This window comes from Actinomadura sp. 9N215 (assembly GCF_044326345.1).
Lineage (GTDB): Bacteria > Actinomycetota > Actinomycetes > Streptosporangiales > Streptosporangiaceae > Spirillospora.
This window is the reverse complement of sequence record NZ_JBIRBA010000024.1, coordinates 113,009-162,831: the sequence shown is the minus strand read 5'-3', so window position 1 is coordinate 162,831 and position 49,823 is coordinate 113,009. Positions and strand designations below refer to the sequence as shown.

Below are 49,823 nucleotides of genomic sequence, written 5' to 3'. Positions count from 1 at the left end.
GTAGCAGGGGGGTGCGGAGGGGTGGGGGGCTGCGGCCCGGCGGGGGGCTGCGGTCCTGCGGACGGCAGCGGTCCGTCCTCCCCCCGACCGCTTTCCGCCGGGCCGCTCTCCGCCGGGGGCGGCGGAGGAGTGACCGGAGCCGCGCGGCGAGCGGGGTGCGCCGCTCTGGGAGTGCGCACGGCTCCGGAAGTCGTCTTGCGCTGGACGGGGCGCGCGGCGGTCCGCGGTGCGGGTGCCGGGGCGCTCGTGTCGCTGCGCGGTGCAGAGGTGTCGGGGGCGTCGGGGACGCTGGGTTCGGCGTCGCTTGGCGGGATGCTCGTGGGCGGGCTCGGATCGTCGTGCTGGGCTGGGCTGCGTTTCGGCGGACGCGGCTCAAGCGCACGGATCTTGCGGGACGGACGGTCCACGCCACGGGCGACGGTCAGGGGAGACGAACGCCGCGGTGGCTCTGGCCTGGTCTCCGGAGGCGGCGAGGCCGCGGGTAGAGGCTGCGGCATCGCGTGCAGGGGCAGGGCCGTTCCGGCAAGGCGGAGCGGGTCCCCGATGACGCCGCCCGGGCCGTCCAGGCTGATCTGGCGGGCGATCTCTCCCGAGAGGGACGGGACCTGCCAGGTGGCCAGGGTCGCGCCGAAGGCGGGGTCGGCGATCGTGCCCATCGTGGACGGACGGCCCGGCGGCGGCACGGCACGCCAGCCGCCGCCGGGACCGCCCGGACCGCCCCGCCCACCGGGGACGTCAGGGCCCGCCGCCGGCCGGAATCGGCGGCGGGAGATCAGGTCGCGGATGCCCATGGGTCAGCCGCTCACCAGGGAGGCGATGTGGGTGACGTACCGGCGCCGGTCGGGGTGCTCCAGGTCCAGGATCTCCTCGCGGGACCAGTGGAAGTGGTACGCGATGTACCCGATCTCCCGGTGCAGGGCGTCCGGCGGGTACGTCACGATTCCCCCAGGCGGCTCCCGGCGAGATCCACCTCGAAGGATTCCGCGCAGGATGGGCAGGCCACGGTCGCCAGCGTGTGGCCCTCGGCGTTGATCTGACGGTAGAAGTCCTGCAGGAACGCCAGATCGGAGGCGAACATGCCCTCCACGACCCCGTCGTGCACCTGCGGGACGGAGCCCAGCCGGGTGATGACCCGGGCGAGCAGCACCACCGAGAGGTAGGGCGGGTTCTCCCGGACGCGGACGTCCTGCAGCGGGATCAGCTCGTCCTTGGCCGTGGCCAGGCGCATCGCGCCCTCGCGGTGGACGGTCCCGCTCTCGTCCACGTATCCGCGCGGGAGTTCGAAGGTGAACTCGGTCCGCATCCGAACCGAGTCCACGGTGGGGGCAGAACGGCGCATCAGCTCTCTTCGATCTTCATCTCTTCGTAGGTGATGGTGATCGTCTCGGTGACCGCCGAGGTGCTGCCGGCCTCCAGATCGTCGAACTGCTGGTCGCTGCACCAGGCGTTGCGCAGGTTGAAGCGCCGGACGGGATTGCTCTGGTAGTCCATCTGGATGATGGTGGCGTTCTTGCGGGCCGAGCTCATGTCGCCCTCGAACGAACTCTTGATCCATTCGGAGAACACCGTGCTGCCCGTCGTGGCGCGGACGACCTGGCATTCCCCGGCCTGCGGGACGCCGGGGAGTTTCCCGGTGGTCGGCTTGCCCTGGGCCGAGTTCTGCTTGAACTCGATGACGTCCTGCTTCTGGCCGAGCCCGCTGACCTTCTGCAGATATTCGACCATCACGCCGTCGATCTGCAATCCGAAATTGTGCGCCGCCGCGGAATCCTGTTTGTCGAAAGTCATGATTTCCTCTCCTGTTCAGTGCCGTTTCCAGTAGCCGGGACGGCCTATTCCTCCAGCTCCCCGCCGCCGGAGATCTGGGCCACCCGGAAGATCACGAATTCGGCGGGCTTGACGGGCGCGACGCCGATCTCGCAGACCACGCGGCCGAGGTCGACCGACTCGGGCGGGTTGGTCTCGTCGTCGCACTTGACGTAAAAGGCCTGATCCTCGGTGGCGCCGAACAGGGCCCCGTCCCGCCACTCGGTGACGAGGAAGGCGGAGATGTTGCGGCGGATCCGCGCCCACAGTTCGTGGTCGTTCGGCTCGAACACCACCCATTGGGTGCCGATCAGGATCGACTCCTCCAGGTAGTTGAAGTAGCGGCGGACGTTCAGGTACCGCCAGGCCGGGTCGGACGCGAGCGTCCGCGCGCCCCACACCCGCACGCCGCGGCCGGGGAACGAGCGGATGCAGTTCACGCCGACCGGGTTGAGCAGGTCCTGCTCGCCCTTGGTGACCTGGAGGCCGAGGTCCACGGCACCGCGGACGACCTCGTTGGCGGGGGCCTTGTGCACGCCGCGCTCGGCGTCGCTGCGGGCCCAGATCCCGGCCATGTGGCCGCTCGGCGGGACCAGCCCGGTCGTCCCGGACGACGGGTCGAAGACCTTGATCCACGGGTAGTAGAGGGCGGCGTAGCGCGAGTCGTACCCGGCGGTGTCCTGCCGCCACTCGTGGATCTCGCGGGCGTTCAGCCCGGGCGGCGGGTCGATGATCGCGACCCGGTCGCCCATCAGCTCGCAGTGCGCGATCATGCCGAGTTGGACGGCCTTGACGCCCTCCAGGTCGATGGCGCCGCGCTGGTAGGCGCTCATCAGGTCCGGCGCGGCGACCATGGTGACCGCGTCGAGGGCCTCCAGGCCGCCGAAGCCGGTGCGGTCGGCGGTGTCGCCGAGGTAGTGCTCGGGCGTGATCGCCGCGCCGTCGGCGGTGGGCGCGGGCGGCGCCGCCGGGACGGCCAGCGTCACGCTCTGGTTGTCCGGCCTGGCCGGCTGCCCGGCGGCCGCGGCCTCGGTGAGGGTGATGAGCTTCGAGCGCTCCTTCACCTGCGTGACGATGTAGGTGCGGGTGTTCTTCTTGGTCGACACGTTGAAGCTCTCCGCCGCCGTGCCGTCGACCTTGACGACCAGCTTGAACCGGTCGTCGGCCTTCTCGCCGCCCTTGTCGCCGCCGTCGATGTCGGCGACCTCCACCTCGATCGTCCCGGCCGCCGCGGACGGGACGGCCGCGACGCTGAACCCGCCGAGCCGTGCGGGCGCCGGCGCCGCCAGTTCCTTGGGCGCGGCGCCGTTGCCGTCCTGCGCCGTCGCCCCGCCCACCCGGACGACGTAGCAGGTGGTGCCGCCGTTGTTGAAGAACCCGTACACGGCGTGGGCGAGGTAGCAGCCCTCGGCGAAGTCCCCGAACGCGGCCACGTACTGCGACCAGTTCGTGACCAGCACCGGCTCGTTCAGCGGGCCTGCCGGAGCGAACCCGACGAAGGCGCCCACCGACGTCCCCACCCCCTCGATCGGGCGGGACCCGCTGGCCACCTCCTCGACGTAGACGCCGGGCGACAGATACGTGGGCATTGGCAGCTACTCCCCGTTAGGACGGCTTGGACCTACCAGAAACCCTGCCGCCCGGCCGCGCCGCCCGGAACGTCCGTTCGTCCCGTCCGGAGGGCACCCTCCGCTGCCCGGAACGCCACCGGCGCACGGCCGCACGGCGATGGACGGCACGTTGACCGGCCTGGCTCAGGGGCCGGGGGCGAGCGCCGTGGGGTGGGGCGCCGGCGCATCGACCGCTTCGAACTGGGGGCTGAGCGTGATCGTCAGGAAGGTAGTGCCCTGGTACAACGGATCGGACACCTTGACCTTCCCCCGCTGGGCGTCGACCCAGACGATGCTCCCCAGGTGGTTGACACCGCAGACCGCGTGAGCCGCCCCGCCCGGCCGGTCGAACAGCACGACGGACGCGGCGCCGTGCCCCACCCTCTCCAACCGGGTCCTCACGGTGTCCCACACGTCCGCCGACCCGCCCGAGGGCGACTGGTCATCGTCGTACTTCCACCTGGTGGCCAGCCAGGTCGCCGTACGCGCGTTGGCGTCCGCTTCCAGATCCCGGTCCGTGGTGCCGTGGACCCCGACGGCCACGGTGGGGTTGCCCGACCAGGAGGCGAGGAAGCTGCGCGCCGCGTCGACGCAGTTGCGGCGGTAGGCGTCAGCATGGCGCAAGGGATTGATCGCTTGCACCCATGGCGCGGCCTCCTGCTCCCCGCCGAGGACAGGGGCGCCGGTGCCCTGGGCTCTCTGAAGCTGCGCGTTCAGCGGGCCGGTGAGGACGGAGCCGAAAACGACCGGGTCGGGAAACTGCTGGAAGTCGCGGTTCTGGTCCCTGGGGAAGACATTCTCCAGGCGCTGCTGGTCCTGCATATTGGGTCGCATGAGAGTGCCGGGGGTGGTGCCGTAGTTTCGATCGCTGTTCGTCAGTGCCCGCTGCACGGGCAGGCCGTGCGCGTGTTCGTGGTCGGCGCCGTGGTCGTCCCGCTGTGCCTCCAGCGACTGCGACACGGCCGCGTTACCGGCCGAACGCTGGAGGGCCAGGACTCCCGCCGCGTCCATGGGACGGCCGGGGAGCGCCGGGTTCGCGTGTTCCGGGCCTGGCGCGGCGGCGGAATCCTGTGCGCGATCCTGTGCGCGCGGACGCGAGGGCCCGCGCGCACCTGACCGGGATCGTTCTAGCCATTCATTGACGCGCATCGCGATTCTGCCTTTCTCCCCGGAGACCTACCTCCCGGCCGAGGCAATCACAAGGGCCGAGACGCCGACGGGACCGAAGGCGCGCTATCACGGGCACCGCTCATTGCCCGACCGGACACGATCGCGGCCCGAAGCCGCTGCCCCGGGGCCTGACCGCGGGGCAGCCGCGGGAGCCGTTGCCTGTTCGGGCAGTTTCCGGTGCCGGGTTGTTTGTCCTCGGGTTCCTTCACAGGGGCCGAAGCACGGTCCAGTTTGAGGTGACGGTGGCACCCGTGGGGAAAGGAGCGCGCTGTGCGCGAGCAGAAGGATCGGCGGGACGACGGCAAGGCTCGCCGGACACCGGCGGACGCCAAGCAGCGGGCCCGTACCGATGAGGCCATGGCGAAGGTCGTTCCGGGCGCCGCGCCGTCTCCGGGGTCGGTCATGGCGTTGCAGCGGCTGGTCGGCAACGCCGCGGTGGCGCGTATGGTCTCCGCCCAGCGCCAGGCCGACCAGGGTTCTGACGAGCCGGGTTCTGACGAGCACGCACCGGCCGTCCAGCGCCAGCGGGTCGAGAAGGTGCTGCGGTCGTCGGGACGGCCGATGGAGGAACCCGTCCGCGCCGAGATCGAGGCACGCACGGGCGCGTCCCTCGGCCATGTCCGCGTGCACACCGACGCCAACGCGCACCAGGCCGCCGAGTCGCTCCACGCGGAGGCGTTCACCTCGGGGTCGGACATCGCCTTCCGCCGCGGGAACTACGACCCGCACTCCACGTCCGGCATGCACCTGATCATGCACGAGGCGCTCCACGCCATCGACAACCAGACCAAGCCGGCGACCGGATTCGACAACGGCCAAGGCCTGCTCCTGACCGACCCGGCGGGAAAGACGGAAACGGACGTCGACGCCGAAAGCAGGGCCCTCCTCAGCAAGCCCCTTCCCCATTAGCACCCGGTCGCGGATTCCCCGCGACGCCCCTGTGCCGCGTGTCATCGGGGGCAGGGAGGTGTGCACGCGCGGGTGCACCGGCGGCCGTTCTCGGGAGGGGCGCGGACGCATAGCGTCCGGTCAGTGAGCATCTGGACTTCTCTTGATCCGGCGTCCGCGACCGTGGATCCCGGCGCCGCCGCGACCGTGACGCTGCGGCTGCGCAACACGACCGACCTGGTGGAGGAGTACCGCGTCGCGGTCGCCGGCGTGCCCGCCGTGTGGGCCGAGGTCGAGCCGCGGACGCTGCGCCTCTACCCGGGGACGACCGGTACGGCCGAGATCACCTTCCGGCCGCCCCGCACCCCGGACGCGACGGCAGGCGGCCACCCGTTCGCGGTGGAGGTCGTCCCGACCGAGCAGCCGGACGACAAGACCGTCGTGGAAGGGCATCTGACGGTCACGCCGTTCACCGAGGTGCGGGCGGAGCTGCTGCCGCACACCGTGCGCGGACGGTTCCGCGGCAAGCCCAAGTTCGCCGTGGACAACCTCGGCAACACCCGGCTGACCGCGTCGCTGACCGGCAAGGACAACAGCGGGCAGCTCGGCTTCGAACTCCATCCCGCGAACGTGCAGGTGGAGCCGGGCCGGGCCGCGTGGGTGCAGGGACGTGTCAAGCCGGGCTCCATCGCCTGGTTCGGGCAGCGCGAGTCGCACCCCTACACCGTGAACGTGATGCGTTCCGGAGTGGAGCCGGTCGAGGTCGGGGGCGTGTTCGTCCAGCGGGCGGTCATGCCGCGCTGGCTGCTCGGCTTCCTCGGGGTGCTGGTGGCGGCCAGCTTCGCGTTCACCATCGCGTGGTTCACCTTCAGGCCCGACTTCGGCTCGAAGGCGCGCGACGGCGGAATGGTCCCGGTCGGGAACCCGCTCACCCTCCCGGACGGCCAGAAACCGGCCAAGGCCCCCGCCCCCGACCAGGAACCGCGTAAAGCTCCCCCCGCCCCGCCCGCCGGTGCCGGAGGCAACGAGCCCGAAGGCGGAAGCGAGGGTCAGGAGCGTCAGCTCGGCGGTCCCGGGCACCGGCTGCTCTACTTGAGCAAGGCCTCTCCTTGGCCCGACCCGCCGGAACCGGGCGAGCAGCCCGCCACCTGGCCTTTCCCCGTCAAGAGCCCAGGCTTCGAGCAGGTCGGCGACGAATGGAAATGCACGTGGAGTTCGGTGCGGTACACGCTCTGCGGCATGAAGGACTCCTACAACCCCGAAAGCACGACGACCTTCGACTTCTGGGTCCGCTCCAACGGCGATCCCAACGCGAGCATCTCGGTGATCTTCGACTGGAACTTCGACGGCGACAAGGAGGTGCTCCAGCGCCGCGAGGTCTTCAAGGCGTTCAAACTCCAGCCGAACCAGGAATGGCAGAAGTACACCGAGGAGGTCGGCCTGGAATTCGCCGAGGGCGAGGACTTCCGCGACATCAACGGCGGCAAGCTGAGCGTCGGCTTCTGGGTCAGGTCGGGCGAGTCCCCGATCGAGGTGCGCTCGAACGTGCCGCTGGACCAGGATCAGATCTCCGCCATGCGCATCCCCTACGACCCCCGCTGACGGCACGGCCCGCACGGCCCGACGACCCCACGGCCCACCGGCCCGACCGGGCAGGACGGCTAGATGGCGGCCGTGGGGATGTCGCCGGGGAGCAGGCGGCCGAGCTTGCGGTATTCGCGGCGCGCTCCGGCGAGGAGGTCGTCCATGGAGACCGGGCGTCCGGCCGCGGCCGCCAGGTAGCCGGCCGTGACGGCCGCGCTCCGGATCGCGCCGCCCGCCAGCTCGAACTCCCGCGCGCAGCGGTCGAGGTCGACGCCGCCGTCCACCGGGACGGGCGGGGCCAGGCAGTGCTCCCACAGCGCCCGGCGCTGCGCCGGGTCGGGGAACGGGAAGTCGATGACCAGGTCGAGGCGCCGGGTGAAGGCGTCGTCGATGTTGGCGCGCAGGTTGGTGGTAAGGACCGCGATCCCGCCGAACGACTCCAGCCGCTGCAGCAGGTAGGCGCTCTCCAGGTTGGCGTACCTGTCGTGGGAGTCCTTGACGTCCGAGCGCTTGCCGAACACGGCGTCGGCCTCGTCGAACAGCAGGACGGCGTCCATCCGGTCCGCCTCGGTGAAGATCCGCTCCAGGTTCTTCTCGGTCTCGCCGATGTACTTGTCGACGACGGCGGGCAGCTCGACGACGTACAGGTCCAGGCCGAGTTCGGCGGCGAGCACCTCGGCGGCCATGGTCTTGCCGGTGCCGGACTCCCCGGCGAACAGCGCGACCACGCCGCGGCCCCGTCCGCCGCCGCTGCGCAGCCGCCACTCGCCGAGCACCCGGTCGCGGTGCCGGGCCCGCTGGACGAGCTCGCGCAGCCGCCCGCCCGGCTCGGCGGGCAGGACGAGATCGTCCCAGCCGACGGCGGGCACGATCCGCCTGGCGTGCTTGTGCAGGCCGCCGGCGTTCTGCAGCCGCGCCCCGCGGTACAGGTGCGCGGCCGACAGGGGGACGCCGTCGAGCGCGGCGTGGTCGAGCGCCGCCCGGACCGCGCGCCGGACCTGGTCCGCGGAGAAGCGGTAGGTGGCGGTGGCCGCGTCCAGGTCGAAGGCGAGGCCGTCCGGGTCGGGCAGTTCCGCGCGCCAGGCGCCGGTCGCGTGCTCCCCCGCCGGGACGTCCAGGACCAGCGGCTGCGTCTCGCTCCACCCCGGGTCGAACGGCTGCGGCCCCGCCAGCAGCACCGGGACGTTCGCGGACGCGTCCGCGAAGGCCCGCAGCAGCGGCCCGCCGTCCGGGAACGGACCGGCCACGACGGCCGCGCCCCGCAGCGTCGCCTCCCGCAGGACGGACGGAACCAGCTCCGCCGTCAGCCGCTCAGGATCGGTCGCCAGCACGGCCAGCCCGGCGGCCGCCGCCGCGGCGCGCGCCACCGCGACTCCCACGCCTGCCCGGGCCTCATGCAGGTAAACCAGCGGGGAATCGTCCTCCCGCAACCGCCCCGCCAACCCGTCCAGGCCCGATGGCACACCCCCACCGCGGTCGTCGTCGAGGCGCGCGATGCCGGTGAGGTCGTCGTCCAGGGCGTCGTCGCCGAGGAGGAACGCGGCGACCCGGTCGGGGACGAACAGTCCCCGGCTCAGAAAGGGACGGTCGGCGTCCTGCGTGACGACGAGCCTCCCCGCGACCAGCGGCGCCCCCGCCGCGAACCGGGCGCGGCCGTGCGCCGACGTCACGGGGACGCCCCACAGGTCCAGGGCGAGCCCGACGGTGGCGCGGCGGCGGCTCACATCGTCGTTGAGGTAGCCGTACAGCGGCTCGAACGAGCGGTCCAGGTCGGGTGCGAGCGCGGCGAGCAGGATCTCCAGGTCGAGGTCGGTGAGGCCGAACGCCCCGGCGAGCCGGTGCAGGCGCGTCCCGGCACCGACGGCGTCCGCCAGGTCGGCGAGGGCCCGCTCGTAGTCCGGGTCGCGGGCGGGTCCGGGGCCCGGCCCGGCGGCGAGCCGCCGGGCCGTGCCGTCCGGGACGTACAGCCCGCGGTACTCGTCCCCGGCGGACGGATCCGCCGCGGACCGCTCCGCGACCAGCCGCCGCACGCGGGCGCGCAGCAACTCGATCCGGGCCAGCAGGTAACCCGTGGAGTCGGTCACGCCAGCGACTTCCGGCGGATCTCCACCACCTTGGACGCGCTCTCGCGCACCTTCACCTCCACCTCCGTGACCGGCGGCTTGGCGTCGAGGTCCGGCGGCACCGGGAACGGCGCGAGGACGACGACGTCCAGCGACGGCTTCAGCTCACCGCCGAGCGCCGACCACAGATCGGTGATCGACCGCGGCTCCGCGGGCGGCACACCCACGGTGACCGGGACGGCGCTCCCCGCCGTGGCCAGCAGCCCGTCGGCGGGCAGCATCTCCGCGGGCAGGGTGTCGTGCCGCAGCAGGCAGCCGAGGACGGCCGACAGCAGCCGATGCTCGTCCTCGGGCTGCTTCGTCCAGGCGCTGACCAGGTAGGACAGGCGGTAGGTGCGGGGCGGCTGCCGGTATCCGGCGACGCGTCCGTCCTCGTCGTGCACGCGGACCGGCCCGAGCTCCCGCCGCCCCATGTCCTCCCGGACGTCGTAGAGATAGACGTTGATCGTCGGGATGTTGCGCCGCGCCGCCCACTCGCGGGTCGGCGCGTCGAAGACCAGCTGGACGTCGCCGCCGGAAAGCGCGCGGGTCCGCAGCAGGGTGCGCAGCGCGTCGTCCACTTCGTGGAGCATCAGATGTAGCCCTCCCGCAGGGCGTAGGCGACGGCATGGGCGCGGTTCCGCAGCTGGAGCCGGGTCATCAGGCCGTGCAGGACGTTCTTGACGGTTCGCTCCGAGTAGGCGAGCTTCCCGGCGATCTCGGACGTGTCGAGGCCGTCCGCGATGAGGCAGAGCACCTCGCGCTCCCGGTCCGCCAGCCCGGTGGCGGTGGCCAGGCCCCGGGCGTTCGCGCCGCGCTGGATGCGGCCGACCTGCTTCAGCAGGCGGCCCTGGAGGTCCGGGGGCAGGCTGCCGTTGCCGCCCGCCGCCGCGACCACGGCCCGGACGATACCGTCCGGCCGCGCCTCGCGCCGCCACAGCATCGCCACCACACCGCACTCCACGACCTCCAGCAGGTGCGCCTCCTTGAGGTCGCTGACGATCAGGACCGGACGGGCCCCGACCGACCGCGACAACCGCCGCAGCACCTTCTTGACCTGCTCGTCCACGGTCTCGGCGACGACCACGACGACCACGGCGTCGGACTCCTCGACCAGGCTCAGCTCGGGACGGCCGCGCACCCCGCCGACCACCCCTTCGTAGGTGATGGGGTCGGGCGCGTGCACGGCGAACGGAATCCTCTGCATCACGTCACTCCCCTCCGGCCGCGGGCACATCGGAACCTGCGGAAGCCGCGGAAGCGGCGGAAGAATCATCGGAGCCGGAGCCGGTGCCGGAAGGCGCGGAGGGGCCCTTGGCCAGTAGGTCGGTGGGCGGGACGATCGATCCGCCGAACCGCACCCGCCAGATCGTCCCGGCGCCGTTCGTGCGCCCGACCGCGACGACCGCGGATCCGGGCGGGGTCTTGTCGGGCACTTCCATGCCGTCGTTGATGAACACCACGCGCCCGCGCTCGGTCCCGGCCTCGGGTTCGATCGTCGCCTCCAGCGGGAAGCCCACCATCCGCACCCGGACGGACCAGTGCCACGGGTCCTCCCGCAGCCGCCGCGCCATCTCGACGGCGGCCTTGCGCGCGGCCTTCCGGTTGCCCGTCAGCGCGATCGGCCCCGGAAGCGCGGCGAGGTTCACCCACATGCCGGGCCGAACGGCGGCGAGCAGCGGGTAGGGGGCGGCGGGGTCGACGTCCTCGGTCAGCTCGTCGATGTCGGTGACGGACAGGTGCCAGCGCAGCCCGCCCGGCGCGACCCGCCACGGCTGCGGGGCGTTCCCGTCGGCGGCGGCCAGGTGCAGCGTCACCTCGGCGGCGTCGATCGTCACCGCGCGCACCTTCGGCACGTCCCGCTTCTCCTGGTCACAGTCGATCGCCAGGAGCAGCAGCGCGGTGTGGACGCGTCCGGCCGCGCCCGCGTCGGTGGCGGTGCGGGGCACCGGGACGGCGGGGCGCCGCCGGCGGCCGACGATCCACCCGCCGATCCCCAGCGCCAGGAGCGTGGCGACCACACCGCCGATCGCGGCCACGGCGCCCCACGCGACGCCGCCGGACTCATCACCGGCGGACTTGGTCGCGGACGCGTTGACCGGCGGCGCGCTCGGGAGTTTCGGCTTCACGGCGTCCACGGGCGGGAGGGCGAGGCTCGGTGACGGGTCGGGCTCCTCGGTCTTCTTGGGCTGTTCCGTCGGGGTCGCCGTCTTCTCCGGCGTCGGGGCCGTGGCGGGGTCGGACTTCTTAGGTTTCGGCCGTCCGGCGCTCCCGGACCTGACGCACGCCGCACCGCTGGTGGGATGGACGCGCAGGGAACTGACACCCGGACCAATCATGCTCATCGACGAATGGGGCGGCAGGCACGCCATTAACCCCTTGAAATCAATGTCGTCGTACAAGCCGAGGAAGCTGCCGCTTCTATTGCTCACCGAACGGGTTCCGTCGTTGAAGAACCACCAGTCCCCGTCCATCTTCAGGTCGGTGTCGCCGTTGTTGGTGCCGATCAGCCCGCCGCCGTCCTCCAGGTTCGGCTTTCCGTACAGGCACCAGAAACCGTCATTGTCGCGGCACGGCACATCAGCCCCCGCATCGGCCCGCACGCTCGGCGGCGGACCGACGACAGCGGCGGCGACGAGAAGCGCACCGAACACCGCACCTGCTCTCAGCAAATGGCGCGTCGATGCGTTCTGCACGCGCCGCCCCGCCCTCGCCTCCGCCCCAACCTCGTGCGTCACCGCGATCCCATGTCGACTCATAGCGACAAGACTCGCGAAACTCATCGGCCACCCGAATCCCCGGAGGCTACCCAATCGCCAGTACAGCCTGCTATACCTGACCGACGATTCCGCAGTTCAGCACCGCCCCCGCACAAAACCCCACTCACCGCTTATGTTCGGTCACCATAATGGTCGGTCAAACTGAGCTCAGGTCAGGTCGAGGGTGAGAATCGGAGCATTGGTCGGCTGGTGGGAACCGCCGGACCGCTCCACGGTGACGCCGAGGCTCCGGGCGTTACCGAGCCCCTCCGCGACGACCGGGCGGGACGTGCTCGACGCGTCCAGCGTCCCGGCGGAGCGCGGTGCGGCCGGGCCGAGCCACCACAGCTGGTAGGTCTTGTCCGGGGGCAGGGGCCACAGCCGCGACGTCGTGACGACCGCCCGGTTCAGCGTCCGGGACGACACGACCGTGAGGGTGGCGGTGTCCTGGACGCGGACGGTGGACGTGCGGGCGTCCGGCGCGGCCATCACCACGGTGACCTGCCGGTTGAGGGCCTGCGCGCGGTCGGCTTGGCGGTGGAAATGGGCCGCGAGACCGCCGCCGGTCAGCGCCAGCACGAGACAGGCCGCCGCGGCGAGCCACGCCAACCCGGTCGGCCCGCCCGGCCCCCGGCGGGAAGGCGGCAGGCGGCGGCCGAGCGGCGGGGGCGACTGCCGCGTCCGGGCGATCTCGGCGAGGACGCGTCCGCGCAGCGCGTCCGGCGGGCGGCGGGCGGCGGCCAGCGCCAGCCGGGTCGTGGTCTCGCGGAGCCCGGCGACCTCGTCCGCGCAGCCGGCGCAGCCGGACAGGTGACGCTCGAAGCGGCGCTGCTCGACGCCGGTGAGGGCGTCCAGCGCGTAGGGGGCGGCGAGGTCGTGCGGATCGCGGGTCATGGCCGCACTCCCAGGCAGTCGCGCAGCCGGATGAGCCCGTCGCGCATCCGGGTCTTGACGGCGGGCAGGCCGACGCCGAGCAGCTCGGAGACCTCGCGGTAGGTGTAGCCGCCGTAGTAGGCCAGCGTGATCGATTCGCGTTGCGTCTCGGTCAGGCCGCGCATGCAGCGGCGCACCTGCTGGTGCTCCAGCCGGGTGCCGACCTGCTCGGCGACGTCGTCGTAGTCGGGGGCGGGCGCGGGCGTGCGCTCCTCGCGGTCCCGGTCGGCCTGGCTGGAACGGACCCGGTCGACGGCGCGGCGGTGCGCGACGGTCAGCGCCCACGCCATCGCGGTGCCGCGCTCCGGCCGGTAGTGCGACGCCTTGCGCCACAGCTCGACCAGCACGTCCTGTGCGACCTCCTCGGCCTGGGCCGGGTCGCGGACGACCCGCAGCGCCACCCCGTACACCGGGCCCGACAGATGCTCGTAGACCTGCGCGAACGCGTCCTGGTCGCCGCGCGCGACCCGGCCGAGAAGCTCGGCCAGGTCGGGCGGCGGCGCGTCGCCGTGCGGCCACCGGGGAGAGCCGCTCGCCTGATCCTTCGTCTCCACGTTCCTGATTCGGAGCCGGCGGCCGGAAGGATGGGTCCGAAGACCGGTGAAAATTCGACCCATCCGCCGGCCGTCCGGCCCCGAACGCCCGGTGTGAGAGGCGAACGAGCGACCGGGCCGCTGCGGTGGGTGACCGCCGCGCTCCGAGGGCTGCTGGCCGCGGCGGCCGCGATGGGCACGGCGGAGTTGGTGGCCGGTGCGCTCGGACGCGCCACGGCCTCGCCGCTGCTCGCGGTCGGCGCGGGCTTCATCGACCTGACGCCCGCGTGGCTCAAGGACTTCGCGATCCGCCGGTTCGGCGAGAACGACAAGACGGTGTTGCTGGCCGGGCTCGGCGCCGGGGTCGCGGCGGCGGCGATGGGCGTCGGGCTGCTGGGCCGGAAGCGCCTGATCCGGGGTGTGATCGGGCTGGCCGCTTTCGGGCTCGTCGGCGCCGCCGCCGCGCTGACCAGGCCGACGGCCCGTCCTGCCGACGTGCTCCCGTCGGTCGCCGGTGCGCTCGCCGGGATGGCGGCGCTGATCCTGCTTGAGCGCGGCGTCCGCGCCACGCGACTCGCCGCTACGACGGGCGGCGGTGAGACGGCTCGCGGTGAGGCGGCTCCGCCGGCTTCGCCGTCCGGTACGGGGATCGGTCGGCGGCGAGTGCTGCTGACCGGTGCCGGAGTGGCGGGCGTCGCCGCGGCCGGCGGCAGCGTGGGGCGGATGCTGCTGCGCCGCGGCGACGGCTCGTCCGTCCGGGCGGGGGTGCGGCTGCCGGATCCGGCGAGCCCGGCGCGTCCGGTGCCGGTGGGCGCGCAGGTACGGGTACCGGGGACGACGCCGTTCCGGACGACGAGCCGCGATTTCTACCGGGTCGACACCGCGCTCGTCCTGCCGCAGGTCGGCCCGCGCGACTGGACGCTGCGCATCCACGGAATGGTGGCGCGCCCGGTCGAGCTGTCGTTCGACGACCTGCTGCGGCAGGCGCTGATCGAGCGCGACATCACGCTGACGTGCGTGTCCAACCAGGTCGGCGGGGACCTGGCGGGCAACGCCCGCTGGCTGGGCGCGCCGCTCGCGCCGCTGCTGCGCAGGGCCGGGATCGTCGGCGGCGCGGACCAGGTGCTGTCCCGCTCGTCCGACGGCATGACGCTGTCCACCCCGCTGGACGTGATCCTGGACGGGCGCGACGCCCTCCTCGCCATCGGCATGAACGGCGACCCGCTGCCGATCGCGCACGGCTTCCCCGCGCGGATGGTGGTCCCCGGCCTGTACGGCTACGTGTCCGCCACCAAATGGGTCGTCGACCTCAAGGTCACCCGCTTCGCCACCGACCAGGCCTACTGGACGAGACGCGGCTACGCCGAACGAGCCCCGATCAAGACGTTCTCCCGCATCGACGTGCCGAGGCCGCTCGCCCGCCTCAAGTCCGGACGCGTCGCCGTCGCGGGCACCGCATGGGCCCAGCACCGCGGCGTCGACGCCGTCGAATGGCAGGTCGACGACGGCCCGTGGCGGGAGGCGCGGCTCGCGCCCGTCCCCGGCCCGGACACCTGGCGGCAATGGGTCGCCGAGTGGGACGCCACGCCCGGCGCCCACACGCTGCGCGTCCGCGCCACCGACGGCACCGGCGCCACCCAGCCCGCGCGCCGCGCTCCCCCGTCCCCGGACGGGGCCACCGGCCGCCATTCGGTGGTGGTCACCGCCACCTGACCCGACCCCGACCGGCCTGCCGACCGCTTTCCCAAAGACCGACGGTTTCACCCCGACAGCAAGGAGACCGAACATGAACCGCACACGGATCGCCGCCGCCATGATGGCCGCCGCGGCACTGACCACCGGGCTGTCCGCCTGCTCCGGCGACGACGGCGGCGCGGCCGACGAGGCGGCGCCGAGCTCGGCCGCGCCGTCCAGCACGGCCGCCGCCGCGCCCGTGACCGACACGCCGTTCGGCCCGGGCTGCTCCGCCGTCCCCCGACCGGGGAGGGCAGCTTCAGCGGCATGACGACCGACCCGGTCGCGACCGCCGCGTCCAACAACCCGGTCCTGTCCACGCTGGTCGCGGCGGTGAAGCAGGCCGGTCTTGTGGACACGCTGAACTCGTCCAAGGACATCACCGTGTTCGCGCCCACCGACGACGCGTTCAAGAAGATCCCGAAGGCGACGCTCACCAAGGTGCTGGCCGACAAGAAGGCGCTCACCGGCATCCTCACCTACCACGTCGTCGGCCAGAAGATCGCGCCGGACGCGCTCGCCGCCGGCGACTTCACGACCCTGCAGGGCGCCGCGCTCAAGACCACCGGGTCGGGCCAGTCCTTCACGGTCGGGACCGGCAACGCCTCGGTGGTCTGCGGGAACGTGAAGACCGCGAACGCGACCGTCTACATCATCGACACCGTCCTGATGCCGCCCGCCTGATCCGGCGGCGTCCGCGCCCGGACGGCCGGGCCCCTCCCCGGACCCGGCCGTCCGGCTCACATGAAGTTGCGCGTGTGGAGGGCCGACAGATCGGCGGCCTCGTCGGCCGGAAAGCCGAGCCGGATAAGGCGGTGCTGGCGTCCCTCGTCCATTTCCTTCTGGAGTTCCCGCACTTCTTCGTAACCGCGTCCGATTGCTTCGGGCGTCCATTCTCCGGCGGCCAGCGTGATCAGTGAGTCGTACACGTCCTGGTTCAGCCCGGCGGATTCGACGAGCGCGTCATGGCGGCGTTCTATCGCGGTCCGCAGCCGGGACCGCAGGGACGGGTCGACCGCCGACTGGTGCTGAAGGTGCGCCACCCCGAACGCGACGTGCCGCGCCTCGTCCTGCCGCGCCAGCCGCGTCACCTGGCGCGTCACCGGATCGGGCGCGTGCCGGTCAAGGAAGGTCAGCAGGTTGAGGAAGCTGCCCTCGCCCAGCACCGAGAGCAGGAACGAGGCGAGCGAGAAGTCCGGCTCGGCGACCAGGGTGGCCAGCGATTCCCGTCCGCTCACCGACGACGTGCCCATCGCGCCGCCTTTCAGCAGCGCCCGCCGCGTGAACACCTCGACGTGCCGGGCCTCGTCCGCCGCCTGGACGGCGAGCAGTTGCAGAACCTCGCGGAAATGCGGATGGATCCGGCTCAGCAACCGCGCCGGGACGACCAGCGCGGCCTGCTCGTTCTCGACCAGAAAGGTCATGATCTGGACGACGGCCCGCTCGATATCGGACGGCACCTCGAAATCGGCGCCCCAGTCGACGGCCTTTTCCGGATCCCATTGCGCGGAGGCGGCATTGGCGTAGAGCGCGGGCGCGATATCGGCCCAGACGAGATCGCGGTCGGCGAGGTCGAAGCCGAGCCGCGGCCCGCCCGGCTCCACCAGCGCGCCGCGGGCCGCCAGCCCCCAGTGCGGCGCGGGCCTGCGGTCGACTCCGCCGGGCCTGGGGTCGCCGGCCCGTTCCGCGTCCGACCAGCGGTCGAGGTCCGCCCGGCCGCGGACGACGTACGCCCGCACCGAACCACCCTCGCTGCTGCCGTCGCGGTCGTCGCGGTCGTCCGGCAGCCGCACGCGGTGCCCCAGGGGCCGGCACCACGCCTCCAGATGGACGATGATCGCCGGATTGCGGCCGCTCACCGCCAGCTCCGCGCCCGGGGCCAGACCGCGCAGGGCGCGCTGGACGAGCAGATGCGCACCCCGCTCGAACCCGAGCTCCCCCAGGTCGACGAAAGGCACGTCCCGTCCCGCGCTCATGACCGAACCCTGGCGGTCATGGCTTCATGGGCGGTAGTCGGCGGCGGTCAGCGCGCCGTCCGGGCCGTAGAAGGCCGCCTCGTCGACGGCGCGTTCCAGCGACGCGTAACCGCTCGTCCGGCCCGGCTCCCAGGCGGTCAGCCCCTCCAGGTCGAACAGCGGCCTGACCTGCGGGTCCGCGTAGGACATCGAGCGGAGCAGCGCGTCGAGCCTCGCCACGTCCGCGCGGGACGCGCCGTCGACGACGGTGAGGTTGCAGTGGTCGTACGGCGGCGTCCGCGCGATGATCCGGGTGGCGCCCGCCGGAAGCGTGCCCTCCCGCCCGAACAGCAGATGGTTGGCGTCGATCATGCAGGCCGCCGCGACCTCGCCCGCCATCAGCGCGCGGGCGGCGTCGCGCTCGCCGCCGATGTGGTCGCCGTGCAGGCCGACGCCGACGTCGAACCGCCGCTCGGTCACGTCCTCGCCCGGACGCAGGCCGGACGCCCGCAGGAACGAGCGCGGGATCAGCGTGCCCTGCGGGGAGTCAACCGCGCCCACGCCGACGGTCTCGCCCTTGAGGTCGGCGACGTCCTGGTACGGCAAGTCGGCGCGGACGACGACGATCGACGTCAGGTCACGGTCGGTGTCGCGCATCAGCAGCGGCGTGACCTCCCGGTTCCGGGCGGCCGCGAGACGGCGCGCGCGGATCCACGCGAGCGGCGAGTTCCAGGCGGCGTCGATGCGGCCCTCGACCAGGTCCTCCACCTGGCGTTCGTAGTTGGAGTACAGGACGAAGTCGAAATCGAAGTCGTGGTCGGTCAGCCAGGAGCGGAACCCGGCCCAGATGGTGACGACCTTGGGGTCGTAGGCGACGGAGCCCAGGACGAACGTCATCGCATCCTCCTCAGAGCAGCGGCAGGCCGAGAGCGGCCCGTCCGACGAAGTCCTGGAGCGCCTCGGTCGTCGGCGCCATGACGCGCGCGGCGAGGGCGTCCCTGAAGGAACGCTCCACCCCGAACTCCTTCCGGAACGCCGAGCCGCCGCACAGCCGCATGACGCCGTCCGCGACCTCCGGCGCCGCCTCCCCGGCCACGGCCTTCACCTGGAGGACGCGCAGCGTCGCGTCCTCCCTGCCCGTTTCGAGCGCGGTCAGGGTGTCGTCGAGGAAGGCCCTGACCCCGTCGGTCCGGGTGCGGAGGCTCGCGAAGGCGGCGCGGTGCATCGGCTGCTCGGCCAGCGTCTGGTCGAGATGGTCGAGCCGGGCGCCGACGAGATGGGCGGCGGCCTTGGCGACCAGGGTCTCCATGAGGCCGAGCGAGAACGCGGCGTTGAGCACGAGGAAATGCGGGAGCGCGGTCTGGAGCGCGATATCCAGTCCGGCACCGTCGGCGCCGAGCATGGCGTCCCTGGCGACCGGCACGGACTCGCCCGCGACGGGATTGGACCCGTTGCCGCGCAGGCCGAGCCCGTCGAACGGGCCCGCGACCGTGAGCCCAGGCGCGCCGCTCGGCACCAGCCACAGCGTCATCGGACCGTCGCCCTGGAGCGGACGGCTCGACCAGACGTAACTGTCCGCGTCGCCGGACGACGTGACCCAGCTCTTGCGGGCGTCCAGCCGCACCTGCCCATCGCCGTTGCCATTGCCGCCGCTGCCATCGGCGGAGGCGGTGCTCATCGGGGCCCAGAAGTGGCTGCGCGACCCCGCCTCGGAGAACGCGAGCGTGCTGAGGTGCTCGTCGCGGGCGATCGCCCGGCGCACGTCCTCGCTCCCGTGGACCTCGATGATCGCGGTCGCCGCGTAGTGCATGAGCAGCACCATCGCCGTCGAGCCGCAGGTGGATCCCAGCCGCTCGATCACGTGCGCGGCCGCCCGGAGCCCCGCTCCCCTGCCGCCGACCTCGGGCGCGCTGAGCAGCCCCAGCAGACCGGCCTTCGCCAGCGCGTCCACGCCGGCCTTGGGGAACGTTCCAGCACGATCGATCTCGGACGCCTGCGCGGCGACGGAGTCGTCGATCACGGCGGTCACGGCGTTCGCGTAATCGTAGGACATCGAGTCATCCTCCCCATGACAAGATCAGCGAGCCGCCGGAATCGCGCGGCCCCGCAGAATTCTTACAGCCCGCCGCCGCGCCCGACAAGGTCGTTTCCAAGACTAACTACTTATTCGCGGCGCCCCGGCGCGACCGCTCCGGCAGGCCACGCCCGCCGAAGATTCGCCCAAGCAGGCCCAGACTCACCCATACCGAACCGCCGGGTCTCCGGACGCCCATTTACTGATAAGCGCACATGTCACTTCTTGCTGCTGTGAGCGGATCCGCCGTGGGCAGATCCGGCTGTGACCGGTGCGCGCGTCCGCGCATTGTGAAGGCATGAGCGAGGAACAGAAAATCCCGTTGTTCAACGAACGGACGCGTAGCGAGCTCTACCAGCAGCGCGTCCTCGTCCTCGACGGCGTGCTCGACGACGACAACGGCACGCTGCTCGCCACGCAGCTGATCACCCTGGCGCGGGAGGATTCGTCGACCGACATCGCGCTGTGGATCCATTCGCCCGGCGGGTCGGTGCCGTCGATGCTCGCGATCCGCGACGTCATGCGGCTCATCCCGTGCGACGTGTCCACGGTGGTGCTCGGCATCGCCTACAGCGCCGGGCAGTTCCTGCTGTCGTCCGGGACCCGCGGCAAGCGCCGCGCGATGCCGCACGCCCGCGTGCTGATGCACCAGGGCTCCGCCGGGATCGGGGGCGCCGCCGTCGACATCGAGCTGCAGGCCAACGACCTGCGCCACACCCGCGACACGGTGCTCGGACTCATCGCCGACGACACCGGCCAGCCCCTGGAGCGGGTCTTCGAGGACTCGCTGCACGACCGCTGGTACACGGCGCGCGAAGCGCTCGACTACGGCTTCATCGACGCGATCGTCAGCGATCTCGACGAGGTCGTCCCGGCGAGCCGCCGCCGGGTCGGGCTCGGCGTCCCCTCGGAAGGAGCCGTCCGATGAGCACCTACACGATCCCGAACGTCATCGCGCAGCACCCCCGCGGCGAGCGGATCATGGACGTCTACTCGCACCTGCTCACCGAGCGGATCATCTATCTCGGCACGGCCATCGACGCGGGCGTCGCGAACGCCCTGGTCGCCCAGCTGCTCTACCTGGAAGCCGACAACCCGGACGGCGAGATCCAGCTGTACATCAACTGCGAGGGCGGGGACCCCAGCGCGATGCTGGCCGTGTACGACACGCTGCGCTACATCCGTCCGCAGATCGCGACGACCTGCGTGGGGCAGGCCGTCGCGGTGGGGGCCGTCCTCCTGGCCGCGGGCACTCCCGGGAAACGGGCCGCGCTGCCGCACACGCGCGTCGTCCTGCACCAGCCGCTCGGACAGGGCCGCGGCGCGATCCCGGACCTGATCCTCCAGGCGGACGAGGTCGTCCGCGTCCGCGCCGACATCGAGCAAATCCTCTCCCGGCACACCGGGCAGGACACCGCGACGCTCCGCACCGACACCGACCGCGACCGCGTGTTCACGGCGCGGACGGCGCTGGACTACGGCCTCATCGACCACGTGATCGATGAACGCCAGCCGATGCCCGCGTGAGCGAACCCGCTCAGGCGGCCAGGGCGTAGGCGGCCTGGCAGGTCACGCCCGCGGGCGCCGTCCGGGCGGGCGGGGCCAGGAGGGTCGTCGCGACCGCGAGCGTCAGGTCGCCGAGCGTCGTGTCCAGGGCGCCGGCGACCGCGGCGATCATCTCGCTCGACGGCTCCTTGACGCCGCGCTCCATCTCGGAGAGGTACTGCGGCGAGACCCCGGCGCGGCGGGACGTCTCGACCAGCGTCTCGCCGCGTTCGAGGCGCAGCCGCCGCAGGCAATGGCCGAGCGCGTCGCGCCACAGCGGCTCCGCCGCCTGCCCCGGCGCCGTCGGCGGGCGCGTCTCCTCCGTCGGCGGGCGCGTCCGCGTCGGATCCGCGGGCCGGGTCGGGGCCGGCGGCTCCTGCGTCGCGGTCGCCTGGCGCGGCGCCGGCTCGTGCGGCGTCTCGTCGGCGGTCATGAGCGGGCGGGTGATCTCGGCCATGCGCACATCGTAAGTCGGCGATGGCGCCGGGCCCTAGGCGTTCCGCCGACCGCAGAACCGGCGGTGGAGCGGTGGTGCGCGCGGCGAGCGGCGTCCCGAAGATCGGGGGTGGCGCGCGGCGGTCCGTCCGAATGAGGTTAGGCTCGCCTTATTTGCCGCCGTTTCGGAGGAAAATGTAGTGCTGGCCGGATTCGGCGGACGTGGATGAGCACGCTCACGGAGCAGCGGCCCGTGTCCCATGTCGTGGCGGCCCGCAGGCGGCGGGTCGTGGGACTGGGCGTGCTCGTGGCCGTCCTCCTGGTGGCGGGGGTGCTGTCGATGGTCGTCGGCGCGCGGGCGCTGAGCCTCCGCGAGGTCTGGCACGGGCTGTTCGCGGCGCCGGACCCCGACCAGCGGCTCACCGAGATCAGGCTCATCGTGCGGACCGTCCGGGCGCCCCGGACGGTGCTCGCGATCGTCGCGGGCGTCGCCCTGGGGATCGGCGGGGCGCTGGTCCAGGGGTGCACGCGGAACCCGATCGCCGACACGGGGCTGCTGGGGGTGAACGCGGGGGCCTCGTTCGCCGTCGTGTCGGCGGTGTCGCTGTTCGGGCTCGCGAATCCGTTCCAGTACGTCTGGTTCGCCTTCCTCGGGGCGGCCGTCGCGGGCGTCGTCGTGTTCGGGCTGGCGAGCGTCGGGCGCGGGGCCGGGAACCCGCTGACGCTCGCGCTGGCCGGGCAGGGGATCGCGGTGTTCCTGGCGGCGATGACCACGGCGGTCGCCCTGTCGGACAAGGCGTCGCTGAACGCGCTGCGGTTCTGGAACGCGGGCTCGGTCGCCGGGGTGAAATTCGACGTCATCTGGCCGGTGTCGGTGTTCATCGCGGCCGGGCTGGTGCTGACGGCGATCACGCTGCCCGCCGTCAACCTGCTCAACCTGGGCGACGACATCGCGCGCGGCCTGGGCGTGAACATCGCCCTCACCCGGACGGCCGGCATCGTCGCCATCACCCTGCTGGCGGGCGCGGCGACCGCGGCGTGCGGCCCGATCGCGTTCCTCGGGCTGATGGTGGCCCATGTCGCCCGGTATCTGACCGGGCCCGACTACCGCTGGCTGGTCCCGTACGCGGGGCTGCTCGGCGCCGTCGTCCTGCTGGTCTGCGACATCGTGGGACGCGTCGTCGTCCGGCCGGGCGAGCTGGACGCGGGCATCGTCGTCGCCCTCCTCGGCGCCCCGTTCTTCGCGGCCCTGGTCTGGCGCGGAAAGTTCAGGACCGCATGAACGGGAAGCTCGGGAACGCAGACGGGAAGCTCAGGACCGCATGAACGGGACGGACGTGAAGCGAAGCCCCGTGACGCCGGGCGTACGGCTCGGCGGGGTGTCGTTCGTGTGGCGGCCGTGGCCCGTCCTCGTCGCGCTGGTGCTGGCGGCGGCGACGTTCCTGGTGTTCTGCCTGTCCATCGGCGTCGGCGACTTCCCGATCGCGCTGCCCCGGGTGATCGCCACGATCCTCGGCCGCGGCGAGCGCGTCGACGAGTTCGTGATCATGGACCTGCGGATGCCGCGCGCCCTCGCCGGGCTCCTCGTCGGGATCGCGCTCGGCGTGTCGGGGGCGATCACGCAGTCGATCGCGCGCAACCCGCTGGCCAGCCCGGACGTCCTCGGGATCACCGGCGGCGCCAGCGCGGTCGCGGTGTTCCTGGTGACGGTGCCGGGCGGAGCGTCCGCGGTGATCGCCGACTCCGTGGGCCTGTCAGCGGCGGCGCTCGCGGGCGCTCTCGGCACCGGGCTGCTCGTGTACTTCCTGGCGTGGCGGCGCGGGGTCGACGGCTTCCGGCTCATCCTCATCGGCATCTCGATGACCGCCCTGATGGAGGCGATCACGAACTGGCTGCTGGTCACGGCCGACATCAGGGACGTGGCCCGCGCCCAGGCCTGGCTGATCGGCTCGCTGGACGGACGCTCCTGGGACGACGTCCGCGTGGCGATCTGGTGCGCGGTCGTCCTCCTGGTCGTCGTCGCGGTGGCCGCGTTCCAGTTCAGGCCGCTGCACCTCGGCGACGACGTCGCGGCGGGCCTGGGCGTCCGCTACTCGATGGTGCGGGCGGTCATGCTGCTGTGCGCCGTGCTGCTCGCCGGTGTGGCGGTGAGCGCCGCGGGCCCGGTCCCGTTCGTCGCGCTGGTGGCGCCGCAGGTGGCGATGCGGCTGGCGCGCGTCCCGACGCCGCCGCTGGTGGCGTCCGGGCTGGTGGGCGCGCTGCTGCTGATCGGCGCCGACCTGGTGGCGCGCACGGCGCTGCGGGTCACGCTGCCGGTCGGCGTGGTCACGGCCGTGATCGGCGGCCCCTTCCTCGTCTACCTGCTGGTGCGGGCGAACCTCCGACGGTCGGCCCGGGGGTAGGCGATGCCGAGCAAAGGAGATCCTGTGGCCGCCGGACACGGCACAGCTGGCGCGCCGCTGGCGGCGCGGGACGTCACGGTCGGGTACGGCGGACGGACGGTCATCGACGGCCTCGACGTCGCGATCCCGGCCGGGGTGATCACCACGATCATCGGCCCCAACGGCTGCGGGAAGACGACCCTGCTGCGGACGCTGTCGCGGCTGCTGAAGCCGTCCAGGGGCACGGTCGTCCTGGACGGCGAGGACATCGTCAAGCTCAGGACCAGGGACGTCGCGAAGAAGCTCGGCCTCCTCCCGCAGGCGCCGGTCGCGCCGGAGGGGCTGACGGTGGCCGACCTGGTCGCGCGGGGCCGCCATCCGCACCAGAGCTGGCTGCGGCAGTGGTCGTCGGACGACGCCGCCGTCGTGGAACGCGCGCTGGCCATGACCGGGGTGTCCGACCTGGCCGACCGTCCGGTGGACGCGCTGTCCGGCGGCCAGCGCCAGCGCGTCTGGATCTCGATGACGCTGGCGCAGGGCACCGACCTGCTGCTGCTGGACGAGCCCACCACCTACCTGGACCTGGCGCACGCGATCGACGTCCTCGACCTGGTGGACGACCTGCACGAGTCGGGCCGCACCGTCGTGATGGTCCTGCACGACCTCAACCTGGCGACGCGCTACAGCGACAACCTGATCGTGATGCGGGCGGGGTCGATCCTGGCGCAGGGTCATCCCCGGGACGTGATCACCGCCGGGCTGCTGGACGAGGCGTTCGGGCTGCGCGCGGAGGTGATCGACGACCCGGTGGGCGACCGTCCGCTGATCGTGCCGATCGGGCGCACCCACGTCCGTCCAGGCCACGCCGATCCGCGACCGGACCCCGCCGGGGACGAAGATCCACTTTAGGTTAGGCTGTCCTTATTTCCGCATGTTAGGGTGCGTTTGCCCTGGAACGATCCAGGCGGCGTCCCGCTTGAAAGCAAGGGATTTTTCGCATGCCCTCCTCCCGTTCGACTCGTCCGAGATCCCGGCGGCGGCTGGCCGCGCTCCTGTCCGCCGTGACCCTCGGCGTCGCGCTCCTCGCGGGCTGCGGCTCCGACTCGGACGACCCGGGCGGCGACGGCCAGCCGGCCGCGGCGGGCGGCGTCTTCCCGGTCACCGTGGAGCACGCGTTCGGATCCACGAAGATCACCGAGGCCCCGAAGCGGGTCGTCTCCGTCGGCTACACCGACGACCAGGCCATCCTCGCGCTCGGCACCAAACCGGTCGGCATGGTCGACCAGTACCCGAACCCGGCGGGCACGTCCCCCGACATCAACACCCAGTGGCCCTGGGTGAAGGACAAATGGGGCGGCGCGAAGCCCGACGTCGTCATGAACAACGGCGACACCGGCCCGAACTTCGAGAAGATCGCCGCGCTGCGGCCCGACCTGATCATCGCGGTCTACTCCGAGATCGACCAGGCCGCCTACGACAAGCTCTCCAAGATCGCCCCGACCGTCGGCCGCACCAAGGCGGAGAAGGAGCCGTTCAGCGCGCCGTGGCAGGACAACGCGGTGCACATCGCCAAGGCGCTCGGCAAGGAGGCCGAGGGCAAGCAGCTCGTGCAGGGCATCCAGGCCAAGCTCGACGCCGCCCGCAAGGCGCACCCCGCGTTCGCGGGCCAGACCGCCGTCGCCGTGTCCTGGTACAAGGACTCGATCGCACCGTTCACCACCACCGACGTGCGCGGACGGCTGCTCTCCGGCATCGGCTTCAAGGGCGCCACGGAGGTCGACAAGATCGCGGGCGGCAAGTTCTTCACGGTCCTGTCCCCCGAGCGCATGGACCTCATCGACGTCGACCGCATCTTCGTGATAAACGACAAGGCCGACCAGGACGCGCTGAAGAAGTTCGAGCTGTTCGCGAACCTCTCCGCGGTCAAGGGCGGGAAGGTGTCCTACCTGCTGGACAGCGAGGGCCCGGCGATCGGCGCGGCCATGTCGCAGGGCACGCTGCTCTCCCTGCCGTACGCGATCGACGAGCTGGTCAAAGCGGCAGCAACAGCCGCCTAGGAGTGGCCGCCACCGACACGCGCGCCGCACCGGCGACGGCGGCGTCCCTGCACACGGCGTCCGGACGCGAGGCAGCCCGATGGGTCGCGGCGCACCTCCGTGACGTGCCGTGGCTGACGTCCGCGACCGTCCTCACCACGGTGGCCGGGGCGGCGCTCCAGGTGCTGCCTGTGCTGCTGCTCGGCCGGGTCGCCGACGGGGTGATCGGCGGCGAGCCGCAGTCGGTCCTGGTCACGATCGGGGCGCTGATGGTGGCCGCCGCGCTGCTCGGCGCGGCGGCCACCGCGGCGTCGACGTACCTGATCGGACGGCTCGGCGCGGACCTGCTCGCACGCCTCCGCGAAGGCGCCGTCCGCGCGGTCCTGGGAATGCCGAGCGCGCGCATCGAGCAGGTCGGCCGGGGGGACGTGCTGTCCAGGGTCGGCGACGACGTGGCCGTGGTGTCGAAGGGCATCCGGACGGCGATCCCCACGGTGTTCTCGGCGGGCGTGCTGGTCGTCATCGCCACCGCCGGGATGTTCGGCCTGGACTGGCGGCTCGGCCTCGCGGGCGCGGGCGCGCTGCCCGCGTACGCGCTGGCGCTGCGCTGGTACCTCCCCCGGTCCGCCCCGCTCTACCGGCGGCAGCGGGCGGCGCAGGCGGACCGGGCGCAGGCGCTGATCAGCGGCCTGGACGGGATCGGCACCGTCCGGGCGTACCGGCTTGAGGACGCGTTCCGCGCGAAGGTCACCGCCGAGTCGTGGCGCGTGCGCGACCTCGGCATCGAGGTGTTCCGGTTCTTCGGCCGGTTCGTCGGCAGGGAGAACCGCGCGGAGTTCATCGGGCTCGTCCTGATCGTCGTGGTGGGGTACGCGCTGCTGGAGGCGGACGCCGCCACCCTGGGCGAGGTGTCGGCGGCCCCGCTGCTGTTCCACCGGCTGTTCAACCCGCTGGGCTCCATCATGTTCACGTTCGACGAGGCGCAGAAGTCGGGCGCGAGCCTGACGCGGCTGGTCGGGGTGCTGGGCGAAGCCGCGGAGGACCGCCTTGTCGGCCAGGCCGCAGAGGGCCGCCTGGTCGGCGACCCGGACGTCCCGCCGCCGACCGCCACCGCGTGTCCGGTGACGGTGGACGGGCTGACGTTCAGCTATCCAGGCGCCGAGGAGCCCGTGCTCCGGGACGTCGACCTGACGATCCCGGCGGGCGGCTCGCTCGCGCTGGTGGGGGCGACGGGCGCGGGCAAGTCGACCCTGGCCGCGCTGATCGCGGGCATCGGGACGCCGCAGAAGGGCTCGGTCCGCATCGGCTCGACGGATCTCGCCCGGCTCGACGAGGCCGAGGCCAGGTCGCTGGTGAGCATCCTGACGCAGGAGACGCACGTGTTCTCCGGCCCGCTCGCCGACGACCTGCGGCTCTCCGCCCCGGACGCGACCGATGCCGAGCTGACGAAGGCGCTGCGCACGGCAGGCGCCGCCGAATGGGTCGGCGCGCTGCCCGGCGGCCTGGACACCCGGGTCGGCGAGGGCGGCGAGCGCCTCGACGTCACCAAGATCGCCCAGATCGCCCTGGCCCGCCTGGTGCTGGGCCGCTCCCCGGTCGTGGTGCTGGACGAGTCGACCGCCGAAGCGGGCAGCCAGGGCGCCGCCGAGCTGGAACGGGCCGTGCTGGCCGCATGCCGGGGCCGCACCACATTGTTCGTCGCGCACCGGCTGACCCAGGCGATGGCCGCCGACCGTATAGCCGTCCTGGACGCAGGACGCGTTGTCGAACAGGGAACCCACGAGGAATTGGTGGCCCTGGGCGGCCGGTACGCGCGCCTGTGGCGGGCCTGGCGAGAAGGCAGTTAGGCAGCGTCCACGTCGATGACACCCACCAACCCAATGCGGTCCCGCACGGGCTCCGCGATCCTCCGTTCCGCGCTGCGCCGCAATGTCGGCGCGATGACGCGGGGCACCGTCCTCATGGGCCTGTACCAGGCGGGCGAGACGGCCTTCCCCATCGCGCTGGGCCTGATCGTCGAGCACACGATGCGGGACCGGAGCCTCGGCGCGCTCGGCCTGTCGATCGCCGCGCTCGCCGTCATCATCACGACGGTGTCGTTCTCGTGGCGGTTCGGGATGCGGATCCTGCAGAAGGCCAACACGACGGAGGCGCACCGCTGGCGGGTGGAGGTCGCGTCCTGCGGGCTCCAGCCGGTGGCCAGGGACGTCGACCTCAAGTCAGGCGAGGTGCTGACGATCGCCACCGAGGACGCCGACCAGACCGCCGACATCATCGAGGTGGTGCCGCTGCTGCTCAGCTCGCTGGTCGCGGTGCTGGTGGCGGCGGTCGCGCTGGGCCTGGCGAGCGTCCAGCTCGGCCTGCTGGTGATCGTGGGGACGATCGCGATCCTGGCGATCCTGAGCGTGCTGTCCAGGCGGATCGGCGCCGGGACCCGGGAGCAGCAGGCCCGGGTGGCGCGGGCGGGCGCGAAGGTCGCCGACCTGATCACCGGGCTGCGGCCGCTGCGCGGCTTCGGCGGCAACCACGCGGCGTTCGGGTCCTATCGGACGGTCAGCGCGGAGGCCAAGCACCAGGCGTTCGTCGTCGCGCGGGCGAACGGCGCGTACGCGGGCGCCGCGCTCGCGCTGAACGCGCTCCTCGCCGCCGCCGTGACGCTCATGGCTGGACGGCTCGCGTTCCAGGGCCAGATCAGCATCGGACAGCTGGTCATGGCCGTGGGCCTGGCGCAGTTCATCATCGAGCCGCTGAAGCTGTTCTCGCAGATGCCGACGTACGTGATGGTCGCGCGCGCGTCGGCGGAGCGGATGGCGCTGGTCCTGGCCGCGCCGCCGGTGACGGTTCCGGGGCGCGGACGTCCGGAACCGGGCGGCGGCCTCGACGTCGACGGCGTCCGGTACGGCTCCCTGGACAAGCTGCGGTTCACGGTGTCGCCCGGCGAGTTCGTGGCGGTCGCCGCCTACCAGCCGCGCGCGGGTGCCGACCTCGCCTCGATCCTGGCGGCCACCGTCCCGCCCGGCGCGTACGAGGGCGCGGTCCGTGTCGGCGGACGGGACATCGCCGACCTGTCGATCGAGGCGCTCCGCGAGCACGTGCTGGTGAACCCGTACGACGGGGAGATCTTCGCGGGCACCCTCCGCACGAACATCGACCCGGCGGGCACCGGACGGAGCGTCGCCGAGGCGGTCGAGGCGTCCATGCTGACCGACGTCGTCGCCCTCCACCGCGACGGGCTCGACCATGCCGTTCGCGACCGGGGCGCGAACCTGTCCGGCGGGCAGCGGCAGCGGCTGTCGCTGGCCCGCGCCCTGGCCGCCGACGCCGACGTCCTCGTCCTGCACGACCCGACGACCGCCGTTGACGCCGTCACCGAGCAGCTGATCGCGCGCAACGTCGCCGGGCTGCGCCGGGGCCGCACCACCATCGTGATCACCAGCAGCCCGCCGCTCCTGGACGCCGCCGACCGGGTCCTCGTCCTGGACGGCGGCGTCATCACCGCCGAGGGCACGCACCGCACTCTCCTCGGCGCCGACACGACCTACCGCCTCGCCGTATCCCGGTGACATAGCCCGCTGAACGAGCCGATCGGCGGTTGACAACGAGCGACACTCGACTCCATAGTCTATAGACGACCGAGTGTATTGTGCATACTACTGAACTCGCCCCTCTCGTTCTCCGGATGCCCCCATGGCGAAAACACTTGAAATGACGCGGCGGACGCGCCCCCTAGGCCTCCTGATCGCCGCCCTCGGGCTCGTCGTTGTCGCGGGCTGCGGAAGCGGGGCCGCCACCGGAACCGACCTCGGCACGAACGTCTCCGAGCTCGGCGGAATGGACGCCCTGGCCAGAAAGGCGAAAGAGGAGGGCAGGCTGCTCCTCTACACCGCGCCCCGCCAGGACGTCATGCTGAAATGGGTCAAGCCGTTCGAGGAGAAGTACGGCGTCAAAGTCCAGGTGTACCGGGCCGCCAGCAATCAGGTGTACCAGCGGCTCGGGCAGGAGGAGATGACCAAGCGGGTCAAAGCCGACCTGACCATCTACAGCGGCCGCGCCGATTTCGAGGACGCCGTGAAGAAGGGTTGGTACGACCGCTACCGTCCGGCGACCGCCGCCCGATTCCCCGCCGGAAACGTCATCCCGGACCGCGCGTATCCGGTGTACGCCACCGCCGGTGCCGTCGCCTGGAACACCAAGGCGGTTCCGGCGGACCTTCAGGCGAAACTGCGGTCCGACCCGTTCAACGCTCTGCTCGACCCGCGCCTCAAGGGGAAGATCGTCGCCGACAACCCGCTCGCCGGGGGCACGGCCCTGCTGAACTTCGCGCTTCCGGCGGTGCACGACGCCAGGTTCGGCTGGCCGTATCTGGAGAAGCTGGCGGAGCAGCGTCCCGCGCTCGTGGTCGGCGTCGGCTCGATCACCGACTCGCTGATCCAGGGCACCTATTCCGCGTCCTTCTTCGGCACCGAATCGCTCTTCGCCGACAAGGTGCTCGACGGCGCGCCCGTCCAGTGGGCGTATCCGAAGCCGACGTACGCGTCACAGTTCTACATGGCCATCGCGCACCGTTCCCCGCACCCCTACGCGGCCCGTCTCTTCATGGAATGGGCGACGTCGGACGAGGCCCAGCGCTCGATCTCCACGGTGTCCAACGGCATTTCGCTGCTCCAGGGCTGGCAGGACGAAAGGAAGTTCACCGAATTCAAGTGGTACCGGCCGCCGAACGGCCTCTGGTACGGCGACATCGACCCGAAACTGCGCGGACAGCAACTCGAAGACTTCAAGGCAAAATGGAAAAGCATCTTCCAGAAGTGACCGACGCCGACGGAGCGCGCGGGCGGGCGCGCAGGCGGGCGCGCGGGCGGGCGCGCGACCTGCTGCCGGCCGCGCTGGTCTGGGTCCCGCTGATCCCGTTGATCATCGGCCCGTTCGCCCTGATGGTCGCGGGCGGGTTCCTCAAGGACCCGATCGACCTCGGGGCCGGGACGTCGACGCGCGCCGTCTCCGAGGTGTTCGCGTCCGCCGAGATGATGGAGACGCTCGGCAAGACGGTCGCGATGGCGATCGGCATCGGTGTCGTCTCCACGGCCGTGGGCGCCGCGCTCGCCTGGGTGGCCGTCCGGGCGAAGATCCGTTTCGCCGGGCTGTTCGAGGCGCTGATCATGGCGCCGCTGTTCCTGTCCCCGTTCATCACGACGGTGGCGTGGGTCTGGCTCGCGGCCCCCGACTCGGGCGTGCTCAACCGGATGCTGGCCGCCGCGCACGTCCCCGACTTCCTCCGGCTCAACGTGCTGTCGTTCTGGGGGATCGTCTTCGTGCTGGTCACGCACTACGTCCCGTACGCGTACCTGTTCCTCGCCGGGGCGCTGCGCAACACCGACGGCAACCTGGAGGCGGCGTCGTACGTCTGCGGCCGGGGCGTTTTCCAGACCGCCGTCCGGGTGCTGTTCCCGCTGGTGCGCCCGGCGCTGCTGTCGTCGGTGCTGTTCATCAGCATCCTGGCGGCGGGGATGTTCTCCGTCCCGGCGATCCTGGGCGCGAGGTCGTCGTTCCGGCCGCTGTCGGTGGAGGTGTACCGCGCGGCCTACGGCTACCCGCCGGACCTGCCGCGGGCCGCCGCGATCGGGACGCTGCTGACCATGCTGAGCTTCGCCGGGCTCTGGCTGTACCGGCGGAGCATCCGGCAGACCCGCCGCTTCGTGTCGGTCACCGGACGGCAGTCGAGCCACACCGTGCTCGACCTCGGACGGCTCCGCCTGCTGATCTGGCCGGCCGTCCTCGTCTACATGGCCGTCACCGTGGCGATCCCGTACGCGGCGCTCGTCGTCATGTCCACGACCCGGTTCCTCACCGCGAACCTGGGCGACCTGCGCTTCACGCTGGACAACTGGCGGCAGGTGGGCGACGACGTCCAGATCAGGGACGCCCTCGTCAACACGGTGCTGGTCTCCACGGCGGTCGTCGTGGCCTGCGTGGTGATCGCGGTGCCGCTGGTGTACCTGACCGACCGGGTGAAGGTCCGCGGCGGCGGCCCGGCCACCTATGTCGCGGCCGCGCCGATCGCGATCCCCGGGATCGTCCTCGGCACCGGGGTGATCATCCTCTACATCCGCTCGGCGCTGTACGGGACGCTGGCGCTGCTCGCGCTCGCCTACGTCGCGCACTACCTGACCCACGCGACCCGGATCGTCGGCAACGGGCTCGCGCAGATCGAGGGCTCGCTGGAGGAGGCGGCGCAGATCTCCGGGGCGTCCAGGCGGCGCGTCCTCGCCACGATCGTCGCGCCGATCCTGCGGCCGTCGATCTTCTCCGCGGTCGTGATGATCTTCATCTTCGTGGTGCGGGAGGTGGACACCGCCGTGATGCTCTACTCCCCCGACTCCCTCGTGATGTCCGTGCTGGCGTGGAACTACGTCGACCAGGGCTCGGCCGCGCAGGCCGCCGTGGTCGGGATCCTGCAGACGCTGATCATGATCGCCGGGCTGGTGGTGGCCAGGGTGCTGCTCGGCGTCCGGATGGGACGGAACACGGTGTGATGGAAGGACGAGAGAAAGTGCCTGAACGCACCGCCCTGCGCGTCGCGGGAATGACGGCGGGCTACGACTCGGCGCAGGTCGTGCGCGGCATCGACTTCGACGTCCCGGCCGGACGGCTCGTCACGCTGCTCGGGCCCAGCGGATGCGGCAAGACGACGACGCTGCGCTGCGTCGCGGGCCTGCACCGGGTGTCCGGTGGCTCGATCAGCGTCCTCGGCGAGACGGTCGCCGGGCCCGGCGTCCATGTGCCGCCCGCGAAACGCGGCCTGAACATGGTGTTCCAGTCGTACGCGATCTGGCCGCACATGACGGTCTTCCAGAACGTCGCGTACGGGCTCAAGGCGCAGAAGGCCGCCCGTGCGGACATCACCGCCACGGTGCGGGAGATGCTGGAGCTGGTCGGCCTCCCCGACTACGCGGACCGCTCGGCCACCGACCTCAGCGGCGGCCAGCAGCAGCGCGTCGTGCTCGCGCGTGCGCTGGCGACCCGTCCGCGGCTCCTGCTCCTGGACGAGCCCCTCAGCAACCTCGACGCGCAGCTCCGCGTCCAGCTCCGCGGGCAGATCTCGGAGATCCAGCGGTCCACCGGCACGTCCGCGCTGTACGTGACGCACGACCAGGCCGAGGCGCTCTCCATGTCCGACACGATCGTGCTGCTGCGCGACGGGCTGGTGGAGCAGATCGGGACGCCCGAGGAGGTCTACCACCGTCCGGCGACCGTGTTCGCCGCCCGTTTCATCGGCGGCGCGACCGTGATCCCGGCCGTCGTCACCCAGGTCTCGGACGGCCGCGTGACCCTCCGCGCGGACGCGCTCGAAAGCGCACCGCGCCTGATCGTCGAGCGCCACGCGAAAGCGGGCCTCAGCCCCGGGGACGAGGTCGACATCGCGCTGCGTCCGGAGGCCGTCCGCGTCCACGAGCCCGGGGAGACGCCGGAGGTCAACGGGTTCCCGGCGCGGATCCGCTCGCGCGAGTTCCTCGGCAACCGGGTGGAGATGTCGCTGCGCTCGGGCCGGGTCACGGTGCGCGCCGACCTCCGCAGCCTCCCGGGAGCCGACGGCGACGAGGTGATCGTCTCGGCCGACCCGGCCCGGATGACCTGCATCCCCCGCGAGAACAGCGACGATCGAGCGATCGAGGAGCGAGAAGCATGACGACCGGACGGCGTTCGTACGACATCTCCCTGGCCGGCGAGTGCATGGTGATGCGGCCGTTCTCCGCGCACGACGATCCCGGCTTCACCGCCGTCCTGGACCTGCTGCGCGGCTCGGACCTCACCTACGCGCACCTGGAGACCAACCTCGGCGAGTACGACGAGATCGGCTGGCCCGCCAAGGCCGGCGAGATCGGCAGCTACCTGCTCTCCGACCCGCGCATCGCCGCCGACCTGCGATGGGCGGGCGTCGACGTTATGTCCCTGGCCAACAACCACAGCATGGACTTCGGCGCGCCCGGGATGCTGTCGACCATCCGGCACATCCGCGACGCGGGCATCGCGCACGCGGGCACCGGACGCGACCTGGAGGAGGCCCGCGAGCCCGCCTACCTCGAAACGCGCAAGGGCCGCGTCGCCCTGATCTCGGTGAGCTCGGGGAACAAGCCGCACGAGAACGCCGGCCTGCCGAAGGGCACCATCCGGGGACGGCCGGGCGTGAACCCGCTCCGCGTCCGGACGCGATTCCTCGTCGACCAGCCCGCCGCCAAGGCGCTCCAGGACATCGCGGGCCGCCTCGGCATCCTCCAGATGAACGGCATCAGGAAGGAGGGCAGCACCAAGCGCGGCCTCCGGGACGGCGAGTTCACGCTGGCCCTCCCCGAGGCGCAGTCGACGGTCGCGTCCACCGTGTTCGCCGAGTCCGACGCGTTCGCCATCGAGACGACCTGCGACGAACGCGACCTGGCCGGGAACCTGCGCGTCGTCGAGGAGGCGGTCGCCATGGCCGACCTGGTCATGGTCGCCCACCACTTCAACGTGGCGGAGGGCTCGCGCGGCGACGGGCCGCCCGCGTTCGCGCGGCAGTTCGCCCACGCCTGCATCGACGCCGGAGCCGACGTCTACATCGCGCACGGCTGGCACAAGACCCTCGGCATCGAGATCTACCAGGGCCGGCCCGCCTTCTACGGCATGGGCAATTTCTTCGCCCAGTCGGAGTTCATCCGGCGGGTCGCGTACGACTCCTACGAGGCGTGGGGACACGACGTCGACCGGCTCGGCACGCTGACCCCCGCCGCCCACCCGCTGCACCCCGGCCTGGACGCCGGCGGCCGGACCTGGTGGAGCTCCGCGGTCGTCCGGCTCACCCTGACGGACGGACGAGTAGAAGCCCTGCGCCTCCACCCGGTGGGCCTCGGACGGGAGGTCACCCCGGAGGCTCCGATCGTCCGGCCGACCGGCCGCGGCCCGCACACCCTCACCGAGGGCCGCCCGGTCACCGCGTCCCCCGAGGACGGCCTGCGGATCCTCCAGCGGATCAAGGATCTGTCCGCCGGATACGGCACCGACATCGAGATCGACGAACCCGCCGGAGTCGGCGTCCTGAAGCTCTGACATCCTCGGGACAGCCCTCGAAAGGACATGTATGCGCGTCGCGATCCTCGACGACTACCAGGACGTCGCACTCCAGGCCGCCGACTGGTCGCCGGTCCCCGCCACGATCGACGTGTTCCGCGAGCCGCTCGGCGACGAGGACGCGGTGGTCTCGGCGCTCCAGCCGTACGACGTGCTCGTGACCATGCGCGAGCGGACGGCGCTGCCGGAGAGCGCGCTCGGACGCCTGCCGAACCTGCGGCTGATCGTCGTCACCGGCAACCGCAACAAGGCGATCGACATCGCGGCGTGCGCCGGGCTTGGCATCACCGTCAGCGGCACCGGCCCGCTGACCGAGGGCGGGACCGCCGAGCTGACCTGGGCGCTCATCCTCGCCGCGGCGAAGCGGCTGCCCGCCGAGCTGGCGAGCGTCCGCGCGGGCGGCTGGACGTCGCAGCTCGGCACCACCCTCACGCGCAAGACGCTCGGCGTGCTGGGCCTCGGCAACCTGGGCTCCCGGGTCGCCGCCATCGGCAACGCGTTCGGGATGCGGGTGGTGGCCTGGAGCCAGAACCTGACGGAGGAACGCGCCGCCGAGGCCGGTGCGACGCTCGTCGGCAAGGACGAGCTGTTCGCCGCGTCCGACGTGCTGACGATCCACCTCGTCCTGTCGGACCGGACCCGCGGCCTGGTCGGCGAGCCCGAGCTGCGGCTGATGAAGCCGGACGCGTGGCTCGTCAACACCAGCCGCGGACCGATCTGCGACGAGGACGCCCTCCTGCAGGCCTGCCGCGAACGCTGGATCGCCGGGGCGGCCCTCGACGTGTACGACCGGGAGCCCCTCCCGGCCGACCACCCGCTGCGCACCCTCGACAACGTCCTGGCCACCCCGCACATCGGCTACGTGACAGAGGAGACCTACACCTCCTGGTACCGCGACGCGGTCGAGAACATCGTCGCGTTCGCGGGCGGCTCCCCGATCCGCGTCCGCCACTCGTGAAACTCGGCCGGATCACGACGCCGGACGGCCCCGAGTTCGCCGTCCGCACCAGGGACGACGAGGGCTGGACGACGCTGCGCTCGCTCGGCGTCCACGCGTCGACGACGTCCGAGGCCATCGCGGCGTGGCCCCGGATCACGGGACGTCCACCGGCCCCCGGAGAGAACGGGCGGGAGACGACACCCGTGGTCGCCCCGTCGAAGATCCTGGCGATCGGCCTGAACTACGCCGACCACGTCGCGGAGACCGGCAAGACGGCCACCGACCCGCCCACCGTGTTCGCCAAGTTCCCCAGCAGCCTGAACGGCCCGTACGACGACATTCTCCTGGACCCCGCGCTGACCTCCGAGCTGGACTACGAGGTCGAGCTGGCGGTCGTCATCGGCGCCACCGCGCGGCGCCTCACCCCCGACACGGCTCTGACCTGCGTGTTCGGGTACGCCGTCGGCAACGACGTCTCGGCGCGCGACCGGCAGGTCCGTCCCGGCCAGCTCTCGGTCTCCAAGAGCCTGGACACGTTCTGCCCGATCGGGCCGTGGATCACCACGGCGGACGAGATCCCCGACCCGCAGCGGCTCGGCATCCGCTCGTCCGTCAACGGCGAGCCCCGGCAGGACTCCACGACCGCCGCGATGCTCTTCCCCGTCGCGGACCTCCTGGTCCGCCTGTCGGCCACCATGACGCTGCGTCCCGGCGACGTCCTCCTCACCGGCACCCCGGCGGGCGTCGGCTGGGCCGCCGACCCGCCGGGGTTCCTGCGTCCCGGCGACATCGTCACCTGCGAGATCGACGGCCTGGGCCACATCGCCAACCGCGTCGTCCTCGACCCGGCCGCCGACCGGTAGCCGCGGGCCGATCACCCCCCTGCCCGGGCCGCGCGCGCCCTGAGCAGGTCGGCCACGTCGGCGAGGCCCGTCTCGATACGCCCGTAGACGCGGGGGTTGAGCAGCGTCGTGCCGTCGAAGTCCCCGCCGTTCGCGAAGATCGCGACGGGCACGGTCAGCGCCTGGAAGAAGGCGAACAGGGGCCGCATCGCGTGCTCCAGGACGAGCGCGTGATGGTCGCCGCCGCCCGTCGCCGCGAGCAGGACGGGCTTGTTCGCCAGCGCGTACTGCTCGACGAGATCGAAGAAGTGCTTGAACATCCCGGGATAGGAACCGCGGAACACCGGCGCCGCCGCGATCAGCAGGTCGGCCTCCTCGGCGAGCCGCAGCGCGGCCTCGACCTCGGGCGTGACGTCGTCGCGCTCGATCGCGCCGGTGAACCCCGGGCCCAGCCCGTACACGTCGATCCGGGACGTCTCGACGGGCAGCATCCCCCGCAACGTGTCGAGGACGACGTCCACGAGCCCCATGGTCTTGGACGGCCGGCTAGGACTCCCGTTGACGACCACGACCCGCAGCACCGGCCCGTCTGCGCGCACAGCGTGTTCCACGTCGGGAACGGACGGTGTGATGGTCATGCCGCCCTCCCGCTACGCGAAGCGGCCTCGCGACGAACGACCGGCGCCACCTCGGTGCCGAGCCGCTCGATCGCCTCCAGGTGCTCCTTCTGCGGCACCCCGCCGAAGCCCATCTGGATGATCGCGCGGTTCAGCCCGTACAGCTCGTGGTAGCCGAGCAGCTTGTCGATGATCTCCTGCGAGCTGCCGACCAGCAGTCCGGCCCGCGGCGACGACTGCGCCTCGAACGCCGCCCGGGGCAGCAGCAGCCCCTTGCCGCGCTGATGGTTGTTCTCCGCCATGCCCTTCGCGAAATAGGGATACATGAAGTCTCTCGCCTGCCGGCTGGTGCGTCCGACGTAGCCGTGCGCGTTGATGCTGATCGGCAGCGCGTCCACGTCGTGGCCCGCCTCTGCCGCGGACTCCCGATAAAGGTCGACGGTCTGCTCGTGGAAGGTCATCGGCCCGAGCAGCAGGGCGAGCGCCATGGGCAGGCCGAGCCGTCCGGTGCTCATCGCGGACGCCGGCGACCCGCCGACCCCGACCCAGATCGGGATCGTTTCGCCGTCCGCGCGCGGCGCCACATCGGCGTCCACCAACGGCGCGCGGAAGCGTCCCTGCCAGGTGACCGGGTTCTGCTCGCGAATCTTGAGCAGCAGGTCGAGCTTCTCGCGGAACAGCTCGGCGTAGTCGCGCAGGTCGTGCCCGAAGAGCGGGAACGACTCGGTGTAGGAGCCGCGCCCCGCGATGATCTCGGCGCGTCCGGCGGACAGCAGATCGATCGTCGCGAACTGCTCCCAGACGCGGACGGGATCCTCCGAGCCGAGCACGGTGACAGAACTCGTCAGACGAATGCGCTCCGTCCGCTCCGCCGCGGCCGCAAGCAGGATGGACGGCGCCGACCCGACGAAGTCGCCGCGATGGTGCTCGCCTACGCCGAACACGTCCAGTCCTACCTCGTCGGCGACCTTGGCCTGCTCGATCGTCTCCCGGACGCGCCGCCGCGGCGACGGGACGGCCCCGGTCAGGGGATCCTCCGTCAGCTCGCCGAACGTCATGATTCCGATCTCGAATGCCATCGTTCCGGTCCTCTCCGTCGTCATCGGTGACAGTGCGTCGAACAACCTGCGTGCGCAGATAAATATTCCGGGTTGTTCGGCGAGGTGGCGGCCGGATACCGTGCCGCCATGGCGAGCGACAGTCTGCGGGACCTGGAGCAGGAGGCGTGGGAAGGGTTCCTGTTCACCCACGAACGGCTCTGGCGTGCGATGGAGGCGGGGCTCGCCGAGCTGAACGTGAGCATGGCCGAGTACAGCGTCCTGTCACTGCTCTACGAGGCCGGGCCGAAGGGCATGCGCATGTCGGAGCTTGCCCAGCGCCGCCTGATGTCCAGCGGCGGGTTCACCCGCCTGGCCGACCGCCTCCAGAACCGCGGGCTGATCGAGCGGACGCGGTCGGCCGTCGACGGCCGCGGCTTCGACGCGACCCTGACGAAGAGCGGACGCGCGCTGACCCGCCGGGCACGGCGCCGCCACCACAGCGACCTGCGCGAACTCTTCTTCGACCATCTCGACGACGACCACCTCCGCGCCCTCGCCGAAACCTGGACCCTCCTCGCCCCCGAAACCGGCGGCGACAATGACGCCGCGCCTTCTGCCTAGAGAGCGCCTTCCTAGTGGGCTACGCCCGGCGATACCTCACGCCCACTCGACGTTGGGGAACATTCGGTACTTCAACAACCGGTCCAACCGATCAGCCGCCGACTTCGCGTCGCCGCACGGGAACAGGAATCCCGCCCGTCCCTTGCCCGCCTCGAAGTAGGCCCACGTCCCACCCGGTGATGCCCGGACCGTCACGACGGCTCCGACGTCGTCGGCCGCCCCGCTCGCGTACACCCACAGCAGCGGCACGGGGAACCCGAATTCCTCCTTCTCGTACAGCGCCACGCACCGCCAGCCCTTCGACTTGAGTGCGACCGCGAGCAGTTCGAGGTTCCGCACCGCCGTGTCGTCGCCCCACAGCGTCCGCCAGCGCAGCACCAACTGCCACCGGCCGACTCTGCGACGGACACTGTCATCCATTTCCGGCCCCTCTCGGCTGATCTATTTCGTTTCTCGACTTGTCCGTCCAGGTCAAACGGCCACGCGGGCCCACACCCATTTCCCGGCCGGGGTGGTCTGGGCCACCCCGCATTTCGATGCCAGCGCCTCCACGATCGGCAGGCCCCGGCCGCCCATCCCGGCGTCGTATCCCGGATCCAGTGCGGCAGCGTCCGCAGCCGTGTCACTGGCCGCTACGCTCAGCGCCCGCTGACGTACTGGCTTGCCATCCGACGAGTCCCATACCGCCAGCAGCACCCCGCGAGGCTCCCGCGCGAGCCTCACCCGGATCTCCCGCTCGTCCCCCCATTTCACGGCGTTGGTCACCAGCTCACTGGCGATCAGCGCCACGTCGTCGCCCAGCCTGCCCAGCCCCCAGGACGCGAGCCGCAACCGCACGAGCATGCGCACCTGGGACGGAGCCGTCACCGATGCCGTGAACGTCGTGTCCAGCGTGCCTGCGGTCCCTGCGGTCCCCACGCTCGCCGCCGTCCCGCAACGGGTCATCACGACCACCGCCTGATCTGACGGAGCACCATCAGCGCCCGGTCCGCCGCCGCCGACTCCTTCCCCACCTCACCGATGGGGTGTCCGCGCTCACCACCCCACCGGAAGCGCCGACCATCGCAAGCGATCACTCGCTCACCACGCACGCCCAGCGACACCACGAGCGCGTCCCCGTACACCCGCGCCAGGCATCCCCGCTGGGACAGCTGTTCCGCCAACTCGCCCAGCGGCCTGCCCGCACTCTCTGCCATGAGCCGTCCTTCCGTCGAGCACGGGGAATGAAGGAGCAGCACCCAGCGCCATCACGATCGACTGCCGCCGACCTGAGGTGACCGGCGGGAGGTGCCGCCGTTTCAGGGCTCTGAGCCTGTCTTTCCCACCGGATCTCCCGGAGGCACCAGCCAGGGAGGGGCCAGACTTAAGGAGAGGGAGGGGCCAGCGTGGACGACGCAAAGCGAAAGCGATTCGGCGCGTACCTCGCACAGATGCGCAGGGACGCACGCATGAGCCAGAGGCAACTGGCGGAGACGTTGTGCCGGATATCCGGAACCGCCTCTTTGACGCGGCACGAGGTCAGCCGATGGGAACGAGGGGAGCGCGTTCCCGATGTCTGGCTACCCGCTCTCGCGACGGCCCTGAGCGTTCCACTCGACACCCTTGAACGCGGAGCCGCCCGCGCGCGAGGCGAGGACATCAGCGCCGGGCCGCGTAGTCCGGCCGAGGCACTTGCCTACTTCCTGCCCGATCACGACGTGGACCTTGGTCCACTAGCGAGCGAAACGGGCCGCCGAGTCGGAGTCTCCACAGCCGCCGCCCTGACCGATCGGGCGCACGGCCTGCGACTGGCCGACGACGTCATAGCCGGTGGCGATCTACTGGCCCCGGCGCTCAGGGAGTTGGACGGAGCCGTCCGGCTCTACCGGGAGACGACGCATTCTGAGGAGACCGGCCGCTCCCTTCTCCGCAGCATCGGAGAGATAGCGCAGATCACGGGGTGGATCGCCAGCGACGCGGGCGAGCACGACCAGGCGGCGCGCGCCTACCGGCTTGGAGTCTCGGCCGCCAGGGAAGCCGGAGACCTCGCCCTGGTCGGCAACCTCGCCGGAAGCCTCGCCTACCAGCTCTCCAACACCGGCCGCGAAGACGATGGGCTGGGCCTCGCCCATGCAGCGCTCGAAGAGGCGGGGTTGGACGCCCCGGCCAAGGCCCGCGCGCTCTACCTTGACCGAGTCGCATGGGCGCACACCAAAGCAGGCGACGCCCAACCAGCAATGCGCGCTCTCGCCGAGGCCCACGAAGCCATGGCCGCCAAGGGCTCGCGCGAGTCCCCCGACTGGGCCTACTGGGTCTCGCCCGAGGAACTCGACGTCATGGACGCCCGCGTCTACACCGAACTTCGGAAACCGTTGCGCGCCGTCCCGCTCCTGCAAGAAGTACTCAACCGCTACGACTCGACACACACCCGCGAGCTGGCTCTCTACCTCTCCTGGCTGGCCGTCGCCCTCGTGGACGCCAACGAGCCGGAGGAAGCCGCCCAGGCGGCGCGGCGGATGCTCGACCTCACGGCCGACCTCGCGAGCGACCGCACGACCCAGCGAGGCCGCATCGTCCTCACGAAGCTGGAGCCGTACCGAAACATCCCCGAGGTACGCGAAGTACTCGACGTGCACGCGGCTTGAGAGCTGGGGACGGACAGGACGCAAGAGGCTCCGCGCCATCGACCGGGGCTCTCGTCTTGCCGCCTAAAGATGCATCAATGTATCTAGAGGGTGTCGATTGCGGTGATGTCGTCGTTGGTGAGGTTGAAGCCGGTCAGGTCGAAGTTGGACGCGATGCGCTCTCGCTTCGACGATCTGGGGAGGATCACGATGTCGTGCTCCAGGTGCCAGCGCAGGACGACCTGGGCCGGAGTGACCCCGTGCCGCTCCGCGATCTCCGCGAGGACCGGATCGCGCAGGTCGGTGTTCAGCAGGCCGCTGTAGCCCTCGACGACGATGCCCCGGCGGCGGTGCTCCTCCAGCCGGTCCGGATCGTGCCGCGCCGGGCTCCACGAGATCTGGTTGACGGACGGCTGCTCCCCCGTGGCCTCCGTGATCAGGTCGATCTCGTCCATGCCGTAGTTGCTGACCCCGACGTTGCGGGCCAGCCCCTCGCTCTTGGCGGCCAGGAGCTCCCGCCAGGTCGGGACGAGCTCGTCCCGGCCGGTCGGCCAGTGGATCAGCCAGAGGTCCACGTAGCCGGTGCCGAGCTGGTCGAGGCTCGTCTCCAGGGCGCGGCGGGCGTGCCGCGCGTCCCGGGGATGCAGCTTGGTGGTGATGAAGATCTGCTCGCGGTCGACGCCGCTGTCCTTCACGGCGCTGCCGACGTCCGCCTCGTTGCGGTACAGGGTCGCGGTGTCCAGATGCCGGTAGCCGATCTCCAGCGCGGCGCGCACCGACTCGTACGCCTGCTTGCGCCGCAGCTCCCACGTCCCGAAACCGATCACCGGCAGCGCCGTCCCACCAGGCAGATTCACAGTGTTCGTCATACTCGCCATTCTGCCCGGCTATTCGGCGGTGATCTCCGCGGCGGGGTGCCGCGGGACGTCGAGCTGGGGGCAGCCGGTCCAGTGGTGGCGGCAGATCGGCTCCGCCGCGACGTCTGCGGGACGGCGGACACCGAACCAGACGACGAGGCCGCCCAGGACGAACAGGCCCGCGCAGATCAGCATGCCGACGTCGAACCCCCGGTCGAGTTCGGCCGGGTCGCTCGCGGCGTCCTGCGGCAGCCCGGCCAGCAGCGGCAGAGCGGCGACGACCATCAGTCCGGCGGCCCGCGCGACCCCGTTGCTGACCGCGCTGGCGATGCCCGCGCGTGCGTCGGGGACGGCGCCGAGCACGGTCGCCGTGATGGGCGGCGTGATCAGCGGGATGCCGACGCCGACCAGGCAGACCACGGGGAGCACGTCGGCCAGGTACGACGCGTCCCGGCCGACCCGGGTCGCGAGGAGGAGCGCCAGCGCGCAGAGGAGAGCGCCCGCGGCGAGCGGGACGCGGGGCCCGGCCCGCTTGGTGAGCGCCCCGCCCCGGGCGGACAGGACGAGCGCCAGCACCGTGAGCGGGAGCAGCGCCAGCCCGGCCGCCAGCGTGCTGTATCCGGCGGTTACCTGGAGCTGGATCGGCAGCAGAAAGAACAGCCCGGCGAGCCCTCCGTACAGGAAGAAGCTCGCTAGGTTCGCCACGCTGAACGGGCGCGACGCGAACAGGCCGAGCGGCAGCATGGGGGTCCGGGCACGCCGCTCCACCCACACGAAGGCCAGCGAGACCGCCAGCCCGAGCAGCGCGGCGACCGTCGCGGATACAGGGGTGTCGGTGGCCTGGATCAGCGCGTAGCTCAGCGCGCCGAGGGCGAGCGCCGCGAGCACCGCTCCAGCGACGTCGAACCGTCCGGACAGCCCGCCGTGACGGCTCTCCGGCACGTGGACGATCAGCAGCCAGGCCAGCACCGCGGCGATCGGGACGTTGATCAGGAAGACCCAGCGCCATCCGGCCGCGTCCACGAGCACGCCGCCGAGCAGCGGCCCGGCGGCGCCGGCCATCCCGCTCATCCCCGACCACCAGCCGATCGCCCGCGCCCGGTCGTCGGGGTGGAACGTCGACTGGATGAGCGCGAGCGAGCCCGGCACGACCATGGCGCCGCCGATCCCCTGCAAGGCACGGCCCGCGATCAGCCACTCCAGGCTCGGCGCCAGGCCGCACAGCAGGGACGCGGCCGCGAACCACACCACCCCGACCAGGTACACGCGACGGCGGCCGAACCGGTCGCCCAGGCCGCCGCCCAGCAGGATCAGCGCGGACAGGGTGAGGGTGAACGCGTTGACCGTCCACTGGAGTCCGGCCATGGACGCGTCCAGGTTCCGCTGGAGCGCCGGGAGCGCCACGTTGACGACCGTCGCTTCGAGCAGCACGAGCCCGGAACCAGCCGCGGTCACGACCAGCACCCACCGGCCTGCGGGCTCGTCCAGCCGGACGGGCGCCGCTTTCGCCGGGACGGGCGGAGTCACCACATGATCAAGGGTGCCGGGACATGTCGGAAACGTCCACCGCCGCGCCCGCCCGCCCCGGGGGAAGCGCAGGCGGGCGCGGGGCGCTCATGTCACTCCGTCAGGTAGACCTGTTCGAAGTGGGCGTTGCCGAAGGTGCGGCCGGAGAAGTCGTTCTTCGGCCAGCCGGCGTTCTTCACGCTGTGCGCGTTCTCGACGTTGGCGAAGAACGGGATGATCCAGCCGCCGCGCTCGAACTGGATCTGGTAGATCTGCTGGGTGAGCTGAGCCTGTTTGGCCTGGTCGGTGGTGGTCTGCGCCTGCTCGTAGAGCGACCGCACCTGCTTGAGGTCGTCCCCGCCCAGGTGGGTCAGGGAGTTGGTCTCGCTGAGGTCGGTCAGCGCCATCAGGGTCAGGTAGTTGCCCTGCGTCGGCCACTTGTCCACGGAGAACTTCCAGCTGTGGAAGTTGGGACCGAACAGCGTCGCGGTGTCCACCTGGCGGACCTTGATGTTCATGCCGATCTCGGCGGCGTTCCTCGCGAAGACGGTGCACATGGGCACGGCCTCGGTCGAGACGGGGCCGGTGACCAGTTCGACCGTGACGCCCTCCTGCCCGGCCTCCTTGAGCAGCTGCTTCGCCCTGGCGACGTCCCGCTTGCGCGTGAGCTGCTTGGGGTAGGCGGGGGCGAACGGCTCGGGCAGGTCGTTCGCCACCACGCCGTGCCCGGACAGGGTGGCGGTGAGCGCCTGCTCCCGGTCGATCGCCAGCCGCAGCGCCTGCCGCACCCGGACGTCGTTGAACGGCGGCTGCTCCATGTTCATGTAGATCCCGGTCCACGCCCCGGTCTTGGACTCCAGCAGCTTGAGCTGCCGGTGCTTCTCGATGGTGGGGATCTGCGGGTACGGCAGCTGGTTGATGGCGTCGACCTGGCCGGTGACCAGCGCGTCGATCCGGGCCGAGTCGTCGTTGATCACGTTGACGACCAGCTCGTCGAGGTAGGGCTTCGGGCCCAGGCTGGCGGGGGCGGCGGAGTCGCTCGGCTGGGACGGGCCGGTGGCGTTCCAGTAGTTGGCGAAGCGTTCGCAGACCCACTGCCGGTTCGGCGTGAAGCTCTTGTACTTGAACGGGCCGGTGCCGACCGGGTTGCGGGGGTCGAAGCCCACCGGCACGATCTTGAACGGGCTGGCGAGCGTGCTCTGGAAGGTGGCGGCGGGGCGCAGCAGCTTCAGCCGCAGCGTGCGGCCGTCGAGCTTCTTGATCTCGTTCAGGTCGACGAGCGGCTTGAACTTCCCGACGATCACCGATCCGGGCAGCGTGATGGCGCGCTTGAAGGTGAAGATCACGTCATCGGCGTCGAGGGTCTTGCCGTTGTGGAACTCGATGCCCTGCTTGACGCGGATCGTCCACTCGTCGCCCTTGGGGTTGGACTCGATCAGCTCGGCCATCTGGAGGTGGGACTGCATCTGGTTGTCGTAGTCCGCGAGCTGGTCGTACAGGACGCGGGCCATGAAGCTGACCGGGACGCTGTTCAGCAGCATCGGGTCGAGGGTGTCGGAGCCCTTGGCGCCGCCGGTCGCGACGGTGAGGCGGCCGCCGCGGCGGGGCTTGCCGAGCGCCTGCTTCCCCTCGTCGCCGCCGCAGCCCGCGAGGACGCCGCCGCCGACGGTGGTCAGGCCGAGCGCGGCGGCCGTGCCGAGGAATCCGCGTCTGCTCAGGCCCGATGGTGGTTGCGTTGTCATGTGCGGTCCTCCTGCGACCGTTGTTCCGCTAGGACGCCGCCCGTCGCGGCCCCGGACCCGGGTCCCCCGGCCCCCGGGGCGCCGGGCTCGGAGGCCCGGAATTCGGGGGTCGCCGCGATGAGCTTCTTGGTGAACGGGTCATCGGGGTGGTCGAGCACGTCGTCCACCTGTCCGGCCTCGACGAGGCGCCCGGCGCGCATGGCGATGACGCGGTCCGCGATGGTCCTGACCAGCGCGAGGTTGTGCGTCACGAACAGCAGCGCGAGGCCCTCCTCGTCCTGCAGCCGGCGCAGCAGCCGGACGATCGACGCCTGCACGGAGACGTCCAGCGCGGACGTGATCTCGTCGCAGATCAGCACGTCGGGACGGCACACCAGGGCCCGCGCGATCGCGACCCGCTGGCGTTCCCCGCCGGAGAGCTCGTTCGGATAGGACGACGCCACGCTCGGCGAGAGCGACACGCGTTCCAGCGCCTCGGCGATCGTGGTCGCGGCCTTCGCCGACGGCATGGAGAACAGCACCTTCAGCGGCTCGCGCAGGGTCTCGCCGATCGACCGGCGCGGGTTGAGCGAGTTGTAGGGGCTCTGGAAGATGTACTGCACCGCGCGCCGCTGTTCGAGCGGACGGTCCCGCGCCCGGGTCGCCATCGCGGCGTCCCGGAACGTGATGCCGCCGCTGTGCTGGCGGTGCAGGCCGATGATGCTGCGCGCCAGGGTCGTCTTGCCGCAGCCGGACTCGCCGACCAGCGCGAGGCACTCCCCGCTTGCCAGGTCCAGGGACACGCCGTGGAGGATCTGGCGGCGGCCGTGGAAGGCGTCCAGCTTCGACACGCGCAGGAGCACGTCGTCCTGGGTTCCGGCGCGCGCGGCGGCCTGCTTGGGCGCGGTCCGTGCCGGGCCGGACGCGAGGTGCTCGGCACGGATGCAGAGGACCTGGTGGCCCGCGTCCACCTCGATCTGCTCCGGGACGGTCGACGCGCACTCCGGCAACGCCTCGGCGCAACGCGGGTGGAACATGCAGCCGCTCGGACGCCGTCCCGGCGGCGGGGTGTCGCCGGGGATCGCGGCCAGCTCCCGGCGTTCCGACACGACGGGCACTGCGGCGAGCAGGGCGCGGGTGTAGGGGTGCACCGGGCGCTCGAAGATCTGGCCGGTCGTTCCGGCCTCGACGATCCGTCCGGCGTACATGACCATGATCCGGTGGGCCAGTTCGGCCACCACCGCCATGTCGTGCGTGACGTACAGCGCGGCCACCCGGTGCTCGGCGCACAGCTCGCGGACGGTCTGCAACACCCGCGCCTGGGTGGTGACGTCCAGCCCGGTGGTGGGCTCGTCGAGCACGATCACGCGCGGACGCAGCAGGAACGCGAGCGCCAGCGTGACCCGCTGCTGCTGCCCGCCGGACAGCTGGTGGGGGAAGCGGTCGAGGAACGCGTCGTCGGTGTCGAGGCCGACTTCGCGCAGGGTGGTCCTGATCCGCTCGTCCCGCTCCTTGACGGGCACGTCCGATTCGTGGAACTCGAACAGCTCGGTCAGCTGGCGGCGGAGCCGCAGCGCCGGGTTCAGCGCCATCGACGGGTCCTGCGGCACGTACGCGACCGTGCTTCCGCGCAGCGCGGTGAGCTTGCCGGGGGCGAGGCTCGCGACGTCATGGCCGTCGATCACCACGCTGCCGCCGACGATGCGCGCGCCGCGCCGGGCGTCGCCGAGCATCGCCAGCCCGACCGTGGTCTTGCCCGAGCCGGACTCGCCGACCAGGCCGAGCACCTCGCCCGCCTCGATCGTGAAGTCCACGCGGTCGACGATGTCGACGCCGCGTCCCGGCAGGTCGATGCGCAGGCCCTTGACCGTCACCGCCGTCATGACTTCGCCTCCGGCGCCGCCACGGACCCCGCCGCCTCGTGGACGTCGTGGACGTCGTGGGAGGAGACCCGGGCCACCGTCCAGGAGAAGCCCTCGGTGATCAGGTTGGTGCCGAACGTGAACACCGCGATGCACAGCACCGGCAGCACCACGCCCCAGGGCTGGAGCGCCAGGCCCTGGTAGTTCTCCTTGATCATCAGACCCCAGTCGGCGGCGGGCGGCTGGAGGCCGACGCCGAGGAAGCTCATCGCGGTGACGATCCCGATCGACCAGGTGAGCCGGAGCCCGAACTCGACCATCAGCGGGGTCATCACGTTCGGCAGGATCTCCCGGCGCACGATGCGCAGCCGGGGCGCGCCGAGCGTCTCCGCCGACTCGACGAACTCGCTGGACACCACCTCCCTGGACGCGCCGTACGCCACCCGCGCGACCTGCGGCACCCACGCCACCGCCACGATCAGCGGCAGCAGCGCCGTGCTGGCCTTCGCCATCGCCACCAGGAGCAGGATGAGGACGAGCGGCGGGAACGCGCGCAGCACGTCCATGGCGCGCATCAGGATCTCGTCCAGGACGCCGCCGCTGTAGGCCGCGGTCATGCCGATGGCGGCGCCGACGGCGACGCCGGCGAGCGTGCCGGCGAACGCGATCCAGACGATGCTCCGCCCGCCGGACAGGACGCGGGACAGCACGTCCTCGCCGAGGTAGTCGGTGCCGAGCAGGGCGGTGGAGGACGGCGACATGTAGGGCGCGCCGACGATGTCGTCGTGCGCGTGCGGTGCGAGGAACGGGCCGGCGAAGGTGACCAGCAGGACGAGCCCGGTCAGCACCAGCCCCACGCGGATGCGCGGCTCGCGCAGGCAGCGGCGCAACAGTCCATTGTTCGTAGGCCGGCCGGTCTTCATGCGCCGGCCGTTCGCAGCCGGGGTGTGACGTACACGGTGAGGACGTCTCCGAGGAGGTTGAAGGCCACATAACAGGCGGCGAACAGCAGGCAGATCAGCTGGATCACCGGGACGTCGCGGTTGTTCACCGCGTCCACGAGGGCGCTGCCGAGGCCCGGATAGTTGAACACCTGCTCGATGACGAGGATCCCGCCGGTCAGGTACGCGAGCGCGAGCGCGGTCCCCTGGATGGCGGGGACGAGCGCGTTCGGCAGCACGTGGCGGCGCAGCACGACGCGTTCCGGCACGCCCTTGAGCCGTGCCGTGCGGACGTACTCCGACTCGTACGCGTCGATCACGGACCCGCGGACGAGCCGGGCCAGGTACGGCAGCACCCCCAGCACCAGCGCGATCACCGGGAGCACCAGCTGCTCGACGTTGCTGAACGGGCTCTGCCCGGGCGCCAGCAGCACGGTCCCCGGCAGCAGGTGGAACACCGAGGTCGCGAACAGGATCACCAGCAGCAGCGCGATGATGAACTCGGGCAGCGCGGTGAGCCCGAGCGTGACCACGAGCATCACCCGGTCGGCCGGACGGTCGCGCCGGCTGCCGGTCAGCGCGCCGACGAGGACCGAAAGCGGCACCACGATCGCCGCCGAGATCAGCACGAGCACCGCGGAGTTGACCACCCGGTCGCCGACCAGGGCGCCGACCTTCTCCTTGGTGACCAGCGACTCGCCGGGATCGCCGCTGAGGATGCCGCCCAGCCACGAGAAGTACTGCCGCAGCAGCGGCTCGTCGAGCCCGAGTTCGGCGCGGAGCGCGGCGACCCGGTCCGGGGTCGCCTCGCGTCCGAGGGCCGCGCGCGCCGCGTCGCCGGGCAGCACCTGCGTCGCCAGGAAGACCAGGACCGAGACCAGCAGGACCACGGCCGCGCCGAGCAGCAGCCGCCGCACAAGCCACCACCAGCGGGCACCAGGAGACCGTTCGCCCAAGTTCATCACCTCGTCATCCCCGGAAGAATGCGGGCGTGCTGTTGTCGATGTCAACAGTCGGCGAATGGAAAGAGTCTCGGTCCTGAGACAGTAATTTCATGTGCCGAAGTTTCGGATGAGGTCGCGTTGTAAGGCTTCGCCAGGGCGGATGTGGACCTTTCAGCGGGCGCGCCGTCCACCTGGAACGTGGACCGCCACCTCCCTGCCTGCGCGGTGCCTACGCAGGTAATATGTGATGAGTTGAGCGACTTCGACCTTACTGTTGACAATCACAACACGACGCTCACATACTCGGAGCGCTCCGGAGACCGGACGGAATGGTCCGGCCGCGGAGCGGTGCGACGGAAAGCGAATCGAATAGCCGGGGCGGTGGGGCGTGGGTTCCGTTACTGACGTGGGTTCCGTTACTGAGAAGGCCGCGCCGCGGCTTTCGGTCGGGGCGCCGAACGATCCGAGCCTGCTGGTGCCGTTCGCGCGGCGCGCGGAGGAGCTGGGGTTCGACGCGATCTGGACGCAGGACACGCTGAGCACGACGAACTCCTCGCTCGACGGGCTGCACGTGCTCTCCTACCTGGCCGCGGTCACCGAGCGGCTCCGGCTCGGCATCGGCGTCCTGTACTCCGGGCGGCGGAACCCGGCCGTCCAGGCCCGCGAGCTGGCCACCATCGAC

The 49,823-nt window shown here is 71.7% G+C and carries 48 protein-coding genes and 2 pseudogenes (1 of these 50 cut by a window edge); 23 read left to right on the top strand and 27 right to left on the bottom strand.

The window, feature by feature from the left end; all coding sequences use genetic code 11:
* From ACH34T_RS33020 to ACH34T_RS32995, 6 genes and pseudogenes are all read right to left on the bottom strand, one after another.
* Positions 1 to 791, bottom strand: a pseudogene (locus tag ACH34T_RS33020) (hypothetical protein); the annotation flags it as partial.
* A 3-nt stretch (positions 792 to 794) separates the two neighbouring features.
* Entirely contained in the window at positions 795 to 938 is a 144-nt protein-coding gene (locus ACH34T_RS33015; RefSeq protein ID WP_396024864.1) for a DUF6760 family protein, read from the bottom strand.
* Complete coding sequence (locus tag ACH34T_RS33010; RefSeq protein ID WP_396024863.1) at positions 935 to 1,303, bottom strand: hypothetical protein; 369 nt, start codon at positions 1,301 to 1,303, stop codon at positions 935 to 937. The genes ACH34T_RS33015 and ACH34T_RS33010 overlap by 4 nt, the downstream gene beginning before the upstream one ends.
* A gap of 35 nt (positions 1,304 to 1,338) precedes the next feature.
* Positions 1,339 to 1,788 (bottom strand): phage tail protein, encoded by a 450-nt coding sequence (locus ACH34T_RS33005; protein WP_396024861.1) that lies wholly within the window; start codon positions 1,786 to 1,788, stop codon positions 1,339 to 1,341.
* A gap of 44 nt (positions 1,789 to 1,832) precedes the next feature.
* A complete protein-coding gene (locus ACH34T_RS33000) occupies positions 1,833 to 3,395 on the bottom strand; it encodes a phage tail sheath family protein (protein ID WP_396024860.1) in 1,563 nt (520 codons plus the stop codon).
* A gap of 165 nt (positions 3,396 to 3,560) precedes the next feature.
* The gene (locus ACH34T_RS32995; RefSeq protein ID WP_396024859.1) at positions 3,561 to 4,427 is read right to left on the bottom strand and encodes a toxin glutamine deamidase domain-containing protein; all 867 of its coding nucleotides are present in this window, start codon (positions 4,425 to 4,427) and stop codon (positions 3,561 to 3,563) included.
* 429 nt (positions 4,428 to 4,856) lie between these two features.
* Between ACH34T_RS32995 and ACH34T_RS32990 the strand changes: the two genes are divergently transcribed.
* Both ACH34T_RS32990 and ACH34T_RS32985 read left to right on the top strand, forming a co-directional pair.
* Positions 4,857 to 5,495, top strand: a complete 639-nt coding sequence (locus ACH34T_RS32990; protein WP_396024858.1) for a DUF4157 domain-containing protein — start codon at positions 4,857 to 4,859, stop codon at positions 5,493 to 5,495.
* 123 nt (positions 5,496 to 5,618) lie between these two features.
* Positions 5,619 to 7,076: a hypothetical protein gene (locus tag ACH34T_RS32985; protein ID WP_396024857.1), complete on the top strand. Its 1,458-nt coding sequence runs from the start codon at positions 5,619 to 5,621 to the stop codon at positions 7,074 to 7,076.
* A 59-nt stretch (positions 7,077 to 7,135) separates the two neighbouring features.
* On the opposite strand, the gene ACH34T_RS32980 is transcribed toward ACH34T_RS32985, so the two are convergent.
* The 6 genes from ACH34T_RS32980 to ACH34T_RS32955 all read right to left on the bottom strand — a co-directional run bounded on the left by ACH34T_RS32980 (position 7,136) and on the right by ACH34T_RS32955 (position 13,406).
* Entirely contained in the window at positions 7,136 to 9,142 is a 2,007-nt protein-coding gene (locus ACH34T_RS32980) for an ATP-binding protein (protein ID WP_396024856.1), read from the bottom strand.
* Positions 9,139 to 9,753 carry a DUF4255 domain-containing protein gene (locus ACH34T_RS32975; RefSeq protein WP_396024855.1) on the bottom strand — a complete coding sequence of 205 codons (615 nt, stop codon included), beginning with the start codon at positions 9,751 to 9,753 and terminating at the stop codon, positions 9,139 to 9,141. Before ACH34T_RS32975 ends, ACH34T_RS32980 begins: the two co-directional genes overlap by 4 nt.
* Positions 9,753 to 10,367, bottom strand: coding sequence for a LuxR C-terminal-related transcriptional regulator (locus ACH34T_RS32970; protein ID WP_396024854.1), 615 nt, complete (start codon positions 10,365 to 10,367; stop codon positions 9,753 to 9,755). Before ACH34T_RS32970 ends, ACH34T_RS32975 begins: the two co-directional genes overlap by 1 nt.
* Before the next feature lie 4 nt (positions 10,368 to 10,371).
* Positions 10,372 to 11,814: a peptidase inhibitor family I36 protein gene (locus tag ACH34T_RS32965; protein ID WP_396024853.1), complete on the bottom strand. Its 1,443-nt coding sequence runs from the start codon at positions 11,812 to 11,814 to the stop codon at positions 10,372 to 10,374.
* A gap of 273 nt (positions 11,815 to 12,087) precedes the next feature.
* Complete coding sequence (locus ACH34T_RS32960) at positions 12,088 to 12,813, bottom strand: anti-sigma factor domain-containing protein (RefSeq protein WP_396024852.1); 726 nt, start codon at positions 12,811 to 12,813, stop codon at positions 12,088 to 12,090.
* Positions 12,810 to 13,406, bottom strand: a complete 597-nt coding sequence (locus ACH34T_RS32955; RefSeq protein WP_396024851.1) for a sigma-70 family RNA polymerase sigma factor — start codon at positions 13,404 to 13,406, stop codon at positions 12,810 to 12,812. The genes ACH34T_RS32960 and ACH34T_RS32955 overlap by 4 nt, the downstream gene beginning before the upstream one ends.
* A 93-nt stretch (positions 13,407 to 13,499) precedes the next feature.
* Here ACH34T_RS32955 and ACH34T_RS32950 point away from each other — a divergent pair, with 93 nt between their 5' ends.
* From ACH34T_RS32950 to ACH34T_RS32940, 3 genes are all read left to right on the top strand, one after another.
* Positions 13,500 to 15,098, top strand: a complete 1,599-nt coding sequence (locus ACH34T_RS32950; protein ID WP_396024850.1) for a molybdopterin-dependent oxidoreductase — start codon at positions 13,500 to 13,502, stop codon at positions 15,096 to 15,098.
* Positions 15,099 to 15,171: 73 nt separating this feature from the next.
* Positions 15,172 to 15,390 carry a hypothetical protein gene (locus ACH34T_RS32945; protein WP_396024849.1) on the top strand — a complete coding sequence of 73 codons (219 nt, stop codon included), beginning with the start codon at positions 15,172 to 15,174 and terminating at the stop codon, positions 15,388 to 15,390.
* A complete protein-coding gene (locus ACH34T_RS32940) occupies positions 15,387 to 15,803 on the top strand; it encodes a fasciclin domain-containing protein (RefSeq protein ID WP_396024848.1) in 417 nt (138 codons plus the stop codon). Before ACH34T_RS32945 ends, ACH34T_RS32940 begins: the two co-directional genes overlap by 4 nt.
* Positions 15,804 to 15,859: 56 nt before the next feature.
* On the opposite strand, the gene ACH34T_RS32935 is transcribed toward ACH34T_RS32940, so the two are convergent.
* The 3 genes from ACH34T_RS32935 to ACH34T_RS32925 are packed head-to-tail and all read right to left on the bottom strand — an operon-like array spanning position 15,860 to position 19,127.
* On the bottom strand, positions 15,860 to 17,095 hold the full coding sequence (locus ACH34T_RS32935) for a hypothetical protein (RefSeq protein WP_396024847.1): 1,236 nt from the start codon (positions 17,093 to 17,095) through the stop codon (positions 15,860 to 15,862).
* A gap of 24 nt (positions 17,096 to 17,119) precedes the next feature.
* Positions 17,120 to 17,971: a phosphate/phosphite/phosphonate ABC transporter substrate-binding protein gene (locus ACH34T_RS32930; RefSeq protein WP_396024846.1), complete on the bottom strand. Its 852-nt coding sequence runs from the start codon at positions 17,969 to 17,971 to the stop codon at positions 17,120 to 17,122.
* Positions 17,972 to 17,981: 10 nt separating this feature from the next.
* Positions 17,982 to 19,127 (bottom strand): acyl-CoA dehydrogenase family protein, encoded by a 1,146-nt coding sequence (locus ACH34T_RS32925; RefSeq protein ID WP_396024845.1) that lies wholly within the window; start codon positions 19,125 to 19,127, stop codon positions 17,982 to 17,984.
* Between the two features lie 319 nt (positions 19,128 to 19,446).
* Here ACH34T_RS32925 and ACH34T_RS32920 point away from each other — a divergent pair, with 319 nt between their 5' ends.
* Both ACH34T_RS32920 and ACH34T_RS32915 read left to right on the top strand, forming a co-directional pair.
* Entirely contained in the window at positions 19,447 to 20,076 is a 630-nt protein-coding gene (locus ACH34T_RS32920) for a ClpP family protease (protein ID WP_396024844.1), read from the top strand.
* Positions 20,073 to 20,675 carry a ClpP family protease gene (locus ACH34T_RS32915; protein ID WP_396024843.1) on the top strand — a complete coding sequence of 201 codons (603 nt, stop codon included), beginning with the start codon at positions 20,073 to 20,075 and terminating at the stop codon, positions 20,673 to 20,675. Before ACH34T_RS32920 ends, ACH34T_RS32915 begins: the two co-directional genes overlap by 4 nt.
* A gap of 10 nt (positions 20,676 to 20,685) precedes the next feature.
* On the opposite strand, the gene ACH34T_RS32910 is transcribed toward ACH34T_RS32915, so the two are convergent.
* The gene (locus ACH34T_RS32910; protein WP_396024842.1) at positions 20,686 to 21,150 is read right to left on the bottom strand and encodes a helix-turn-helix domain-containing protein; all 465 of its coding nucleotides are present in this window, start codon (positions 21,148 to 21,150) and stop codon (positions 20,686 to 20,688) included.
* A gap of 204 nt (positions 21,151 to 21,354) precedes the next feature.
* On the opposite strand from ACH34T_RS32910, the gene ACH34T_RS32905 reads away from it, so the two are divergent.
* The 12 genes from ACH34T_RS32905 (at position 21,355) to ACH34T_RS32850 (ending at position 36,450) form a co-directional block, all read left to right on the top strand.
* Positions 21,355 to 22,410, top strand: a complete 1,056-nt coding sequence (locus tag ACH34T_RS32905; protein ID WP_396024841.1) for a FecCD family ABC transporter permease — start codon at positions 21,355 to 21,357, stop codon at positions 22,408 to 22,410.
* A gap of 40 nt (positions 22,411 to 22,450) precedes the next feature.
* Positions 22,451 to 23,530, top strand: coding sequence for a FecCD family ABC transporter permease (locus tag ACH34T_RS32900; RefSeq protein ID WP_396024840.1), 1,080 nt, complete (start codon positions 22,451 to 22,453; stop codon positions 23,528 to 23,530).
* Between the two features lie 3 nt (positions 23,531 to 23,533).
* Positions 23,534 to 24,418 (top strand): ABC transporter ATP-binding protein, encoded by an 885-nt coding sequence (locus tag ACH34T_RS32895; protein ID WP_396024839.1) that lies wholly within the window; start codon positions 23,534 to 23,536, stop codon positions 24,416 to 24,418.
* A gap of 89 nt (positions 24,419 to 24,507) precedes the next feature.
* Positions 24,508 to 25,566, top strand: coding sequence for an iron-siderophore ABC transporter substrate-binding protein (locus tag ACH34T_RS32890; RefSeq protein ID WP_396024838.1), 1,059 nt, complete (start codon positions 24,508 to 24,510; stop codon positions 25,564 to 25,566).
* Between the two features lie 2 nt (positions 25,567 to 25,568).
* Positions 25,569 to 27,392, top strand: a complete 1,824-nt coding sequence (locus tag ACH34T_RS32885) for an ABC transporter ATP-binding protein (RefSeq protein WP_396024837.1) — start codon at positions 25,569 to 25,571, stop codon at positions 27,390 to 27,392.
* Positions 27,393 to 27,407: 15 nt separating this feature from the next.
* Positions 27,408 to 29,108, top strand: coding sequence for an ABC transporter transmembrane domain-containing protein (locus ACH34T_RS32880; RefSeq protein ID WP_396024836.1), 1,701 nt, complete (start codon positions 27,408 to 27,410; stop codon positions 29,106 to 29,108).
* 124 nt (positions 29,109 to 29,232) lie between these two features.
* A complete protein-coding gene (locus tag ACH34T_RS32875) occupies positions 29,233 to 30,357 on the top strand; it encodes an ABC transporter substrate-binding protein (protein ID WP_396024835.1) in 1,125 nt (374 codons plus the stop codon).
* The gene (locus tag ACH34T_RS32870) at positions 30,354 to 32,078 is read left to right on the top strand and encodes an ABC transporter permease (protein WP_396024834.1); all 1,725 of its coding nucleotides are present in this window, start codon (positions 30,354 to 30,356) and stop codon (positions 32,076 to 32,078) included. The genes ACH34T_RS32875 and ACH34T_RS32870 overlap by 4 nt, the downstream gene beginning before the upstream one ends.
* 17 nt (positions 32,079 to 32,095) lie before the next feature.
* Positions 32,096 to 33,232, top strand: coding sequence for an ABC transporter ATP-binding protein (locus ACH34T_RS32865; RefSeq protein WP_396024833.1), 1,137 nt, complete (start codon positions 32,096 to 32,098; stop codon positions 33,230 to 33,232).
* On the top strand, positions 33,229 to 34,626 hold the full coding sequence (locus tag ACH34T_RS32860) for a CapA family protein (protein WP_396024832.1): 1,398 nt from the start codon (positions 33,229 to 33,231) through the stop codon (positions 34,624 to 34,626). The genes ACH34T_RS32865 and ACH34T_RS32860 overlap by 4 nt, the downstream gene beginning before the upstream one ends.
* A 31-nt stretch (positions 34,627 to 34,657) precedes the next feature.
* Entirely contained in the window at positions 34,658 to 35,605 is a 948-nt protein-coding gene (locus ACH34T_RS32855) for a D-2-hydroxyacid dehydrogenase family protein (RefSeq protein WP_396024831.1), read from the top strand.
* Entirely contained in the window at positions 35,602 to 36,450 is an 849-nt protein-coding gene (locus ACH34T_RS32850; protein ID WP_396024830.1) for a fumarylacetoacetate hydrolase family protein, read from the top strand. Before ACH34T_RS32855 ends, ACH34T_RS32850 begins: the two co-directional genes overlap by 4 nt.
* Before the next feature lie 11 nt (positions 36,451 to 36,461).
* On the opposite strand, the gene ACH34T_RS32845 is transcribed toward ACH34T_RS32850, so the two are convergent.
* Together ACH34T_RS32845 and ACH34T_RS32840 are read right to left on the bottom strand one after the other, a co-directional pair.
* Positions 36,462 to 37,067 carry an NAD(P)H-dependent oxidoreductase gene (locus ACH34T_RS32845; RefSeq protein WP_396024829.1) on the bottom strand — a complete coding sequence of 202 codons (606 nt, stop codon included), beginning with the start codon at positions 37,065 to 37,067 and terminating at the stop codon, positions 36,462 to 36,464.
* Positions 37,064 to 38,125, bottom strand: coding sequence for an LLM class flavin-dependent oxidoreductase (locus tag ACH34T_RS32840; protein ID WP_396024828.1), 1,062 nt, complete (start codon positions 38,123 to 38,125; stop codon positions 37,064 to 37,066). The genes ACH34T_RS32845 and ACH34T_RS32840 overlap by 4 nt, the downstream gene beginning before the upstream one ends.
* Before the next feature lie 108 nt (positions 38,126 to 38,233).
* On the opposite strand from ACH34T_RS32840, the gene ACH34T_RS32835 reads away from it, so the two are divergent.
* A complete protein-coding gene (locus ACH34T_RS32835; protein ID WP_396024827.1) occupies positions 38,234 to 38,707 on the top strand; it encodes a MarR family winged helix-turn-helix transcriptional regulator in 474 nt (157 codons plus the stop codon).
* A 36-nt stretch (positions 38,708 to 38,743) separates the two neighbouring features.
* Here the strand turns inward: ACH34T_RS32835 and ACH34T_RS32830 are convergent, their stop codons facing one another.
* From ACH34T_RS32830 to ACH34T_RS32820, 3 genes are read right to left on the bottom strand one after another with little or no spacing between them, the layout of a single operon-like run.
* Positions 38,744 to 39,127 (bottom strand): hypothetical protein, encoded by a 384-nt coding sequence (locus tag ACH34T_RS32830; protein ID WP_396024826.1) that lies wholly within the window; start codon positions 39,125 to 39,127, stop codon positions 38,744 to 38,746.
* Between the two features lie 51 nt (positions 39,128 to 39,178).
* A complete protein-coding gene (locus ACH34T_RS32825) occupies positions 39,179 to 39,652 on the bottom strand; it encodes an ATP-binding protein (protein ID WP_396024869.1) in 474 nt (157 codons plus the stop codon).
* Positions 39,652 to 39,903: a hypothetical protein gene (locus ACH34T_RS32820; protein WP_396024825.1), complete on the bottom strand. Its 252-nt coding sequence runs from the start codon at positions 39,901 to 39,903 to the stop codon at positions 39,652 to 39,654. Before ACH34T_RS32820 ends, ACH34T_RS32825 begins: the two co-directional genes overlap by 1 nt.
* A 189-nt stretch (positions 39,904 to 40,092) precedes the next feature.
* On the opposite strand from ACH34T_RS32820, the pseudogene ACH34T_RS32815 reads away from it, so the two are divergent.
* Positions 40,093 to 40,302, top strand: a pseudogene (locus ACH34T_RS32815) (helix-turn-helix domain-containing protein); the annotation flags it as partial.
* Positions 40,303 to 40,404: 102 nt separating this feature from the next.
* Positions 40,405 to 41,331, top strand: coding sequence for a hypothetical protein (locus tag ACH34T_RS32810; protein ID WP_396024868.1), 927 nt, complete (start codon positions 40,405 to 40,407; stop codon positions 41,329 to 41,331).
* A gap of 83 nt (positions 41,332 to 41,414) precedes the next feature.
* Here the strand turns inward: ACH34T_RS32810 and ACH34T_RS32805 are convergent, their stop codons facing one another.
* The 6 genes from ACH34T_RS32805 to ACH34T_RS32780 all read right to left on the bottom strand — a co-directional run bounded on the left by ACH34T_RS32805 (position 41,415) and on the right by ACH34T_RS32780 (position 49,153).
* Complete coding sequence (locus tag ACH34T_RS32805; RefSeq protein WP_396024824.1) at positions 41,415 to 42,179, bottom strand: aldo/keto reductase; 765 nt, start codon at positions 42,177 to 42,179, stop codon at positions 41,415 to 41,417.
* An 18-nt stretch (positions 42,180 to 42,197) separates the two neighbouring features.
* Positions 42,198 to 43,697: an MFS transporter gene (locus tag ACH34T_RS32800; protein ID WP_396024823.1), complete on the bottom strand. Its 1,500-nt coding sequence runs from the start codon at positions 43,695 to 43,697 to the stop codon at positions 42,198 to 42,200.
* A gap of 89 nt (positions 43,698 to 43,786) precedes the next feature.
* Positions 43,787 to 45,415 (bottom strand): ABC transporter substrate-binding protein, encoded by a 1,629-nt coding sequence (locus tag ACH34T_RS32795; protein WP_396024822.1) that lies wholly within the window; start codon positions 45,413 to 45,415, stop codon positions 43,787 to 43,789.
* Positions 45,412 to 47,277: an ABC transporter ATP-binding protein gene (locus tag ACH34T_RS32790; RefSeq protein ID WP_396024821.1), complete on the bottom strand. Its 1,866-nt coding sequence runs from the start codon at positions 47,275 to 47,277 to the stop codon at positions 45,412 to 45,414. Before ACH34T_RS32790 ends, ACH34T_RS32795 begins: the two co-directional genes overlap by 4 nt.
* On the bottom strand, positions 47,274 to 48,146 hold the full coding sequence (locus tag ACH34T_RS32785; RefSeq protein WP_396024820.1) for an ABC transporter permease: 873 nt from the start codon (positions 48,144 to 48,146) through the stop codon (positions 47,274 to 47,276). Before ACH34T_RS32785 ends, ACH34T_RS32790 begins: the two co-directional genes overlap by 4 nt.
* A gap of 29 nt (positions 48,147 to 48,175) precedes the next feature.
* Positions 48,176 to 49,153, bottom strand: a complete 978-nt coding sequence (locus tag ACH34T_RS32780) for an ABC transporter permease (protein WP_396024819.1) — start codon at positions 49,151 to 49,153, stop codon at positions 48,176 to 48,178.
* A gap of 394 nt (positions 49,154 to 49,547) precedes the next feature.
* On the opposite strand from ACH34T_RS32780, the gene ACH34T_RS32775 reads away from it, so the two are divergent.
* On the top strand, positions 49,548 to 49,823 hold the 5' end (the start) of the coding sequence (locus ACH34T_RS32775; RefSeq protein WP_396024818.1) for an LLM class flavin-dependent oxidoreductase. Its footprint extends 693 nt past the window's final position; 276 of the gene's 969 nt are visible here — the first part of the coding sequence; it begins with the start codon at positions 49,548 to 49,550; its stop codon lies beyond the right edge, outside the window.

Bases quoted from the DNA above. Each gene is read 5' to 3' on its own strand.
- ACH34T_RS33010 (WP_396024863.1), bottom strand. From the start codon at position 1,303: ATGCGGACCGAGTTCACCTTCGAACTCCCGCGCGGATACGTGGACGAG.
- ACH34T_RS33005 (WP_396024861.1), bottom strand. From the start codon at position 1,788: ATGACTTTCGACAAACAGGATTCCGCGGCGGCGCACAATTTCGGATTG.
- ACH34T_RS33000 (WP_396024860.1), bottom strand. From the start codon at position 3,395: ATGCCCACGTATCTGTCGCCCGGCGTCTACGTCGAGGAGGTGGCCAGC.
- ACH34T_RS32995 (WP_396024859.1), bottom strand. From the start codon at position 4,427: ATGGACGCGGCGGGAGTCCTGGCCCTCCAGCGTTCGGCCGGTAACGCG.
- ACH34T_RS32975 (WP_396024855.1), bottom strand. From the start codon at position 9,753: ATGCTCCACGAAGTGGACGACGCGCTGCGCACCCTGCTGCGGACCCGC.
- ACH34T_RS32970 (WP_396024854.1), bottom strand. From the start codon at position 10,367: ATGCAGAGGATTCCGTTCGCCGTGCACGCGCCCGACCCCATCACCTAC.
- ACH34T_RS32960 (WP_396024852.1), bottom strand. From the start codon at position 12,813: ATGACCCGCGATCCGCACGACCTCGCCGCCCCCTACGCGCTGGACGCC.
- ACH34T_RS32945 (WP_396024849.1), top strand. From the start codon at position 15,172: ATGAACCGCACACGGATCGCCGCCGCCATGATGGCCGCCGCGGCACTG.
- ACH34T_RS32940 (WP_396024848.1), top strand. From the start codon at position 15,387: ATGACGACCGACCCGGTCGCGACCGCCGCGTCCAACAACCCGGTCCTG.
- ACH34T_RS32935 (WP_396024847.1), bottom strand. From the start codon at position 17,095: ATGAGCGCGGGACGGGACGTGCCTTTCGTCGACCTGGGGGAGCTCGGG.
- ACH34T_RS32930 (WP_396024846.1), bottom strand. From the start codon at position 17,971: ATGACGTTCGTCCTGGGCTCCGTCGCCTACGACCCCAAGGTCGTCACC.
- ACH34T_RS32925 (WP_396024845.1), bottom strand. From the start codon at position 19,127: ATGTCCTACGATTACGCGAACGCCGTGACCGCCGTGATCGACGACTCC.
- ACH34T_RS32920 (WP_396024844.1), top strand. From the start codon at position 19,447: ATGAGCGAGGAACAGAAAATCCCGTTGTTCAACGAACGGACGCGTAGC.
- ACH34T_RS32915 (WP_396024843.1), top strand. From the start codon at position 20,073: ATGAGCACCTACACGATCCCGAACGTCATCGCGCAGCACCCCCGCGGC.
- ACH34T_RS32910 (WP_396024842.1), bottom strand. From the start codon at position 21,150: ATGGCCGAGATCACCCGCCCGCTCATGACCGCCGACGAGACGCCGCAC.
- ACH34T_RS32905 (WP_396024841.1), top strand. From the start codon at position 21,355: ATGAGCACGCTCACGGAGCAGCGGCCCGTGTCCCATGTCGTGGCGGCC.
- ACH34T_RS32900 (WP_396024840.1), top strand. From the start codon at position 22,451: ATGAACGGGACGGACGTGAAGCGAAGCCCCGTGACGCCGGGCGTACGG.
- ACH34T_RS32895 (WP_396024839.1), top strand. From the start codon at position 23,534: ATGCCGAGCAAAGGAGATCCTGTGGCCGCCGGACACGGCACAGCTGGC.
- ACH34T_RS32890 (WP_396024838.1), top strand. From the start codon at position 24,508: ATGCCCTCCTCCCGTTCGACTCGTCCGAGATCCCGGCGGCGGCTGGCC.
- ACH34T_RS32880 (WP_396024836.1), top strand. From the start codon at position 27,408: ATGACACCCACCAACCCAATGCGGTCCCGCACGGGCTCCGCGATCCTC.
- ACH34T_RS32875 (WP_396024835.1), top strand. From the start codon at position 29,233: ATGGCGAAAACACTTGAAATGACGCGGCGGACGCGCCCCCTAGGCCTC.
- ACH34T_RS32860 (WP_396024832.1), top strand. From the start codon at position 33,229: ATGACGACCGGACGGCGTTCGTACGACATCTCCCTGGCCGGCGAGTGC.
- ACH34T_RS32855 (WP_396024831.1), top strand. From the start codon at position 34,658: ATGCGCGTCGCGATCCTCGACGACTACCAGGACGTCGCACTCCAGGCC.
- ACH34T_RS32845 (WP_396024829.1), bottom strand. From the start codon at position 37,067: ATGACCATCACACCGTCCGTTCCCGACGTGGAACACGCTGTGCGCGCA.
- ACH34T_RS32840 (WP_396024828.1), bottom strand. From the start codon at position 38,125: ATGGCATTCGAGATCGGAATCATGACGTTCGGCGAGCTGACGGAGGAT.
- ACH34T_RS32835 (WP_396024827.1), top strand. From the start codon at position 38,234: ATGGCGAGCGACAGTCTGCGGGACCTGGAGCAGGAGGCGTGGGAAGGG.
- ACH34T_RS32830 (WP_396024826.1), bottom strand. From the start codon at position 39,127: ATGGATGACAGTGTCCGTCGCAGAGTCGGCCGGTGGCAGTTGGTGCTG.
- ACH34T_RS32825 (WP_396024869.1), bottom strand. From the start codon at position 39,652: ATGACCCGTTGCGGGACGGCGGCGAGCGTGGGGACCGCAGGGACCGCA.
- ACH34T_RS32820 (WP_396024825.1), bottom strand. From the start codon at position 39,903: ATGGCAGAGAGTGCGGGCAGGCCGCTGGGCGAGTTGGCGGAACAGCTG.
- ACH34T_RS32805 (WP_396024824.1), bottom strand. From the start codon at position 42,179: ATGACGAACACTGTGAATCTGCCTGGTGGGACGGCGCTGCCGGTGATC.
- ACH34T_RS32795 (WP_396024822.1), bottom strand. From the start codon at position 45,415: ATGACAACGCAACCACCATCGGGCCTGAGCAGACGCGGATTCCTCGGC.
- ACH34T_RS32790 (WP_396024821.1), bottom strand. From the start codon at position 47,277: ATGACGGCGGTGACGGTCAAGGGCCTGCGCATCGACCTGCCGGGACGC.